The sequence below is a fragment of the Rhodocytophaga aerolata genome (assembly GCF_030503435.1).
Classification (GTDB): Bacteria; Bacteroidota; Bacteroidia; order Cytophagales; family 172606-1; genus Rhodocytophaga; species Rhodocytophaga aerolata.
The window spans coordinates 57,672-115,342 of record NZ_JAUKPO010000013.1 but is presented as its reverse complement, the minus strand read 5'-3'; the positions used below and the strand labels follow the sequence as shown (position 1 = coordinate 115,342).

General features: G+C 41.2%; 44 protein-coding genes (2 of these 44 cut by a window edge). 20 read left to right on the top strand and 24 right to left on the bottom strand.

The genetic code is table 11. The features are described 5' to 3' along the window. Together Q0590_RS20630 and Q0590_RS20625 are read right to left on the bottom strand one after the other, a co-directional pair. Positions 1 to 1,713 carry the 5' portion of a Tex family protein gene (locus tag Q0590_RS20630; protein ID WP_302039495.1) on the bottom strand. The gene continues 513 nt to the left of window position 1, outside the view, so only the first 1,713 of its 2,226 coding nucleotides appear in the window; the start codon lies at positions 1,711 to 1,713; its stop codon lies off the left edge, out of view. Between the two features lie 46 nt (positions 1,714 to 1,759). Beyond that, the gene (locus Q0590_RS20625) at positions 1,760 to 2,254 is read right to left on the bottom strand and encodes a SixA phosphatase family protein (RefSeq protein WP_302039494.1); all 495 of its coding nucleotides are present in this window, start codon (positions 2,252 to 2,254) and stop codon (positions 1,760 to 1,762) included. A gap of 211 nt (positions 2,255 to 2,465) precedes the next feature. On the opposite strand from Q0590_RS20625, the gene topA reads away from it, so the two are divergent. The 3 genes from topA (at position 2,466) to Q0590_RS20610 (ending at position 8,818) form a co-directional block, all read left to right on the top strand. Beyond that, positions 2,466 to 4,838, top strand: a complete 2,373-nt coding sequence (gene topA / locus Q0590_RS20620) for a type I DNA topoisomerase (RefSeq protein ID WP_302039493.1) — start codon at positions 2,466 to 2,468, stop codon at positions 4,836 to 4,838. 262 nt (positions 4,839 to 5,100) lie between these two features. After that, complete coding sequence (locus Q0590_RS20615; protein WP_302039492.1) at positions 5,101 to 5,799, top strand: SIR2 family NAD-dependent protein deacylase; 699 nt, start codon at positions 5,101 to 5,103, stop codon at positions 5,797 to 5,799. 409 nt (positions 5,800 to 6,208) lie between these two features. After that, positions 6,209 to 8,818 carry an AAA family ATPase gene (locus Q0590_RS20610; protein ID WP_302039491.1) on the top strand — a complete coding sequence of 870 codons (2,610 nt, stop codon included), beginning with the start codon at positions 6,209 to 6,211 and terminating at the stop codon, positions 8,816 to 8,818. Positions 8,819 to 8,873: 55 nt separating this feature from the next. Here Q0590_RS20610 and Q0590_RS20605 read toward each other — a convergent pair whose 3' ends face one another. Next, on the bottom strand, positions 8,874 to 9,950 hold the full coding sequence (locus Q0590_RS20605) for an o-succinylbenzoate synthase (RefSeq protein WP_302039490.1): 1,077 nt from the start codon (positions 9,948 to 9,950) through the stop codon (positions 8,874 to 8,876). A 163-nt stretch (positions 9,951 to 10,113) separates the two neighbouring features. Here Q0590_RS20605 and Q0590_RS20600 point away from each other — a divergent pair, with 163 nt between their 5' ends. Further along, positions 10,114 to 10,656 carry an inorganic diphosphatase gene (locus tag Q0590_RS20600; RefSeq protein WP_302039489.1) on the top strand — a complete coding sequence of 181 codons (543 nt, stop codon included), beginning with the start codon at positions 10,114 to 10,116 and terminating at the stop codon, positions 10,654 to 10,656. A gap of 81 nt (positions 10,657 to 10,737) precedes the next feature. Here the strand turns inward: Q0590_RS20600 and Q0590_RS20595 are convergent, their stop codons facing one another. From Q0590_RS20595 to rpe, 4 genes are all read right to left on the bottom strand, one after another. Then, positions 10,738 to 12,183 carry a COG3014 family protein gene (locus Q0590_RS20595; protein ID WP_302039488.1) on the bottom strand — a complete coding sequence of 482 codons (1,446 nt, stop codon included), beginning with the start codon at positions 12,181 to 12,183 and terminating at the stop codon, positions 10,738 to 10,740. A 78-nt stretch (positions 12,184 to 12,261) separates the two neighbouring features. After that, positions 12,262 to 12,849, bottom strand: coding sequence for a penicillin-binding protein activator LpoB (locus Q0590_RS20590; protein WP_302039487.1), 588 nt, complete (start codon positions 12,847 to 12,849; stop codon positions 12,262 to 12,264). A gap of 208 nt (positions 12,850 to 13,057) precedes the next feature. Then, a complete protein-coding gene (locus Q0590_RS20585) occupies positions 13,058 to 15,487 on the bottom strand; it encodes a TonB-dependent receptor (protein ID WP_302039486.1) in 2,430 nt (809 codons plus the stop codon). Positions 15,488 to 15,493: 6 nt separating this feature from the next. After that, positions 15,494 to 16,162 carry a ribulose-phosphate 3-epimerase gene (rpe, locus tag Q0590_RS20580; protein ID WP_302039485.1) on the bottom strand — a complete coding sequence of 223 codons (669 nt, stop codon included), beginning with the start codon at positions 16,160 to 16,162 and terminating at the stop codon, positions 15,494 to 15,496. 169 nt (positions 16,163 to 16,331) lie between these two features. On the opposite strand from rpe, the gene Q0590_RS20575 reads away from it, so the two are divergent. Continuing rightward, a complete protein-coding gene (locus Q0590_RS20575; protein WP_302039484.1) occupies positions 16,332 to 17,114 on the top strand; it encodes a DUF4382 domain-containing protein in 783 nt (260 codons plus the stop codon). Between the two features lie 49 nt (positions 17,115 to 17,163). On the opposite strand, the gene Q0590_RS20570 is transcribed toward Q0590_RS20575, so the two are convergent. The 3 genes from Q0590_RS20570 to Q0590_RS20560 form a co-directional block, all read right to left on the bottom strand. Continuing rightward, positions 17,164 to 19,401 (bottom strand): 7TM diverse intracellular signaling domain-containing protein, encoded by a 2,238-nt coding sequence (locus Q0590_RS20570; protein ID WP_302039483.1) that lies wholly within the window; start codon positions 19,399 to 19,401, stop codon positions 17,164 to 17,166. 118 nt (positions 19,402 to 19,519) lie between these two features. After that, a complete protein-coding gene (locus Q0590_RS20565; RefSeq protein ID WP_302039482.1) occupies positions 19,520 to 20,692 on the bottom strand; it encodes a glutathionylspermidine synthase family protein in 1,173 nt (390 codons plus the stop codon). A gap of 66 nt (positions 20,693 to 20,758) precedes the next feature. Then, positions 20,759 to 21,355, bottom strand: a complete 597-nt coding sequence (locus Q0590_RS20560; protein ID WP_302039481.1) for a Cj0371 family chemotaxis-regulating polar lipoprotein — start codon at positions 21,353 to 21,355, stop codon at positions 20,759 to 20,761. Between the two features lie 373 nt (positions 21,356 to 21,728). Between Q0590_RS20560 and Q0590_RS20555 the strand changes: the two genes are divergently transcribed. Further along, positions 21,729 to 22,235, top strand: coding sequence for a DUF4136 domain-containing protein (locus Q0590_RS20555; RefSeq protein ID WP_302039480.1), 507 nt, complete (start codon positions 21,729 to 21,731; stop codon positions 22,233 to 22,235). Between the two features lie 5 nt (positions 22,236 to 22,240). On the opposite strand, the gene Q0590_RS20550 is transcribed toward Q0590_RS20555, so the two are convergent. Together Q0590_RS20550 and pgi are read right to left on the bottom strand one after the other, a co-directional pair. Beyond that, positions 22,241 to 23,659: a sensor histidine kinase gene (locus Q0590_RS20550; RefSeq protein ID WP_302039479.1), complete on the bottom strand. Its 1,419-nt coding sequence runs from the start codon at positions 23,657 to 23,659 to the stop codon at positions 22,241 to 22,243. Between the two features lie 205 nt (positions 23,660 to 23,864). Then, positions 23,865 to 25,520, bottom strand: coding sequence for a glucose-6-phosphate isomerase (gene pgi / locus Q0590_RS20545; protein WP_302039478.1), 1,656 nt, complete (start codon positions 25,518 to 25,520; stop codon positions 23,865 to 23,867). 555 nt (positions 25,521 to 26,075) lie between these two features. Between pgi and Q0590_RS20540 the strand changes: the two genes are divergently transcribed. Both Q0590_RS20540 and Q0590_RS20535 read left to right on the top strand, forming a co-directional pair. Continuing rightward, positions 26,076 to 27,332, top strand: a complete 1,257-nt coding sequence (locus tag Q0590_RS20540; RefSeq protein WP_302039477.1) for a DEAD/DEAH box helicase — start codon at positions 26,076 to 26,078, stop codon at positions 27,330 to 27,332. 45 nt (positions 27,333 to 27,377) lie between these two features. Beyond that, a complete protein-coding gene (locus Q0590_RS20535; RefSeq protein ID WP_302039476.1) occupies positions 27,378 to 28,349 on the top strand; it encodes a DUF2279 domain-containing protein in 972 nt (323 codons plus the stop codon). 19 nt (positions 28,350 to 28,368) lie between these two features. On the opposite strand, the gene Q0590_RS20530 is transcribed toward Q0590_RS20535, so the two are convergent. Continuing rightward, entirely contained in the window at positions 28,369 to 29,253 is an 885-nt protein-coding gene (locus Q0590_RS20530) for an ion transporter (RefSeq protein WP_302039475.1), read from the bottom strand. Positions 29,254 to 29,382: 129 nt separating this feature from the next. Continuing rightward, positions 29,383 to 30,714 (bottom strand): argininosuccinate lyase, encoded by a 1,332-nt coding sequence (gene argH, locus Q0590_RS20525; RefSeq protein ID WP_302039474.1) that lies wholly within the window; start codon positions 30,712 to 30,714, stop codon positions 29,383 to 29,385. A 198-nt stretch (positions 30,715 to 30,912) separates the two neighbouring features. On the opposite strand from argH, the gene Q0590_RS20520 reads away from it, so the two are divergent. Next, positions 30,913 to 34,185: a DUF7948 domain-containing protein gene (locus Q0590_RS20520; RefSeq protein WP_302039473.1), complete on the top strand. Its 3,273-nt coding sequence runs from the start codon at positions 30,913 to 30,915 to the stop codon at positions 34,183 to 34,185. Between the two features lie 70 nt (positions 34,186 to 34,255). Further along, complete coding sequence (locus tag Q0590_RS20515; RefSeq protein ID WP_302039472.1) at positions 34,256 to 34,813, top strand: fasciclin domain-containing protein; 558 nt, start codon at positions 34,256 to 34,258, stop codon at positions 34,811 to 34,813. 5 nt (positions 34,814 to 34,818) lie between these two features. On the opposite strand, the gene Q0590_RS20510 is transcribed toward Q0590_RS20515, so the two are convergent. Both Q0590_RS20510 and Q0590_RS20505 read right to left on the bottom strand, forming a co-directional pair. After that, positions 34,819 to 37,218: an endonuclease MutS2 gene (locus Q0590_RS20510; protein WP_302039471.1), complete on the bottom strand. Its 2,400-nt coding sequence runs from the start codon at positions 37,216 to 37,218 to the stop codon at positions 34,819 to 34,821. Positions 37,219 to 37,298: 80 nt separating this feature from the next. Continuing rightward, positions 37,299 to 37,640 carry a DUF4296 domain-containing protein gene (locus tag Q0590_RS20505; RefSeq protein WP_302039470.1) on the bottom strand — a complete coding sequence of 114 codons (342 nt, stop codon included), beginning with the start codon at positions 37,638 to 37,640 and terminating at the stop codon, positions 37,299 to 37,301. Positions 37,641 to 37,842: 202 nt separating this feature from the next. Between Q0590_RS20505 and Q0590_RS20500 the strand changes: the two genes are divergently transcribed. The 3 genes from Q0590_RS20500 (at position 37,843) to Q0590_RS20490 (ending at position 40,858) form a co-directional block, all read left to right on the top strand. Next, positions 37,843 to 38,715 carry a DUF58 domain-containing protein gene (locus Q0590_RS20500; RefSeq protein ID WP_302039469.1) on the top strand — a complete coding sequence of 291 codons (873 nt, stop codon included), beginning with the start codon at positions 37,843 to 37,845 and terminating at the stop codon, positions 38,713 to 38,715. Further along, a complete protein-coding gene (locus Q0590_RS20495) occupies positions 38,715 to 39,653 on the top strand; it encodes a hypothetical protein (protein ID WP_302039468.1) in 939 nt (312 codons plus the stop codon). The genes Q0590_RS20500 and Q0590_RS20495 overlap by 1 nt, the downstream gene beginning before the upstream one ends. Before the next feature lie 176 nt (positions 39,654 to 39,829). Further along, the gene (locus Q0590_RS20490; protein ID WP_302039467.1) at positions 39,830 to 40,858 is read left to right on the top strand and encodes a VWA domain-containing protein; all 1,029 of its coding nucleotides are present in this window, start codon (positions 39,830 to 39,832) and stop codon (positions 40,856 to 40,858) included. Positions 40,859 to 40,904: 46 nt separating this feature from the next. Here the strand turns inward: Q0590_RS20490 and Q0590_RS20485 are convergent, their stop codons facing one another. Together Q0590_RS20485 and Q0590_RS20480 are read right to left on the bottom strand one after the other, a co-directional pair. Then, positions 40,905 to 41,270, bottom strand: a complete 366-nt coding sequence (locus Q0590_RS20485; RefSeq protein WP_302039466.1) for an endo-1,4-beta-xylanase — start codon at positions 41,268 to 41,270, stop codon at positions 40,905 to 40,907. Positions 41,271 to 41,346: 76 nt separating this feature from the next. Beyond that, entirely contained in the window at positions 41,347 to 42,036 is a 690-nt protein-coding gene (locus Q0590_RS20480) for an SGNH/GDSL hydrolase family protein (RefSeq protein ID WP_302039465.1), read from the bottom strand. Between the two features lie 117 nt (positions 42,037 to 42,153). Between Q0590_RS20480 and Q0590_RS20475 the strand changes: the two genes are divergently transcribed. Further along, on the top strand, positions 42,154 to 42,891 hold the full coding sequence (locus Q0590_RS20475; protein WP_302039464.1) for a glucosamine-6-phosphate deaminase: 738 nt from the start codon (positions 42,154 to 42,156) through the stop codon (positions 42,889 to 42,891). A 42-nt stretch (positions 42,892 to 42,933) separates the two neighbouring features. Here the strand turns inward: Q0590_RS20475 and Q0590_RS20470 are convergent, their stop codons facing one another. Then, entirely contained in the window at positions 42,934 to 44,094 is a 1,161-nt protein-coding gene (locus tag Q0590_RS20470) for an MFS transporter (protein WP_302039463.1), read from the bottom strand. Positions 44,095 to 44,348: 254 nt separating this feature from the next. Between Q0590_RS20470 and Q0590_RS20465 the strand changes: the two genes are divergently transcribed. Further along, positions 44,349 to 46,958: a DUF5686 and carboxypeptidase regulatory-like domain-containing protein gene (locus Q0590_RS20465; protein ID WP_302039462.1), complete on the top strand. Its 2,610-nt coding sequence runs from the start codon at positions 44,349 to 44,351 to the stop codon at positions 46,956 to 46,958. On the opposite strand, the gene Q0590_RS20460 is transcribed toward Q0590_RS20465, so the two are convergent. The 5 genes from Q0590_RS20460 to Q0590_RS20440 form a co-directional block, all read right to left on the bottom strand. Continuing rightward, positions 46,955 to 48,739 carry a D-apionate lactonase family protein gene (locus Q0590_RS20460; RefSeq protein ID WP_302039461.1) on the bottom strand — a complete coding sequence of 595 codons (1,785 nt, stop codon included), beginning with the start codon at positions 48,737 to 48,739 and terminating at the stop codon, positions 46,955 to 46,957. The two genes, Q0590_RS20465 and Q0590_RS20460, sit on opposite strands and share 4 nt — an antisense overlap. A 29-nt stretch (positions 48,740 to 48,768) precedes the next feature. Then, positions 48,769 to 49,794, bottom strand: coding sequence for a substrate-binding domain-containing protein (locus Q0590_RS20455; protein WP_302039460.1), 1,026 nt, complete (start codon positions 49,792 to 49,794; stop codon positions 48,769 to 48,771). Between the two features lie 42 nt (positions 49,795 to 49,836). Next, a complete protein-coding gene (locus tag Q0590_RS20450; RefSeq protein ID WP_302039459.1) occupies positions 49,837 to 50,850 on the bottom strand; it encodes an ABC transporter permease in 1,014 nt (337 codons plus the stop codon). A gap of 32 nt (positions 50,851 to 50,882) precedes the next feature. Then, positions 50,883 to 52,358 carry a sugar ABC transporter ATP-binding protein gene (locus tag Q0590_RS20445; protein ID WP_302039458.1) on the bottom strand — a complete coding sequence of 492 codons (1,476 nt, stop codon included), beginning with the start codon at positions 52,356 to 52,358 and terminating at the stop codon, positions 50,883 to 50,885. 63 nt (positions 52,359 to 52,421) lie between these two features. After that, positions 52,422 to 53,450 (bottom strand): Gfo/Idh/MocA family protein, encoded by a 1,029-nt coding sequence (locus Q0590_RS20440; protein ID WP_302039457.1) that lies wholly within the window; start codon positions 53,448 to 53,450, stop codon positions 52,422 to 52,424. Between the two features lie 219 nt (positions 53,451 to 53,669). On the opposite strand from Q0590_RS20440, the gene Q0590_RS20435 reads away from it, so the two are divergent. The 5 genes from Q0590_RS20435 to Q0590_RS20415 all read left to right on the top strand — a co-directional run. Beyond that, entirely contained in the window at positions 53,670 to 54,683 is a 1,014-nt protein-coding gene (locus Q0590_RS20435; protein ID WP_302039456.1) for a GntR family transcriptional regulator, read from the top strand. A 41-nt stretch (positions 54,684 to 54,724) separates the two neighbouring features. Next, entirely contained in the window at positions 54,725 to 55,534 is an 810-nt protein-coding gene (locus Q0590_RS20430; protein ID WP_302039455.1) for a sugar phosphate isomerase/epimerase family protein, read from the top strand. A gap of 66 nt (positions 55,535 to 55,600) precedes the next feature. Beyond that, positions 55,601 to 56,434 (top strand): phosphogluconate dehydrogenase C-terminal domain-containing protein, encoded by an 834-nt coding sequence (locus Q0590_RS20425; RefSeq protein WP_302039454.1) that lies wholly within the window; start codon positions 55,601 to 55,603, stop codon positions 56,432 to 56,434. A 72-nt stretch (positions 56,435 to 56,506) separates the two neighbouring features. Next, positions 56,507 to 57,238: a hypothetical protein gene (locus Q0590_RS20420; protein ID WP_302039453.1), complete on the top strand. Its 732-nt coding sequence runs from the start codon at positions 56,507 to 56,509 to the stop codon at positions 57,236 to 57,238. Positions 57,239 to 57,323: 85 nt separating this feature from the next. Then, positions 57,324 to 57,671 carry the 5' end (the start) of a 3-keto-disaccharide hydrolase gene (locus tag Q0590_RS20415; RefSeq protein ID WP_302039452.1) on the top strand. It continues 633 nt past the right edge of the window, so the window shows 348 of its 981 coding nt (coding positions 1-348); it begins with the start codon at positions 57,324 to 57,326; its stop codon lies beyond the right edge, outside the window.

Genomic DNA, 57,671 nt, shown 5'->3' with positions numbered 1-57,671 from the left:
AAGATCCGAGGCCATTTGTTGCACAATTTTGTAGCTTTCGGGGTGAACAGCACTCCTATCTAAGGGATTTTCTGCATCCCGTATCCGGAGAAAACCAGCTGCCTGCTCATAAGCCTTTTCACCTAACCTTGGTATTTGCTTTAATTGGGTTCTGGAGGTAAAGGGTCCGTTAGAATTTCTGAAATCAACAATATTTTGAGCTAATTGTGGCCCCAGCCCAGAAACATAGGTTAGTAATTGTTTACTAGCCGTATTTACCTCAACACCCACTGCATTTACACAACTCATTACTACATCATCCAGGCTTTGTTTCAGTGCATGTTGATCCACATCATGCTGGTATTGGCCAACACCAATAGATTTAGGATCTATTTTTACGAGCTCTGCCAGTGGGTCCATTAATCGCCGGCCGATAGATACAGCTCCTCTAACGGTTACGTCATGATCCGGAAACTCCTCGCGGGCTACATCTGAGGCCGAATAAATGGAAGCACCACTTTCATTTACGACTAACACTTGAATAGATGAAGGCAACTTTAAACTTTTTACAAAACTTTCTGTCTCCCGGCTGGCTGTACCATTCCCTATGGCAATGGCTTCTACACCAAATTTCTCACACAGTTTAGTAACGGTTTCTCCTGCTTTGGCATATTGTTTTTGGGGCTCATTGGGATAAATAGCATCATTGTGCAAAAGCTTTCCTTGCTTATTTAACACAACCAGTTTGCATCCTGTACGAAAACCAGGGTCCAGGGCCAATACATTTTTTTGACCTAGAGGAGAAGATAACAAGAGTTGACGTAAATTATCTGCAAACACCCGGATGGCTTCTTCGTCTGCTTTCTTTTTAGAAGCCAGCCTCACTTCCGTTTCCATAGAGGGTTTCAACAAGCGTTTATAGGAATCTTTTATAGCTTGTTTCACCTGCTCAGCAGCGGCATTTCTAGCAGTAATAAATTGTCTTTCCAGACTGTCCAGTACTTCTTCTTCGGGAGGGGCCGTATCTAACATAAGAAACATTTCTTTTTCGCCCCGGCGCATGGCCAGTATTCGATGAGATGGAGCAGTAGTGATAGGTTCTTCCCATTCAAAATAATCTTTATATTTCTGGGCTTCCTCTTCCTTGCCAGGAATTACGCGTGTTTTAAACGTACCTTTGCTTAAAAACAATTGCCGCACAGATGCCCTGGCTTCTGCATTTTCGTTAATCCATTCGGCTATTATATCTCTGGCACCAGCCAATGCTTCTTCGCCGGTAGGCACTTCTTTTTCCGCATTAACGTATTTTTCAGCTTCCTCAATAAGATTACTGGATTCTTGTAAAAAAATTAGCTGAGCCAATGGTTCCAGCCCTTTTTCGCGAGCAATGGTAGCTCTGGTGCGGCGTTTTGGTTTATAGGGCAGATAAATATCCTCCAGTACCGACATAGTTTTGGCAGCATTTAACTGCTCTTCCAGGTCAGTTGTCCATTTTCCCTGATCTTTCAAGGTCTTAATAATACTTTCGCGACGTTTGTCTAATTCCCGCAGTTGTTCTATACGGTCGCGTATAGCAGCAATGGCTACTTCATCCAGGCTTCCGGTTAATTCTTTCCGGTACCGGGAAATAAAGGGAACAGTAGCTCCTTCATCTAATAATTCTACCGTGGCTGCTACCTGATTGGTTGTAATAGATAATTCTTGAGCAATTGTTAAATAATGATTGTTTACCATGAAAGGATTAATAAATTAATAGGTATTAAAACGAATGAAAGAAAGGTTAATTTTTGCCGGGATACTCAAACCAGACCAACGAGCCACTGCCGCCTGAAAGTTCAGCCCATGTTTTATCTACGAGCTTAATATTTACACAGCCGCAGGTTGGCAAGGTTCCAATTTCATCCTGGGTAAGATACTCTGCCAGGTATGTCAGGTTAGGGTTATGCGAAACAATTAATACTTGAGACAACGACTCCGGTAGCGAAGTGATAACACTCATCAGATTCCGCATGGAGGTTTCATATAAACTTGGATCTGTTTTAATTTTTTCCCGCTCGTAGCCTACTTGCTCGGCAATTAATTGTGCAGTAGTTACTGTCCGGTTTGCCGGACTGCAAATAAGTATTTCCGGACACACTTGAAGGGATTTTAATTTAACGCCCATCCTGGAAGCATCGGCTATACCAGTACCAGTTAATTCCCGCTCTTCGTCAACCACCGCTGGTGAGTAGGGTTCAGCTTGCGCATGCCGGAGTAAAATCAAATGTTTAACCATTGGTTTGATAAATAAGTGTTATAAATACTGTACTCCGAGGAACTTGAACCTGCTAGATAATGTCAATAGATTGGAATGCAAGGTACCCTACAGGAAGCAAAAATAAATTAAAAAATAAAACCATAAACTGATTACTTAAAATATACGTTTGTTTTTTTTACCAGAATTTCGTCATATTTGGCGGATTATAAAATTTTAAAGCATCGATAGTATGTCAAAAAACTTAGTAATAGTAGAATCTCCGGCGAAGGCGAAAACGATAGAAGGTTACTTGGGCAAAGATTTCACGGTCAAATCCAGCTTTGGTCATGTCAGGGATTTACCTAAGGATAATAACGCAATTGATATTTCTAATGGTTTCAGGCCCACCTATGAAATCACTGCAGATAAAAAAGAAGTTGTTGCTCAGTTAAAGAAATTAGCCAAAGAAGCAGAAATTATATGGCTGGCGACTGACGATGACCGCGAAGGTGAAGCCATATCCTGGCACCTAAAAGAAGCATTGAATCTGAAAGATAGTGTTATCAAACGGATTGTTTTCCGGGAAATTACTAAAAATGCTATTTTAAATGCCATTCAATCTCCTCGTGCAATAGATATTGATCTGGTGAATGCACAGCAGGCCCGCCGCATTCTGGATAGAATAGTGGGTTTTGAACTATCTCCGGTGCTTTGGAAAAAAATTAAAATAGGCTTATCTGCCGGACGGGTACAATCTGTGGCAGTACGGTTAATTGTAGAGCGCGAGCGCGAAATTGAAGGATTTGAGTCCAAGTCTGCCTATAAAGTCGCCGCTCTATTTGATCTAGGAAAGGGTAAAACCCTAGCAGCTGAACTACCGAGCCGATTTGAGGATGAAAAAGAGGCCAGAGCTTTTCTTGAACGTTGCGTGGGCGCTGCTTTTTCTATCAAGAATTTAGAAACCAAACCTGCTAAAAAATCGCCTGCTGCCCCCTTTACTACCTCTACCCTGCAACAAGAAGCCAGCCGGAAACTTTACTTTTCTGTAGCACAGACCATGACTATTGCCCAGAAATTGTATGAAGCTGGAAAAATAAGTTACATGCGGACAGATTCTACTTCTTTATCGGAAGAAGCTATTCAGAAAGCAACGGCTGAAATTGAAAGTTCCTTCGGAAAAGAGTATATCCAGGTAAGAAAATATAAAACAAAGTCTGAATCTGCCCAGGAAGCCCACGAAGCTATACGCCCCACGGATTTCTCAGCACAGCGCGTAAGCGGGGATAGGAATGAACAACGGTTATATGAACTCATCTGGAAAAGGGCTATTGCCTCACAAATGGCCGATGCCCGCTTAGAGCGAACCACTGCTACGATTGCCATCAAACCTAAAGCTGAGTTATCGCTAGAAAAAGCTCTGCTTTCTAACTCTGGGGAGTTAAAAGAACAGCTGGTTGCCACTGGTGAAGTGATAAAATTTGATGGATTCTTAAAAGTATATATAGAATCTAGCGACAATGAAGATGAGGACGAAGAAAGCAAGGGAATGCTGCCACCGCTTACCATTGGTCAGGCATTAAATCTGAGTCAGATGAAAGCTACCCAGCGTTTCTCCAGACCGTCTCCCAGATATACGGAAGCTAGCCTGGTAAAAAAACTGGAAGAAATGGGTATTGGCCGACCTTCTACCTATGCTCCAACTATTTCTACAATTCTGAAACGGGGATATATTATTAAAGAAGACCGCGAAGGCAAAGAAAGATCTATTAAAGAGTTTGTGCTGCAACAAAATGCCATCAAAGAAGCATTAAATAAGGAAGTATATGGGGCTGAAAAAGCCAAGTTGTTCCCTACAGATATTGCCATGATTGTAAACGATTTTCTGGTGCAGCATTTCCCCAATGTGGTAGATTTTTCATTTACTGCCAAGGTTGAAAAAGAGTTTGATGAAATAGCCCAGGGACAGAAAGAATGGGTAAAAATGTTGGAAATATTTTACGATGGCTTCCACCGCCGCATAGAAGATACCCAGGAAATTCAGCGGTCCTCCGTTGGAAAGTCCAGAGAATTAGGCATTCATCCGGAAACAGGTGAAAAAATAAGCGTTCGGCTGGCAAAATTCGGACCAGTCGTACAGATTGGAGAAGCAGAAGAAGATAAAAAACCGCGGTATGCGAACCTGAAGAAAGGCCAGATGATGGAAAGGCTGACCTTAGAGGATGCCTTGGATCTTTTTAAGCTGCCTCGCGAAGTGGGAATGTTGGAAGATAAACCTATGTCAGTAGCTATTGGCCGCTTTGGTCCATATATCCGGCACGACAATAAGTTTTATTCTATTGGAAAGGAAGACGATCCGTATAGTATTACTGATAGCCGGGCCATCGAAATAGTACTAAATAAACGAAAAGCTGATTCTGAAAAATTCATCAAAGAATTTGCTGAAAATCCGGAAGTTAAAGTACTAAATGGAAGGTTTGGCCCCTATATCTCCATTGGCAAGAAAAACATAAAAATCCCTAAAGATAAAGATCCTAAAGGGCTCACACTGGAAGAATGTTTAAACTTAGCAAAAAATGCACCTGAAAAGAAAGGCAAATTTGCTGCTAAGAAAAAAGCCAAATAAAAATTATTAAGAAAAAAGAACAGAAAACATATACATTAATTTATCTTTATAAGGATGTCTAAAAAAGTAGACATCCTTTATTTTTTACTATTTTTATGTATATTTAGTAAATTAGTTCTATTGGTAACAAGCTTAGTTTATTTAATACTTCGACCTGCCGAGCTTTATTAGCGAACATATTTCACTGCTGTCCTGCAACTTTGTAAGATTTCGGTGGGAGACTTAAAATAGAGAGGTCGGAATTATGATTACTTTTTGAGCAATGAGAAAAAAAATTGTTGTTTTATCTGGAGCCGGCATAAGTGCAGAAAGCGGAATTGCTACATTTCGTGATGCTAATGGACTTTGGGAAGGGCATGATGTAATGGAAGTTGCCTCACCGGAAGGCTGGAGCAAAAACAAACAACTGGTGTTAGATTTTTATAACCAGCGGAGGAAAAATGGATTAACAGCCCAACCCAATGCGGGACACCTGGCTTTGGCGCAGTTAGAAGAAAAATATAATGTGGTGATAGTTACGCAGAATGTAGACAACTTGCATGAAAAAGCCGGCTCATCAAATGTTATTCACTTGCATGGTGAACTATTCAAATCCCGAAGCACGCTAGACCCTTCCCTTGTTTATACGATAGATGGCTGGGAGTTAAATATAGGTGATTTCTGTGAGAGGGGATCACAGCTTAGACCGCATATTGTATGGTTTGGTGAAATGGTCCCTTTGATGGAACAGGCTATCCAAGAAGTTGCCCAGGCAGATCTGTTTATTGTAGTAGGTACTTCTCTAGCAGTATATCCTGCTGCCGGACTTTTAAACTATGTAGCTGCAGAAGTGCCCAAATACATTGTAGATGTAAAAATTCCTGCAGTAGTTCAACAGCCAAATCTGCATTTTATTGAAGAAATGGCCAGTACCGGATTGACGCGGCTTGCTCATCAACTGCTACATAATGCGACAGATTAGCTATAAAGTTGTTTACATTTAAAAAAAAGTTATATAAAAGGTAAACGGCTAATTGACTATTCTGCTCTTTTTTAGGTCTAGTTTGCGTAATTTATGAAAAGAAATAGTTTCAAAATCTGGTTTTTACAAAATTAAGCGCATTACAATTCCTGTTATTTTATACTTTTATATGGGTATCAAACAAAAATAACAAATATTTATACGTTGCTAAATAAGGTATTGTGCTGATTCTTAGCATATATTTATACAAATTGTATACCTATTAATGAATGAAACTTTCTACTGCTACAAATTTTGCATCTTATTTGCTAAAAAAAAGATATATGTAATTAATTGCCAGAATTAATCAGGCATCTATAAATAAACCTGGCTAATTTTATTTTATTAGAAATCAAAGACTGTTTTCACATTGGAAATCAAATACAAATTCAGAGATCTCAAAACGTATGCTTCTACAGAAACGTTTGAGGGTGATTCTAAAAAATACAGACGTGTTTTTGAGAACAAAGAAACCACTTATATCTACTGCGAATTGTCGTTTTATAATAAGCTATTCGACGAAGAGGACTGGAGTGTACAATTAGGCTTTAAAGCTTATTCAATAAAACCTAATGGTACCAAAGAAGAGCTTTGTTCGCTGAAGGTAGACCGACATATAAGAAAAGAAGAAAACATAGTACTAGCCCGCAATAGCTGGGGTATGGCCGAACAAGGTATGTTCTGGAAAAAAGGTGCATATGAATGGGAAGCATATATAGATGGCAAATTAGTTGGAAATAGAAAATTCTATGTTACGGAAGGTGGTTTGGTAAGCAATGACAGTAATCCGTATTTCAACTTCGATTCTATTAAAATGTATGAAGGCGGCTATGACGGAGTGCCTAAAGAACAGCGTAAATATTATACTCAATTTAATGGTTCAGAAACAAGATATATTTTTGCTGAATTCAACTTTAAAAATTTACATGTAGAACCTTGGCATTGCGAGTTGTTTTTTAATTTCTACAACGATGCCCGTCAATTAAAAGGAAGTACCTCCTATCTGAGTTTGATTTCTACTGATCCTGCAAACAACTTGATTAGTGTCACTACAGGATGGGGAGCTACCGATAAAAACACCTGGTTTAAAGATAAATACACGCTTGAAATTGTATTTATGGATACCCTGATAGCTATCCTTCCTTTTGAAGTTGGCGAATCCTGGGTGCAAGGCGTTCCCCAAGTATATGCGGGTGGTAGTCATTCCATGATGCCTTTGGCAAAAGTTTCTGCCCCTCAGGTAACCGAGGAGTCCATTGAAGAAGTAATGACCAATCTGCACGATATGATTGGCCTTAAAGATATTAAGAGCAAAATAAATGATTATACTTCTTACCTGAAGTTCTTACAACTTCGTCAGAAACAAGGCTTCGAAGAGAATAATAAAATCAGTTTGCATACTGTATTTACCGGAAATCCTGGTACAGGTAAAACAACTGTTGCCCAGATGTTAGGTAAAATCTATCACAAAATGGGTTTACTAACCAAAGGTACTGTAATGGAAGTTGGCCGTGTTGAATTGATAGGTAAGTACATTGGCCAAACGGCTCCGAAGGTAAAAGAGGTTATAGAGAAAGCAAGAGGAGGTATATTATTTATTGATGAAGCGTATTCATTGATGCGCAGCGAGAATGATGAACAGGATTTTGGACGCGAAGCTATTGAAGTAATTCTAAAAGAGATGTCTGACGGACCTGGAGATCTAGCAATTATTGTGGCTGGTTATCCTAAACAAATGCAGGTATTTCTGGATTCTAACCCAGGCTTGCGTTCCAGATTTAACCTGAGTTATCATTTTCCGGATTATCTGCCTCAGGAATTAATGGAAATTGCTATGATGAAGGCTGAGCAAAAGAATATAGAATTTGCTGAAACAGCCAGAGCCTATCTGTATGAGAAAATCATAGATGCATATAGGAACAGAAACCAAGCGTTTGGTAATGCAAGACTTGTAAATGCATGGGTAGAAGAAGCTAAAATGAATATGGGTCTGCGGGTAATCCGCTCCTGCGACTTGAGTACTCTAACCCAGGATCAACTGAAAACCATTGAACTGACGGATATTCAGCAGATGTTCAAAGGTACCAAAGGAGAACTGCCAGACATTAAGATTGATGAAAGACAGCTTCTGGAATCTATGGAGGAACTGAACGACCTGGTTGGATTAGCTAATGTTAAAAATGAATTGCACGAACTGGTAAAACTGGTAAAATTCTACAATGAATCTGGTAAAGATGTAATTCATAAGTTCTCTTTACATACCGTCTTTACTGGAAACCCTGGTACAGGTAAAACAACTGTAGCCCGGATTATGGCTAAAATATTTAAAGCCTTGGGTATTCTGGAACGTGGCCACTTGGTTGAATGCGACAGACAATCCCTGGTGGCTGGTTTTATCGGACAAACAGCCATTAAAACACAGGCAATGATTGATAAAGCCATTGGTGGCGTCCTCTTTATTGATGAAGCGTATTCCTTGCTAAGTGGTAGTGATAATGATTTTGGTAAGGAAGCCATAGAAACCTTATTAAAACAAATGGAAGACCGCCGGGGTGAGTTTATTGTAATTACCGCCGGTTATCCAAGCAACATGAACTACTTCCTGGAAGCCAACCCTGGGTTAAAATCCCGCTTCGATAAAGTATTACATTTTGACGATTACTCCGCAGAAGAATTGCATCAGGTGGCCGTACAGATGTTAAAAACCGAACATCTTACTCCCGATGAAACAGCAAATGAGCACCTGAAATTGTATCTGGATAACATTTATTCGAACCGCGATAAATTCTTCGGAAATGCCCGGGCAGTGCGTAAGATTATTCAGGGCGCAGTAAAAAAACAACACTTACGCATGGCCTCCATTGAAAGAGAAATGCGTACCGATGAACTGATTCATACACTATCGATCGATGATTTAAATGAGCTGAAGGTAGATACCAAAACTGCTACCGGAGGAATAGGGTTTAAATTATCTAAATAAACTATTCCAACACTCACACCCAAGGCTGCTGTTCACTGAACAGCAGCCTTTTTCTTTAAATGAAAGAAGGTAACTTCCACCTGTTATCCAAGGTATAATATAATTTGCCAGAAGCTATTTCCAAAGGAGAGTCTATATTATTGGTATATAATTGCCCGGTTCCTAATCCCTGAGGTAGAGTATTTTGCTGCACAGCTGTAAACTGGCTGATAGCATTTAATCCAATATTGGATTCTAAAGCAGATGTAATCCACCATCCAATTTGCCGAGCCTCGCATAATTTTATCCATTCAAGGCTATGCTGAAACCCTCCTAGCAAAGAAGGCTTTAAAATTATATATTGAGGTGTAATTTCATCTAAGAGCGAAGCCTTATCTTTATATGTCATTACGCCAATGAGTTCCTCATCGAGTGCAATAGGTAGCGGTGTTTGCCTGCAAAGCCTATGCATAAACTTTACCTGGCCTTGCCGGATAGGTTGTTCAATTGAATGTAACTCGAACTGGGAAAGTATGTCTAATTTTTGTAAAGCTTCTTCTGTAGAGAAAGCACCATTGGCATCTACCCGTAAAGTTACCTGCTCAGGGCTATATCTACTTCTGATGTATTCGAGTAAAGCACATTCTTTTGCAAAATCTAATGCACCAATTTTCAATTTTAAACACGTATACCCCTGTTCTAGTTTTAGATCAATTTGGTGCCGCATAAAGTCTTCTGCTCCCATCCATATCAGACCATTAATGGGAACTCCTGCTTTTCCATCGGTAAAAGGGCTAGGATAGATAATTCTGTTTCCACCATTTAGTAAATCCAGTAAAGCTGTTTCTATGCCAAACTGAATACTTGGATATTGGTTTCCTATCAATTCATTTAGAACAACGCTTATATCTCCACTAAACTCAAAATCACTTAATTCAGCACAAATATTTGCTAGATATGATTCATAATCTACTTTATCATCTATACTTAAGCCTTTCAGAACACTACATTCCCCTATTCCGTATACCTGGGGATTATCTCTATTCCATATTTTAACAAAGTAGGTATCCTTCTGAGTTAATACTCCTCTGGAAGTGCCAGCTTCAAACTTGAAGTGTAATGTATATTTTTGATAATCAGCCTTGATGAACATATATAATAGAGTTTACGAGTAAAATACAGGACTTGCTTTTTGATTAAACGAAACTATGAAAATTTATAAACATTTGGTGATTATTGATCTAGCTTTTCCACAATCAAAACCGTTTAATTAACTTTGATTCAATATATATTTTAAAGCGACAAACGCTACTAGTATGAAAGATAAACATGATTATTTCACGATAGATGCTGTTGTGGAAATTCCTAAAGGAAGCCGGAATAAGTATGAATACGATCCGGAGAGGAAAATGATCCGCTACGACAGAATGCTATTTTCCTCTGTTCATTATCCCAGCGATTATGGCTTTATTCCTGAAACCTTAGGTCTTGATGGCGACCCTATTGATGCCTTGGTTTTGGTAACTGAACCAACTTTTCCAGGTTGTCTGATAGAAGTGAAGCCAATTGGCCTATTCAAAATGTATGATGAAAAAGGACCTGATGAAAAGATCTTGTGCGTACCAGTAAGCGATCCTATGTGGAATTACATTGACGATTTGAGTGAAGTAAATTCACACTTAAAAAAAGAGATTGAACATTTCTTTCAGATATATAAAGAATTAGAAAAGAAAAAAGTGGGTATTGAAGGCTGGGATAGTAAACAAGCCGCTATCCAGATTATTAAAGATGCCCAGGTCCGCTTTCAGGACAAAAAAACATTAAAACTCAATTTCCTGAAAGGTATCGCTGATATGTAATAATAAAGGCACTCTACAAAGGGTGCCTTTATTATTTATAGTATTTAATTAGATAGCAATTGCTTATTATTTACTCCTGCATTACCGTAAAGCAGTAGCAAAACCGGAAGCTGTTTCTAATGAACTAAACGTATGAAAAATAGTTTCGCCAGGTTTTATATCAAAAGTAAATGTAAAATTCTGATCTGGTTTACCGCTAGCTATGGCCTTTGTTGTAAACTTTACTTCCTGAGTACCTTCAGGTAGCCGCATACGGGTGTAATAAATGCTGTGAGGAACAGACTGCCAGTTGCGCGTATCTGCTTGCTCGGTTATGGCGTTCACAATCCCTAGTAATGCGCCTGCTTCCTGATTTTCTTTCCGCAAGGTATACTCAGAAGCTTTTTTCATGGCTACGCGTAAAAGCGATTTGCTTACCTCCCATACCATCCGTTGATTTAACGTTTTAAAGGCAACTGCATTTACGTTTTCCACCATATCCAGATTAGCTACTTCTTCATTCCAGCTTAGCTCAGCATGCGAATATAATGTTGGCCGTTCTATGTATTTTGGGAAAACAATACGGATTAGTTCCAGCTGACTTAAGCCACTTTTATAATAGGTACTGTCATCCACCGGGAAAGCAAAATTCAGATTGAGCTCTTCATTAGAAAAATTTACCACTCCTGCTTGCCCTCGCATCAGCGTAAAATTGATACTGGTTTCCGCCTTTACCGGGCCAAGGCCATTATGCCATAGAAATACCAAATCGCCTTTTTTTCCCTTATCGGGTGTAAATTTCATGTTAAACTCTTTCTCATACCGATGTAAATCTTCGAGAAAATTGTTTTCATACGCTACTCTAAGCAAATCTTCTTTCAACTGTTGTGGCACTGGCATCTGAAAGAATTTCTGGTAATCTGTCTGATATATTTCAAGGGCATTCCGGTAGGCTACGAAAGCATTATTGGCGTCGCCATTGGCATCGTATATAATACCCATTAATGTATGAATAAAAGCATCCCGCTGGAATTTGTTATCGGAGGTGTATTTACTGCTGAGTTTGCTCAATTTAATATCCATCCGTTTACATTCAACCAACGCTTTCTCCTTATCCCCCATTTTCAGGTAATTGAGAGCTTTGTAATAGTTGATGAGCAACAATTCAAAGTCTTCTCCTTTGTAATCTACAATATTCGGATTGAGTAGAAAGGAGGCAGCTTCGTTGAAATAGTTTACTTGCAAATCTTCTCCTAGCAGATATGCCTTTTCAAAAAAAGCATTGCTTGCTTCATAGTTTCCCTGCATGGATTCAACTACACCCCGGTTCATATAGTAGATGAGCCTGGTTTTACGGGTTTCCGCTTTCTTATCTTTATCTAGCGCATTGGCAGCTTCTTTAAAATTACCTTGCTCAAAGTTGCTGTTAAACGTATAGATGGACTTGTAATAATTAAGGCAGGAAGTGCAAAAGAAAAGAATGAATGAATAAAGAATAATGGATACAAAATGTTTGTTATTTCTATAAAAAGAACCCGGGAATTTCATTGTCTGTTTTATTATAAGCTAGTGTTCAATAGATATAAACTTGAGCAAACATTATTCACTACTCATTCATACTCCTAATTAGTTGGTTATATATTTTTTAATCTGTTTCTCACCTATCCATACCTTTTCATTTGTTTCGAGGTCAACAAGCTCCAGATTTACCTGATAATAGGTTACTTGCTTTTTGTTGATTGCATCCACAATTGAGTTGATGTTTCCAAACATCATGTAGTCGGCACCCAGTTCACGGCCCCACTTCTTCTGTGTATCTGGCGAAGCAAACTCTTGCTGGTCTGCACGTTCTTGGCGCATTTTCTCACGGAACTCTGCATTTTGCACTACCCGAACGGTAGAAGAATTAATAAACTCACGTTCCATATTTTTAACAAACGTTTCAGCTTCTATGTGTTCGTGACTTTTATTGGTGATAACTCCTACAATCATCACTGGCTTTTTATTTGTTTTATTAACAAAATCAGAACGCCAGGCACGATTAATGGCATCTTTCACCATTTCTTCGGCTACCAGTCTGGAATCCGTATCGTTCCAGCGTCCGCTTAGATCTATTTGTTGATCAGGACTTACACGGGTTACCGTACGCTTGGCGCAACTTGCGAAGATGATTAGGAATAGGGCAATACTGGATAATTTAATTATAGTTTTCATACGAGTTAATAGAATATTGTCTTGCTTTTCTTGATTCAAAATTGATACCTAAGTAACCTATTTAAAATCAATTCTTGATAAAATCACGAAAAATCGGGATAAAGCCTATGAAAGTAATCTACAGGAACAGAGAAAATTGTATGTTTAACCGAATGAAAGACGGTAAGTAGGTACAGGGTAAACTCCGTAGCTGAATATAGATCAATAATTAGGGCTTATCAAATCTGGCTATTACACGGACATTTATAAACCTTGCAGACAGCCTGTTGGGAACTGCATATTGCCGGTTTTGTATGTCTGTAATCCAGGTATAGGAAATGGTGTTTTGTGCACCAATTACATTTAACACTTCTGCTCCCAGCCATATAGATTCAGTATACTTGCCCAAACCTTTAGACCGGTCCTTTATAGTAATAACTTTAGAAAATCCCATATCCAGGCGTCTGTAAGGTGGAGCAGTAAAGGAAGAACGGTATTGTAAGGTCTGTGGAGGGCTGAAAGGCAACCCGGTGCCAAATATCAAATTTAGATATACCCGTATTGTCGGATTTCTAGGTAGGTGATCCTGAAAAAAGGCACCAAAAGTAAGCCGTTGATCTGTAGGGCGGCGAACAAAACCCTGGGTATCAAACCCTAGGTCTTCCCGTGTATTGAGTATACCCATACTGAACCACGATTCTGCGCCTTTTATAAATTCTCCACTCAACCGGACATCGGCTCCCATGGCGTAAGCTTTCGTGTTATTATTGGCAAAGTAGCGGATACGTACATTTTCTACATCGTAAGCCACAGCATCCCAGATAGATTTGTAATAGAGTTCAGTAGTTAACAGGAAATCTCGGTTCCATAGTTTAAGGATGCGCTCAGCTCCCGCAATCAGGTGCAGCGAACTCTGGGCTTTTAAAGAAGGCGTAAGTTGTCCAGTTCTGCTACGGAGTTCTCGGTAAAAAGGTGGTTGCCGGTAGATGCCAGCGGCCAGTTTAAAAATTACCGGTTTTTCCCAACCGGGTTTGTAGGAATACTGTGCCGTTGGACTTACTAAAAACTGTTTATTCAGATTCCAGTATCCTAGCCGGAAGCCATATGTAATAGTGTGTTGCGGGTTTAAAAGAAAGGTATGTTGGGCATAGGCACTATACCGCCATGTTCTCAGACTAATATCTGTATACAGTAATTCATTGATCCGAACGTAATCCGCCGAATCTGTAAAAGAGTATTCATCCAGTATATCACTAATCCGTTCATGTCCAATTTTAGCGCCCCACTCAAATGAATTGCGAACATTGAGTTCGTACCTGTTTCTGGATTCAATAGTTAATATACTTGCTCTTAATTTATTACGGGCATGCGTATATAGGCCGCCAGTTCCTCTTGTAGCAATACACTCATTAAATCTATTAGATCCAATGGCAACGTCTACATCACATAAACGGTAATATCCATCTGTTTCCAGATACTCCCGTTCACTTGTTTGCATGGCAGATGCCAGTATATTTAGCGTAAGTCTGCGGTTTGGCTGATGAGTAAACTTTACTCCGTTCTGGTACATATCATAATTCAATAATTCTTGCCCCTGAAAGGCAACAAACAGTTTCAAGATCTGCTCCCGTGTACCAAAAGAGGTTTCCCGGCTTACCGGTTTTACGAAATACCTGTTTCTGGCGTAGGATAGCAGAATACCAATGGATGTTTTGGGAGTCAACTCTTCAGCAGAAGATGATTTCCTTTTTGAAAGATCAAGCGTAATGTAGGATTGAACATCTGTAAAACTGGGAAGGTATTCTCCTTTAACATCCAGGGTGCCTAACAAATATTGCGACTGCTTCTGCCTGACCCCGGCAACATAGGCAATTCTCTTGTTATTACTAATGCCTTGTACATGCGCAGCCCCACCCAATAACCCAACGGTCAGTGAGCCAGAAGTCTTCTCCGGCTCTTTGTATAAGATATTTAGAACGGATGATAATTTGTCGCCATATTTAGCTTGCCAGCCACCAGAAGAAAATTCAACATCCTGCACCAGATCCGGATTTACAAAGCTCAGACCTTCTTGCTGCCCAGACCTTGCCAGAAATGGACGGTAAACTTCTATGCCATTAACATACACCAGGTTCTCATCAAAATTGCCTCCTCTGACGGAATAGGAAGATGATAACTCATTATTACTAACTACCCCAGGAAGAGTACTTAACATTTTATTAAAATCTCCAAAAGCAGATGGGAGTGTTTTTACGTTTTGCGGATCAATTTTAGTGATGCTGATTTCTGGCCTTAGCCTAATCACTTTTCCGGATTTTACTTCAACCTCACTAAGCATACGGGTTTTATCAGTAAGTCGAACCGTATAATCAAATACTTGTTCCACTGTCAGAGTGAAAGAATAGCGTTTTTCCTGATATCCGATATGAGAGAATACATAAGTAAACGCTTTCCCTGCAGGCACCTGCATACGAAAATTTCCAGCAGTATCTGTAGCAACGCCAATGGAAAGTTCCAGCACCCGGACCGAAGCTGCAACAATAGCCACGCCTTCCTTATCTAATACCTTACCCTGGAATACGGCTTGTTGTGCATACGCAGGTTGAATCAGAAGAAGTATTCCTAGGAGTAGCCCCCAAAAGCCGTATGTTACTTGCATGAAAAATTAAACATTGTATTGCACTACTGTATTTTTTAAATCGGATATAGTTTGGGTAGGATTGCTGGAAGAGAAAACAAAGCTGCCGGCTACAAGCACATCGGCCCCTGCTGCAAGCAATGATCCTGCATTACTCGTTGAAACTCCCCCATCTATTTCTATCAATGTCTGGGTGCGGCTTGCAGCTATCAATTGTTTAAGTTTACTGATTTTATGGTAGGTTTGTGGAATAAATTTTTGCCCACCAAAGCCTGGGTTTACAGACATCAGCAACACAATATCCGCTTCAGTGAGTATATCTTCCAGCACCTGCACCGGTGTATGTGGATTTAAGGCAACGCCAGCTTTGCAACCCAGTTCTTTAATGTGGGTAAGTGTGCGGTGTAGGTGGGTACAAGCTTCATAATGTACCGTAATATGCTGTGCACCTGCATTCCGGAATGCTTCCAGATACCGTTCCGGATGGGTAATCATCAGATGCACATCCAGTGGTTTCCGGGCAATATTGCTGACAGTTTCACATATGGGCATTCCAAATGAAATATTAGGTACAAAATGGCCGTCCATCACATCTACGTGAATCCAGTCTGCCTGGCTCTGGTTGATCATTTCTATATCCTTCTCCAGATTGGCAAAGTTTGCTGAAAGAATGGAAGGAGCAACAAGTAGTTTCATCCGGTAAATATACATGTTTTTCTATAGGGCTCCTATACAGCTCAGTGCCTAGTCTAGGCAAGTATTTTTCTTTGGAAACTTACGGCTTAACCTATTTCTACCCATGTATTTGTTAGTTACTGTTCAAATTAGCCGCGGAATACATAGTTGAATAAAATTAGACTTTATTATGAAAAAGAACTTTTCTGCTCTCTTAGTTGCACTTTGTTTATTGAGCATGGCTGCTTGCAATAAAGATCAGGAGAATATTGGAAAAGCCACCCTGCAGGTTCGCTTGACAGATGCTCCGGGAGATTATGAAGCCGTATATATTGATTTACAAGGCATTGAAATTAACTCTAGTGATACTTCGGATGAAACAGCCGGTTGGGTGCGGCTGAAAAATACCCAAGCAGGTGTATATGATTTACTCAAACTTACCAATGGGCTAGATACACTTTTAGCCTCGGAGGTGATTCCTGCCGGTAAAATTGCACAGATCAGATTGATCCTCGGAAACAAGAATTCAGTAAAAGTGAATGGAACTACTTATGCACTTAAAACTCCTTCCTCTCAACAATCCGGATTGAAACTAAAGGTAAATACTACATTGCAGGATGGGATTATTTATACTATACTCCTTGATTTTGATGCAGCTAAATCGGTTGTACAAACAGGCTCTTCTGGAAACTATAATTTAAAACCGGTGATCCGGACCATCGTGGAAGCAAAAAGTGGTGCAATTAAAGGAAGCGTTACTCCTATACAACAGGCGGCTGTATACGCTATTACAGGCATAGATACAGTTGGAACCTACACAGATGCTAGTGGGGCTTTTTTAATAAAAGGACTACCTGGCGGAACATATAAAGTTGTGTTTGACAGAGGTGGCGAATGGCCAACAGAAACAGCTGATCAGGTGAATGTGAGCATTGGAGCAGTTACCGATATAGGTACACATACGTATAAATAAAATACGTAATTCCCGGTTAAAAAAGCCTGATTTTCAAGTTCAGGCTTTTTTAATTTTCCAATAGACTAGGCCATTTCTTGACTGTGGGTTTCCGTATCATCAGATGTAGCTTTACAAGGAATTCAGTAGCTCCATGTTCACTCTTTACTAATTGAATAGTTCCGCCTAATTTATGCGCACAAAGTTGGGCCATATACAAGCCCATGCCAGCGGTTTTATATTTTCCCGCCGCTTTACTGAACATATCAAAAATAGTAGCGGCTTCCTCCGAAGGTATACCAGTTCCATTGTCTCGTACGAAAATCAAAAGACTACTTCCCTCTTTTCTAACTAGTATATCAACCTGGTGAGCCACCTCATTTGTTTTCTGTTGAAAAAATATAGCATTCTCCAGCAGGTTTTGTAAAATAAAGGTAAGCAGATATTCATCAGAAGAAAAGTTGACCTGTTGCAACACTTCGACAGCTAAGGTAGTTTGGGAGTACCCCTCTACAAACTTTAGTTGATCTATTGTACGATGGATTAATTCTTCAACATTGATTGGCTTGATGGCAAGTTGTTTATGGTTTATTTCGTAGATACTCGATAACCTGGAAAGAATATAATTCAGGTAGTTAGCTTCAAAATTCAGTTTTTCCAGATAGCTCAAAGATAGGCCATCCTGCACATCTAATAAGGCCACATGACTTAAGCCAATTAATCTGGCTAACGGTCCTTTTATGTCATGTGCAGTCCGGTAGATGAATCTATCCAGCTCCTGATTAGACTTAAGTAATTCTTCGTTGGCTGTTTGCAGTTCTTTTGTCCGCATCATTACCGCTTTTTCTAATTTAGTATTCGCCGACGCCAGTGCCTGGTTTTGTTTTTCTATCAACTGCTGTGCTGCTTCTAATTGCTGGTAATTCAGGGAAAGCAATTCATTCTGCGTCAGAATTTCCTCTTTCTGGTGAACCACTTCTGCCGTCCGCTCTATTACTTTTTCTTCGAGTTCACGGTTTTTTTCTTCGATTACTCTTTTAAGCCCTATCTCCTTTTCTTTTTCGAGACGTTCATTTTCAAGTATTTGGTCTTTAAGCTCTAGTTGAGTTAAATTAATACGTGCCGCCAAACCAAATGAAAAGAAAGCTACCTCACAGATGATTCCCAACTGTAGCCCATATTGGATTACCAGGTTTTGACTGGTATTGAAAAAACGGTCTATAGCATAAAGCGTAGCACCAGCAATAAGTAGAATATTGGCAATCAGAAAGAATTTAGCAGGTGTATACCCTTCCTTTAAGCTCTTGAAAGAAACGATTAGAATAAGCAAAAAACTAATAATTGCTGAAATAATTGCCAGACTTCGCCCGATATGCCAGTATCCCAGACACATGCTAAGCATAATGCAGGGCAATACCCAGAGCAACCCATTTATGGGCCTTGTCCATCTGTTAGCATACTGATGAGGTTTTAAAAAACTTTTGCTAAACAGTAAATACAAGAAAATAAGGGCAGGCGTAGAAATAAACCGAATGTACAAATCTAGGTGAGGCTTATTGAGAAGAAACAGTTCGAGAATAAATCCGTCATTAGATGCCACAAAAGTAATCAGCATGCAGGTATAGCCAACATACATCAAATAAGTTATGTCTTTTAATGTACTGAATATAAATAGATTATATAAGAGCATAATTAACATAGCTCCAAAAAATAAAGCCTGGTTTATTCGATGAGCCGTACCAAAATTTTCTTCAAAAACAGGTTGTGGATAAATGTTGAGGGTTCGCAGTGTAAATGATTTAAACTGTTGGGCTATGGCATTTCTGCTTTCACACCTTACATAAAAGGTTTGTACACTGCGGGCAGGCAGATATATAGGAAAAAAAACCAACTTTCCGGTTTTTACTGCCCGGTTATTCAAAGGCACCATATCGCCCGAAAACTGCATATGATAAGCGCCTGTATTATCCGGATAGTAGAGATGTACATAGTCGGCAAAGGGTACACTTAGTTTGCATTCCTGGGCAATGGCAGAGGTATTTCTTACAGTGAATTTTACCCAATAGACTGGGCTAATGTCTGCTATGTGAGTTTTGGCTAAGGATATAAACCGGGAGGAAAACGCAGGATGTATAATAGAATCAATCAGTAAAGTACCTTTCGGATCACTTACCACCTCAATAGCAGAAGCAAGCCGGATAGGTTTGGAAGCCTGGAAATCAGAATAACCTAGGGTCAATCCGTCAGATGCCAGCAGCAACAGGGGTGTAAACAGTAAAAACAGGAAGGAAAGCAGGAGTTTTGTCATCAATTAAACCGGGCATACGTTTTTTTCAAAATATGCAAATCCTTCTATCCGGGTCTAATTAATGTGCGTAGTTATCATACACCCACTATGTTTGTTGAATGATTATTCTTTGTATAAGCTATCCATGAATAATATGGCCGACGAATTGTGCGGTATTTTCAATAATAAGCCCTCCTTTGCGGTAACCTAATGCGCAAGCTTCATAAGCGAAAAAAACTCCTGCCTGATAGGAATTTCCTGAGCTGTCTTTTAAAAATTCAGTATATTCCTGATAAATTTTTCCATAGTCGCCGTATTCTCCTTGCTTTTCGTGGACTATTTTCCCACTTGAATCAATGATTTTAACATTGGCCCCTTCTCTTCCAAACATTACTTTTTCTACATGCGCTTTATGCGGTAGAGAATAATGGTCAGTTTCCAGCAATAACGGATGATACGGATACAAATCCCATAGGATCTTCAAAATACCTTTGGATTGAAATAGCAAGGTGTAAGCTGGGTTGATGATAACTGCTTTGCGATTTTTTACCATTTGTGTTAATACAGCAGCCAGGTCTGGTTCGTCATAAGCAATGTATTCCCAGGGTACGAGCTTAAACCAAAAGTTGTACTGAAGAAATTCACCATGTTCATTTTCAAGAAATATGCCTTCTTCCGGCGAAAATTCTACTTCATCAATATATTGGTAGGCAACGGTAAAGCCTGCTTCTTTAGCCGCCTCTCCCAGAACCGTAACATTGGTATCATCCTCCGGATTATCCCGCATTGAGGAAATCAGTAAGGTGGGTGCCAGGTCAGTATTTAAACTCTTGAGTCGGCGAAAATTAGTAGTGAGTGTTTCAAATAAGGTGTTGAACTGCAAAGAATCGTCGAGGCGGTTACTCTGTAAATGTGCCCATTGTACTACGGCAGTTTCAGGTATGCAAGTAGCTGTATCAGCATTAAACTCAATCAATTTAATTGGCTGGCCGTTTAGTCCACCGCTAAAATCAAAACGTCCGTACAGATGCAGGTGCCTATCATCTTCCCAGGTGTAGCGGATTAATTCGGTAATGTTTTCAGGGATACCTAGTTGTGCAAATAAGTTCTGATCAATAACATATTCCCCAGCCTCAATTAGCATCTCGTATAGTTTTTCTGCGGCACTTCCATAGGCTTCTGCCTCCTCTTTACCGACTACTACAACATCCTGAGCCAGATAAGGTAACGTATCTACCCCCAACATCCAGTCCCATCCAATTTTTCTGAGCTGCGTTGCCGGGGTAACTGGCAAATTTTTTAATGTAATCATACTTGAAAAACTATAATTGCTAACCGGCAAACTATGAAACAAGTAATTGCCTCAACCTTATTAATGTTAGGCACCCACACTTCTGTTGGAACCGCTTTTAAAATACCCTTTGCTGCTATTAACAGGTCTGCTTATCCGTGAACTTTGTATAGTTGATGTGTGCTGCTGTGCCCGGTTATATACATCCGGGCTTGCATAAAACCCAGGATTGGGCCGACTGTTCATAGACCTTCCCATATAATAGCCAAGAGCACCATACATCAGAACACTGCTAAGTCCCCCCCCTCCATAATTCCCTTGCCTTACTTCTTGTTGGTTGTTGTCATCCCAGTTACTTCCTTCCGCATCAACTATCCGTTTAGCAGCTTCCAGAGAAAGTGTGTCTGTTTGTCCATTCAAAAAGGTAACAATTGCTTTGGATTCGCCTTCTCCCACTACTTTTTCGTCTGTTATTTTAAATACACCTTTTTCTGTTTCCTGTATATGGGTTTGCATACCTTTTGTAAAGGCTACTTCATACTCCTCTGTATTACTGTCAGCCGATCCATTATTATCGCAGCCTTGCATAAATAAAGTGGTTCCTAACAGGCCCAGGCTCAACGTGCTGCTTATTGTTATATCTTTTACCTTGCGGATGAAGGCTCCTTTTCGTTTTTGTATCATGGCTTAAACGTTTGTTTGAATACTCTTAGAAAGCTGTTGCTTATTGTAAAGCACATGCCCTATTAATGTTGACAGGGTAAATTAGTAACCTGCTTTCTATGTATGCAATATACGCTTTTACCTATGGGTAGTTGGAAAAGTATGCCAATATTATTCATTTATAAAATTATATGTCACAACACAAATTTTGTCATTTTTTATAGGATTTATAACCTAATTCTCAAACTTGCGTAACCTATTATATAATATTTTTAATATCAACATAAAATAAACCATTAAACTAAATAAGGAGGTAACGATGAGAAGAAGTGTTTTCGGAATGATTATGTTAGTACTACTTGCATTATTAACAAACTGTTCACCTAACAAACGAATGGCTGTAGTTCAGTCAGATGCTAATACAGATGTAGATTTTGATCAATTTAAAAGTTATGCTTTCGCCTCTCAGGTAGATAATCAACTGGACGAAGGGCTGTTCTTCGTAAATGACCTGATTGCTAAAGCACATATACGGAATGCTGTTTCTCATGAACTGGGAAGCAGAGGATACGAGAAATCAGCAGATAGCCCAGATATGGTAGTAAATTTCCGCCTTTTTGATAAACCCACCACAATCAGTGCTTTAGGCGATATGGGAGATACCTATTGGGATGGAACACCTGTGCCTGAACCTGCTACGCCAAAAAGTTATCAGGTAGAAGCAGGAACCTTAATGGTACATTTGATAGATAAAGAATCGGGTAAACTATTGTGGCAAGGGTTTGCTTCTGGATTTATGGAGGGAGAAGGAATTACCCATGATAAGACCAAGATTCAGCAAGCCGTAAAATCACTGTTTGACCAGTTTGCCCAAAGTTCTCCAGATGCAATCAGTAGATAAACAGATCAGTAGCTGTTAATTTGCTTGTCTGCTAAGGTATAGCTTGTTTGTTCAGGCTTATGTGCTTTTAAAGAGGGTAACCCAACTATAAACGTAGAGCCCTCATTTACCTGGGACTGTACCTGTACAGTCCCTTTTAATTTCTGAACAGTTTCTTTTACAATGTATAATCCAAGGCCAGAACCGGATTTGCTTTGAGAAGCCCGGTAAAACATTTGAAAAATCTTTTCCAGATGCTCCGGACCAATACCTATGCCATTATCAGAAATTTTAATAGTTGCTTTCTCTAAGTCGGCTTGCACCGTAATCTGCACAAAGGGCATTTCTGAATTGCTGTACCGGATTGCATTAGAAATAAGGTTATTCAGTATAATTAACAACCGTTTACTGTCGGTATAAAAGTCTCCGGTTTGCTGAATATCCTTTTTAAACTCAATACTTTTAGACTGTTCAATATAAGAGTGTTCATCCAACACAGACTGTATCAGTTTGTCAAAATCAATTAAGTCGTGGTGTAAGTCTAACCTGGCATTCTTAGATAGATTGATAATATCGATGATAAAATTATCCAGCTTGCGTATACTTTTGTGCATCAGTTCCAGGTAGCGGTATTTTTCCTGCTCGTCTTTTTCATTCCGGCTTATTTCAATCAATCCTAAGGTAGAAAGCAGCGGAGCTCTTAAATCGTGCGATACACTGTACACAAACCTGTCTAATTCACTATTTACCTTCTTAAGCTCTTCATTCTGCACTTCGAGTTCCTGGGTTCTTTCGGCTACTTTAAGCTCCAAGGTTTGATTAGCTAGTTTTACTTTGTGGGACTCCTTTTCAGCAATATAAATTATCTTGTTATACATGCCCAACATAAACTTTGACAGCAATCCGGCAAGAAACATGATAAACAAATACGTAACGATGAATGTAATGGAAGCAGCACTATGTTGTCCCTGGTAAAACCGTTCGATTAAAATAAGGTAGTGAACGAAGGTAGCGGCTAAAGCTATACCTACCAGCATTACCAGCTGATAGCTCTGGTAAGCAAATAAGCCCACGAGTACAATGGCGGCCATAAAAAGGACAGACGTTTCCAGACATCGGTTATACGTATGTGGCGTATCAAACACAAGATCTGTTACCGGATTCTGCATGATAATAACAAATGCCACCCCAAAAATGATCAGGTTTGCTGCCGCTTCGAAATTCCTTTTCCGGATCAGAAAAAAAGGGCCAAGCATCAACGCTACAAATAACAGATCGGTGCTGATCAGGAAGGCATGTGCCCGGGAAAATATATGCATACCTATGATTGGCAGTAACACAGCCACACAAGTAATATTGGATTTAATAAGAACCCTGGTTTTTATTTTGACAGAAAAAGGCTCATCTTCATAATTTTTTAGAAAATAAGCTAGTATTTTTCGCATTAGAATTAAAAAAATCAGTACTAGTTAACGTCACACCTATTGTGAAAAAGCCATCCATTGAAAGCGGCGGGTAATTATGGTATCTGGTAAGTAGCCTCAATGGCATTTGTATCACACCTTCAAATATACTATAAAGTAGGCTGTAACTGACTTACTTTGCCTTGGATGTACTCTTTTCGTAAAAATTAACGTAACGAAATGCTACTTACTTGGTTCGCATCTCTTTATATGCGTTAATTAGACCATTGGTTGATGAATCGTGCGATGAAACAGGGAAAGCATCGTGTAGCTCTGGCAGAATTTTATTAGCTAATTGTTTACCTAGCTCTACACCCCATTGGTCGAAACTGAAGATATTCCAGATAATACCCTGTACAAATATTTTGTGCTCATACATAGCGATCAGGCTACCCAGGGTATAGGGAGTTAGCTTAGTAAATAAAATGGAATTCGTAGGTTTATTCCCTTTAAACACTTTAAAAGGCGTAATAACCTGAATCTCTTCATCTGATTTTCCGGACTTTTTCAGTTCTTCCACCACTTCCTCTTCTGTTTTGCCGTTCATTAATGCTTCGGTCTGGGCAAAAAAGTTGGATAACAAAATATTATGATGATCGCCGATGGGATTGTGACTAATGGCCGGCGCCAGAAAATCGCAAGGTATAAGTTTGGTGCCCTGGTGAATTAATTGATAAAAGGCATGCTGTCCATTTGTGCCCGGCTCTCCCCAAATAACCGGGCCGGTTTGGTAACTTACTTCGTTGCCAGCTCTATCTACATATTTACCATTACTCTCCATATTTCCCTGTTGGAAATAAGCTGCAAAGCGGTGCATATATTGATCGTAGGGAAGAATGGCTTCTGTCTGCGCATCAAAAAAGTTAGTATACCAGATACCAAGTAAGGCCAGCAATACAGGAATATTCTTTTCAAAAGGGGCTGTGCGGAAGTGTTCATCCATAGCATGAGCACCTTCCAGCAAATGGGTAAACCGTTCATAGCCAAGGGTACAAGCGATAGAGAGCCCAATAGCCGACCATAAGGAATACCGGCCACCCACCCAATCCCAGAACACAAACATATTGTCTGGGGCTATCCCGAACTGTTTTACGGCTTTTTCATTGGTTGAAATGGCTACAAAATGCTTGGCAACAAACGATTCATCTTTGGCAGCATCCAAAAACCATTTCCGGGCAGTATGCGCATTGGTCATTGTTTCCTGCGTCGTAAAGGTTTTAGAGGCTATCATAAACAAGGTAGTTTCAGGTGACACCTTTTTTAAAATCTCCGCTATATGTGTTCCATCTATATTGGATACAAAATGCACCTTAATGTTAGGTTTCTGATATGGTTTTAACGCCTCCGTCACCATTACCGGGCCAAGGTCTGAGCCGCCAATACCAATATTTACAATGTCGGTTACTGGTTTTCCGGTATATCCTTTCCAATGGCCATTTACTACTTTTTGTGAAAAGAGTTCTATCTGTTTTAAGACGGCATTTATTTCCGGCATTACATCTTTTCCATCTACCATTACTGGTGTATTGCTGCGGTTTCGCAAAGCTGTATGCAGCACAGCCCGGTTTTCTGTGGCATTAATTACTTGCCCGGTAAACATCTGTTCAATGGATTCAGATAGTTTACATTCCTGGGCAAGTTTTACCAACAACTGCATGGTTTCTTCGGTCATTATATTCTTGGAATAATCCACCAGGATATCTTCAAATTTGATGGAAAACGTAGAAAACCGGTTAGCATCGTCTTTAAACAACTGAGCCATGTGGGTATGCTGGATTGTTGTAAAATGAGAAGTTAGCTGTTGCCAGGCGTGTGTCTGCGTTGGGTTGATAGATGGTAACATACGGATAAACTAGTTTTGTAATTGACCATTGATTATGCTGCGTCAAAATAGCAAAGAATGATTGACTTTTAAAACAAAAACTTTTTATCGGATAGAGCTTCTAAGTTTGGGCTTAAAATGAAAATATCCGGCTCCAAGATGGAAACCGGATATTTTCGAAATCCTCGGTTAAATTTTATCAATTCAACTTCAAATCACAGGTATAATCAATTGATACTTAAAATCCTACACCTGTAGAATTTGAGACATTGATTACACTTGATAAAATTTGATTGGGACTAGACACGTGTACCTCCTTTCTTTAAAGCCAGACATAAGCAATAGACGGAGATCAAGTAAAATCTGAGCTGTGGGCTACTGCCGATAATGACCATTATCAGCATCATAACGCCGCTATTGGAGGTTTAGTTTGCAGAATATAGACTATTTTCAAGATATTTTATACAAAAAATGCAAAAGCTTGGAAGCTAATCTTTTAAACACGTTAGTACATAAACTACTTTTTAAGTATCTTGCTTGCCACACATTATTAACCGTATATAAACCGCCTTTACCTTGAGTTTTACAGAATTTAATTTACATGAACAGGTATTGGAAGGCCTGTCTGCCATGAATTTTACCAAGCCTACCCCCATTCAGGAACAAGCCATTCCAGCTATACTCGACAATAAAGACCTGATTGCCTGTGCACAGACTGGCACCGGAAAAACAGCCGCCTATTTACTTCCCATTCTTGATAAAATTACCCAGAGCCAGCAAAGCAATCAGATTAATACAATTATTCTGGCGCCAACCAGAGAGCTAGCCTTACAAATAGATCAGCAACTGGAAGGTTTTGCCTACTTCGTTCCGGTAAGCTCTGCGGCCGTATATGGTGGTGGGGACGGTGCCTCCTGGGATCAGCAGAAAAACGCCCTGGTAAATGGAGCAGACATTGTTATTGCTACACCCGGCCGTTTAATTGCTCACCTCAATTTAGGTTATGTAAATGTGAGCAAATTAGAACACCTGATTCTGGATGAAGCGGACCGTATGCTGGATATGGGCTTTTATGAAGATATTATGCGTATTGTGAGCCAGTTGCCTAAAAAAAGACAAACGTTGCTTTTTTCTGCAACCATGCCCCACAAAATCCGGGAACTGGCTAATAAAATTTTGGTTCAGCCTGAGCAGATAAATATTGCCATCTCTAAACCTGCTGCCGGGGTAGTGCAGTTAGCGTACCTGGCCTACGACCAGCAAAAATTCGGATTGATCACCCATCTGCTGGCAGAAAAAGAATTTACCAGTATTATTATATTCAGCTCTACCAAACAAAAAGTAAAAGAAGTTGAACGCACCCTGCAGAGAAACGGATTTGCTGCAAAAGCCATTCATTCAGATCTGGAGCAGGGCGAACGGGAAACAGTGTTGCGGAACTTTAAAAACCGGGAAACCCAGATTCTGATAGCTACCGACATATTATCCAGAGGCATTGACATTGAAAATATTGATATGGTCATTAATTTTGATGTTCCTCACGATGCTGAAGATTATATACACCGGATTGGCCGTACTGCCAGAGCTTCCTCCACCGGCATCGCCGTAACCTTCGTCAATGAAAAAGAAATACGCAAATTTGCCCGAATTGAGCAATTTATGGGTACGGAAGTAACAAAACCTGCCTTGCCAGCACAACTTGGAGAAGGCCCGGTGTATGATCCGGGTAAAAAACCTTCGTTTCCAGAAAACGGAAAGAAACGGTTTCATAAAAAACGAAGAAATGGGAAATCTTCCGGTAAGCCAGCCAATAATAGAAATGCCAACAAATAATTTTAGGTAAGCATCGTTTTGCAAAATGAATAGTATGGATGTTATATGAAGAAAGTGAAACCTACTATTCTAGTAACCATCCAAAGCTATCTGGTACCAGTACTTAATAGTTATCCGGCAAGCAGGATTAGATTTATTGGCTTGTTCCTTGTCTTTTCCTGCGCCTTTATTGCTCCCCTATATGCTCAGGATTCAATCCAGACAACAAGCCGGTTTCATAAAAAACGGTTTACTGGTGTATTAATAGGTGGTGTGTCAACGTATGGCCTTACCATGGCAGGCTTAAATCAAGCCTGGTACAAAGAAAATCCCCGAAGCAGTTTTCATTTTTTTGACGATTCACGTCAATGGCAACAACTCGATAAAGCAGGTCACTTTTATTCATCCTACCATCTTAGCCACACTAGCGCCAGGATTTTAGAATGGACGGTAATAAGGAACAAAAAAGCCATCTGGATAGGTGCTATCACAGGGCTTGGCCTGATGATCCCGATAGAAATACAGGATGGTTTTTCCAGGGAGTATGGGGCTTCCTGGAGTGACCTGGTAGCCAATGCAGCTGGCGCTGCCTTAAGTCTGCAGCGGCTATGGTGGAAGCAAGCCCGCATACATCCGAAGTTTTCATTTCATCCAACTCCCTTTGCCTCCTTAAGGCCAAACACTCTGGGAAGCAACTTTCCACAACGGTTACTTAAAGATTATAATGGGCAAACCTATTGGCTTTCCTTTGATATACAACCCTGGCTAAGACATGAAAGTAAGTTTCCTGCCTGGGTAAATTTGGCAATCGGGTATGGAGCGACAAATATGTTGTATGCCAATAAACAAGTGAACGAGTTGAATGGCTACGATACTTACCGTCAATATTATCTTTCGCTGGATATTAATTTCAACAGAATACCTACTGAAAATAAATTTCTAAAAAGCTTGTTTTTCTTCCTGAACACGGTGCACATCCCTGCTCCTGCCCTGGAATTCAATAAAAAAGGGATGAAGCTTCATCCCATCTATTTTTAAAGTTAGCTAGATTATACGATCAATCTTCCCGGATTCCGGTAGTGTTTTGTTTCAGCAAAGCCTTAATTTCTGCCAGTTCTTGCTGAACGTTTTTGAGTCTTTCTTCCATTTCATCATTTGCCTCGCGTGTAACTTTATTAATAAATACGGTGTTAACCAGTGATAACCCAATAATACCTCCAGACAGAATGATGGCCACAAAATAAAAACGGGTCAGCACATTTAATACGCCCGTATCCTGGCCGGCTACTTCATCGGCCACGTTGAAACCTTCTCCGGTAACTGTTTTTACAATGGAATAAAAAGAAATTAATCCGTTTCCAAAATACTCAGGAGCTACATCTTTAAAAATATGGTAGGTGAATAAAGAAACAACAAAGGTGAAAACAAAAAAAGCCAGAATTAAAAAGAGCGATGCCCGTAACGCCCGGTTTAAAGCGCGTAAAGTTTCTTTTAAGCTTGGAATAAATTCTATCAGCCGGTAAAATTTTAGTATTCTGGCTACCCGTAACACCAGCAAAAAGTGCAGGTTTGGCAGAATTTCAGCCATATACGGAATCAGCAATAAGATAGATGGCGCTGAACAAACAACTATGAGAAAGTCAAACCGGTGCCAGTTTCTGGAAAAATATTTACGCCAGCCCAGCAACTTAATCTTAATTACAACCTCTACAATAAAAAATATGGTTATTACATGGTCAATAATATCAAAGATGGTGTAATAGGCAGCCAGGCTGGGGAACGAGTGCAAAAAAAGAATAAAAGCATTGAACAAAATCAGGTACATAATTACCGGACTTTGCTTTTCGTCGTCCACTTCGACTAAACTCTTAAAAAATGTAAACACTTTTTTTCCACCAGGCTGTATCTGCTGTTGATCAAGTGTATTGGGGAGCGAAATCATACGGTCAGCAATGCTTTTTTCCGAATATAGTATGTATCCCGATCAGTTCCCGAACCTGGCACAGCAAAGGGCGTAAGAAATGAGCCTGCTTTACAAAGAGGTTACCTGTTTTGTCAGAAACCAGGCTATTTATTGCAATAATTGTTTGATGGCTGTTGCCGGCTTTTCAAAGGCAAACAAATTCCAAACTTGCGCCATCTGGTGGGTTATAGCTTCATTGGATAAATTACCTATGCTCCCTTCATGTGTGTGATGCACCTGCCTGGTTGGCTGATATGTTCCGGAGGCAATCTCTTTACCCACCTGCATGTAGGCTTCGCGGAAAGGTACCCCTTGTAAAACTAATTCATTTACCCGCTCTACACTGAATAGATGTGCATATTTCGCATCTGAGAGGATGTCAGGTTTAACCTGTATATTTTCAAGCATAAAATAGGTAATATCCAGGCAGCTTTGTATCTCTTCGAATGCAGGCATCATAATTTCTTTGGTTAGTTGCAAATCCCGGTGATAGCCTGACGGAAGATTACTTAAGAGCAAAGAAAATTCATTGGGTAAGGCCTTCAGCCTGTTCGTTCGTCCGCGCAGTAATTCAGCCACATCAGGATTTTTTTTATGGGGCATTATGCTGGAGCCGGTTGTCAGGTCGTCGGGCAGGGTGAGAAAACCAAAGTTCTGGCTGTTGTACAGGCAAATATCCATAGCAATTTTTGACAAAGTTGCCGCAATAGCCGCTATAGCTGTACAGGCTGTTTGCTCAGTTTTGCCACGGCTCATCTGGGCATATACCACATTATAATGCAGCGATTCGAACCCTAATAACTGGGTAGTTAAAGTCCGGTTCAATGGAAAGGATGAGCCATAGCCAGCTCCGGAACCTAAAGGGTTTTTATTTGTTATTTTGTATGCCGCCTGCAAAAGGTGCATGTCGTCTACCAGACTTTCGGCATAGGCACCAAACCATAACCCAAATGAAGAAGGCATGGCAATCTGCAGGTGAGTATACCCTGGCAATAATATATCTTTGTATTGATTGCTAAGTTTTATCAGCAGGGTAAATAAATTCTGCGTTTGTCTGGCAATATTCTCCAGTCCATTCCGCATGTACAGCTTCAGGTCTACCAGTACTTGGTCGTTACGGGAACGTCCGCTGTGTATTTTTTTGCCGGTATCTCCTAGTTTTCTGGTCAGTTGTAATTCTACCTGTGAGTGTACATCCTCTACCCCTTCCTCAATCCGGAAGTTTCCGTCTTTTATCTGCTGATAGATTGCTTTCAACTCTTGATGTATCAGTTCCAGTTCTTGTGAGGATAAAAGCCCGATTGTTTGAAGCATCTGTGTATGCGCCAGAGAACCTAATACATCAAATTCTGCCAGGTTCAGATCAAGTTCGCGGTCTTTGCCAACGGTAAAATTTTCTATTTTTTGATTGAGCGGATAATCTTTCTGCCAGAGTTTCATACAAGCTTTTGGGTAATAGGTAGATTTTTGCCTTGCAAGTTACAAAGGATGTCCTAAAACTGAAGAATTAAGCTGTAAATTGTCTCTATATTAAAAGTATATTTGACGCTGAGGTAGCTGGTACCTCAGTCAAAAGAATGCCCTTATTTCATTCACAACTATATTTTTTGTAATTTGAAATACTTTAATTGCCTCTGTATGCCGTTTGTTTTATTGGTACTTGGTTTTCTTTTCATTTTTCCATTCACCGTCCGTGCAGAAACGTCTCCTACCCCAACGATTAAGTTTGTAAAAAACCAGAACCAGTGGGATAAAGATATTTTGTACAGGGCAGATATTCCTGGCGGATATGTGTTTATTGGTGCCCACTCGTTGAAATATGTATTTTACGATACAAAAGCTACCAGCCATCTACATGGCAATCCCAAAAATGACCCAAGGGCAAAAATGGATGTTGCTCCGCCTGAAAGACGCCGTATTAAAGCTCATGGAATTGAACTACAGTTTTTGAATGCCAATCCTCATGCAAGGATAGAGGCCACAGGGGAAACTCCGGAAAAGCGGAATTATTTTCTGGGAAAAGACCCAGCGAAGTGGGCTTCAGATGTAAAAAGTTTCACTGAAATTTACTACCGGAATATTTATCCTGGCATTGACCTAAAATTGTATTCTCAACATGCTTCACTGAAATATGAATTTATTGTAGCTCCCAAAGCAGATATAAACCAGATTAAACTTCAGTACAATGGTGCTTCAGACCTTTCCTTGCAGAAAGGGACCCTACAAATAAAAACTACGGTTAACACCATTACGGAATCTAAACCTTACTCGTATCAGTTGGCGGGGAGCACAGCAAAAGAGGTAGCTTCAGCATTTATTTTAAAAAATAACATCGTACAATTTGATTTCCCCAAAGGATACAACAAAAACTTGCCGCTGATTATAGATCCATACCTGGTCTTTTCTACCTATTCTGGCTCCTTTTCCGATAACTGGGGATTTACGGCTACCCCAGATACAACAGGAAATTTGTACTCTGGCGGCATAGAATTTGGCGCCTTGTTTCCAACCACTATTGGCGCTTTTCAGTTTGAGTTTGCAAACTATGTAGATGTAGCCATTTTGAAATACAACCCAACAGGAAGCACCTTACTCTATGCAACTTACCTGGGTGGAATAGCTGCCGATGTGCCTCATAGCATGATAGTTGATTCAAGCAACGAACTGATTATTATGGGAACCACTGGCTCTATTGACTTTCCTACTACCTCCAACGCCTATGACAATACTTTTAACACGGGAGATGCTATCTTTACAGAAGCTTCTATCGAGTATACCTCCGGTTCTGACCTTTTCGTGGCCAAACTGAATGCTACTGGCAATGTGTTACGTGGTTCTACTTTTCTGGGAGGTAGCAGCAACGATGGAATAAATGTATCTGGCGATGTAATTAAGAGCTATGGCGATGAATTCCGCGGAGAAGTGAACCTAGATGAAAGCAACAACATTTATATTGTCTCTACTACCCTTTCCGCAGATTTTCCCCTGGTAAATCCTGTTTCTGCTTCGTTAGGAGGAAGCCAGGATGCCATTGTTGCCCAGTTTGATCCGGAGTTAACCAGTTTGCAATGGAGCACGTATTTTGGGGGAGCCAGCTATGATGCTGCCTCCGGTATCAGAGTTGGCAAATCCGGAAGTGTCTATATTTGCGGAGGCACTACCAGTAATGATTTGCCGGCTAGCAGTGATGCTATTAAGCCCACCATTGCCGATTCAGAAGACGGGTATATAGCTAAATTTCTGGGCGGTACTTTGGTAACTTCTACCTATATCGGAACAGCCAACCGGGATAATGTATATTTGATAGACCTGGATACGGAAGAAAACGTATACGTAATGGGGGTCACCTTTGGCAGCTATCCTGTTTCTGAAGGTGTATATCAGAATACGAATGGGAAGCAGTTTATCCATGCCATTAAAAATGATTTTACCCAGACATTATTCTCTACCGTAATTGGCTCGGGCAGAAACGTGCCGGATATTTCTCCTACGGCTTTCATGGTAAATGATTGCGGATTTATTTATTTGTCGGGTTGGGGGGGCGCAGTCAATGGCGAACGGGGCATTGCCTACAGTAATACCAGTGGCTTGCCTACGACTGCTGATGCTTTGCGGAGAACTTCGCACAGCTATACCCTTCAATCTACCAACGGGATAATTGGTGACGATTTCTACTTAATGATTCTTGACCAGAATGCCAGCAATTTGCTCTATGCTACCTTTTTAGGCAGTTCCGAAGGCAACAACCATGTAGATGGTGGCACCTCCCGCTTTGATAAAAATGGTACGGTATACCATTCTGCCTGCTCTTGCCGGGACAATAACAGTTTTCCTACTACGCCTGGTGTCTGGTCGAGGGTAAATAATGGCGATGTAATTACTCCTTCGCCAAATGACCCAAATGATGGCTGTAATAACGTAGCCTTCAAGTTCGATCTGGATGGCTTAAAAGCAGATTTTGATATTACTGGCAACGGAACTTTAGGTGTTGTAGAAGGCTGTGCTCCCTTCAATGCGAGCTTTACCAATACTAGCGAAGGAGGCAAAACGTATTTGTGGGACGTTGCAGGGGCTTCAAGTAACACTGAAAACCCGGCTAGTATAACCATTGATAAACCCGGTGAATACATCGTTACCTTGAAAGTTTTTAACCCCCAAACCTGTTTGAAAGTAGATAGTGTTTCTAAAATAATTAAAGTTTACCCTGCTCAGTTTAAGGTAAGTCCGGGAGTAAAAATATGTCCAGGAGCCAGTACGCAATTACAAGCCGAAGGAGGTATAAAATACGAATGGACACCAGTAGCTGGCTTAAGTGATCCCACCTCAGCCCAACCCATTGCTTCCCCCAGGCTAACCACCACCTATACAGTAACCATAACCAATGAATTCAATTGTGTAGAAAAAAGAACGGTACAGGTGGAGGTGCAAAATGAAGTAAGCATAGATTTTAACTTACTTGTAGAGTCAGAATGTGGCAAACCAGCCATGGTCCGGTTCCGGAATAATACCGCTGGCGGAGAAAATTTCTTGTGGATTATGGGCAATGGGGATACGTTGAGAGGTGAAGTGCCAGAAGGCTATGAATATCCAATAAAAGGAGGCATTTTTGAAGTGATATTTAAAGTTTTCACAGGCCCCTGCGAATATACCAGCACGCAAGTGTTAACTATAGAAAATGGAGAATTACCTCCCAATGTTATCACCCCGAATGATGACCAGGCCAATCAAACCTTTTTGGCACCCAATGCTAATTCTAAACTAGAAATATATAACCGGTGGGGAAAACCGGTTTATATAAACGATAGGTACCAGGATGAATGGGGGCCGGATGTGCCACATGGAGTATATTACTACCTGCTAACCTCCCCGCAAGGAACCCGCTGCAAAGGATGGATACATGTATTAAAATAATAAAATCCATGCTGCAACCTTGCTTATAGCATTTCAGTTTGAATGATAAACCATACTCCACTGAAAAGCTATGAAAATAAATAGTATTCTTCTATATACAGCTTTACTACTAGCCTTTGTTTTCTGTAACGAACAGGCCTATAGCCAAGACAGAAAAGCAGATAGCAAATCTGCTCAAGCAAAAGGAAAAAGCTTACTGGATGTAGCCAAAGCGAATCCGCAACTTAGCACCTTTGTCCAAGCCCTAAAAGCGGCTGACCTGGAAAAGACTTTTGACATTACCGCCAAACAGGAATTTACGGTATTTGCCCCCTCCAATGCCGCTTTCGACAGCCTGCCCGCAGGAGCCAAAGAAGATTTGCTGAAACCAGAGAACAAAGAGAAACTACGAAACCTTTTGCTCAGCCATGTGGCCAATGGCCGCTACGCCTCCGCTGATCTTACCAATGAAAAAACGCTGCAAAGTTTGGGCGGAAAAGAAATAACGATTTCTAATCTAGGTGGAAAAATTATGGCAGGCGGCAAAGATGTAGAAAAAGCAGATATGACATCAGCCAATGGCGTAATCCATATTATTAATGTGGTAATGGTGCCTCCGGTAGAAGAAGCAGATGCAGATAAGAAATAACTCCCTTACCGCATCTTTACTACGGTTACCCCAGCTCCACCCCTGTCAGCATGTTCATCCGCTAAAGAGGCCACTTGAGGATAAGACCTTAACTGGTTTCTTACCAGCGTACGAAGAATACCATCGCCTTTGCCATGCACAATCCGTAGTTCCGGAGAGCCCAACATTAAGGCATCATCCATAAATTCATCTAACGCTGTCATGGCTTCTTCACCCCGTTTTCCCCGCAGGTCCAGCTGGTAACTGAAGTTGGCCATTTTCTCATTCATATCAATACCTAGCATTCTGGGTGTATTTTCATTTACCTGAGCCCGGTACTCTTTGCGGCTAATCTTCTCCAAACGGTTGAGCTTTACGGTAGATTTTAATGCACCGATGCTAATTTCTACATCTTTTCCCCGTATGCCAAGCACTTCCCCTACTGCATTCTGCCCTTTAATACGTACCAGGTTACCTACTTCTATTTCCCCTTCTTCTACCTGTAATTCTTCTTTCTCCGTTGTGGGTTCGGGTACATATTCCACTTTTAATGACTGGTCAAAAGTCTGAAGTTCTTTCCGCAATTGCTTGGTTTCTTCTTTATCGGCTTTGTTTTTCCGAATATCGCGGATTGTCTGTTCAATTTTCTGATTGGCTTCCTTTACCAGGCGTTTTGCTTCTTCTTTGGCCTGATTCATCAGCTTTTTCTTATCAGTATCCAGGCGGCCTTTCAGTTCACTGTATTCTTTCAGTGTCTGGTTAAGGGATTTTTGCAGCACAGATAATTCCTGATTCTTCGTACCCAGTTTGCGTTTTTCTGTTTCAAGTTCTCTGAGGAGTTTTTCAAAATTCACCTGTTTATCCCCAACTTTTTCCTTAGCGGCTGCAATCACCTCTCCTGGCAAGCCTATCTTGTTGGCTATCTCGAATGCAAAAGAACTGCCGGGCCTGCCGATTTCCAGCTGGTATAAAGGTTCCAGGTGCTGTGAATCAAAACGCATGGCCCCATTTACTAAGCCTGGTGTATGTTCAGCAAAAAATTTCAGGTTAGTGTAATGGGTATTTATCACACCAAATGCTTTAGACTGGTTTAGCTTTTCCAGAATAGACTCTGCAATTGCTCCGCCTACACTTGGTTCAGTACCTGTACCGAATTCATCTATCAGAAAAAGAGTATACTTGTCTGCCATCTTCAGGAAATATTTCATATTGGTCAGATGGGAACTGTAGGTACTCAGGTCATTTTCCAGAGATTGCTCATCGCCAATGTCAATAAAAATATCCTTAAACAAGCCTATTTGGGATTGCTCTGCCATCGTCACTAGCATACCGCACTGATACATATATTGAGTTAAACCAACTGTTTTCAGGGCTATGGATTTACCTCCGGCATTAGGTCCGGATATGATCAGAATGCGTTCTTTATGGTCAAGTTTAATAGTCAAGGGCCTTACTGTTTTGCCTTGCTTCTGAAAAGAAAGCATCAGCAGCGGATGCCTCGCATTAATCCAGTCGATCAGGGTTTGTTTTACACACACTGGGTTTATAGCTTCGGTGCGGATGGCGAACTTTGCTTTGGCACGTACAAAATCCATTAACCCCAGAAAAGTGTAGGCTTTCTTCAAGGCAGGTACATAAGGACGCAGCTTGTTAGTTAGTTCGGTGAGTATGCGTACAACCTCCCGCCTTTCTTTATACCCTAATTCAGTTATTTCATTGTTGATATCAAAAACTTCGGCAGGTTCCAGAAATACTGTTTGTCCGGAAGCTGACTCATCATGAATAAAGCCTTTGATGCGGCGTTTGTGTTCGGCGCTTACCGGAATTACCATTCGTCCGCCACGCACGGTTAACGATACATCGTCTGATATATAGCCCTGACTTTTAGCAGATTTTAAAATAGTATCTAGTTTTTTTCGCAAGTTGCTCTGTTCGGAAATAATCTGCCGCCGGATAGACAATAGTTCCGGGGAAGCATCGTCTTTCAGTTTGCCCCGGTTATCGAAAACCCTATCCAGCTGCTTGAGCAGGTTTACATCCACTTCCACCGATTGGCTGAACTCGCGCAAATTGGGATAAGCGGTTTCGTCCTTTTTGGCGAAAAATTGCAGGCAGGCATAGATCGTTTGCAGCGATAATTTTATGTCAAAAAACTCTTCTTCCGATAAAAAAGCTCCTTCAATAGCAGCCTTATTCAAGTGCGGATTAGCATCAATATAATTTCCGGAAGGAAAATCTCCTTCATGCAGGAGTATTTCTTTAAATTCTGCAGTTTGCCCAACCAGCTTCTGAATCATATCAAAATCGTTGGAAAACCGAAGTTTATCTACAAAAGCCTGCCCCAGCGTACTGATACACTCTTCCTTTAATTGCTCTCTTATTTTATCAAAACCTAATTTTTGTTCTATTGTATGGGGGTATAACATATTTTTTATGGGCAATGGCGAATAATTAATGATTAAGTGAAGTACTCATTAATAATTCACCATTAGTCAATAGTCGTTCGTCAATAATCTAATTTTCCTACTTTTTCCCGTACATTCAGGCTATCTACCACCGCTGTATAGATCTCATCCATCTGTTTCATATGATCCATGTAATACCTGAAACTCTTGCGGTAAGTCACCGAATCTACCTTGTGCTTCTGATATACATTGGCTTCCAGCTTCTTATAATAGGCTTGTATAGAGTCATACGAGCGCAGTTGTATGCGGTTAGCTCTGGCCTCAGCTATATGAATATCTACCAGAATAGCTACCATTTTGTCTGAAGGAAGCACACCCTGGGGAGGTTTTTCCTTGCTTAGGCAAGCCGGTAGCAGCAAAAAGAATATAAGCAGTTTTTTCACCAGGCAAATTTACTCATTTTCAGTGTATACTTCCCGGGAAGACGTTGTATTTTTGTAAGTAGGATACACTGCTATCTTAGCCAAAGAAGTAAGCATATGGAAGAGATATGGCGGCATATTGATTGTTTATGGTTTAATTTCTGTTGTGTATATTCGTTCCTGAAGAATTTTACCTGGAAAATACTAATTTCCATTTTTTACTATGAAAGAGATACTGGCCAGGTTACGCAAATTTGAAATCAGGATACGGGAAGCTGTCAGTTCGCACATGCGGGGAGATTATGGTTCTGTGTTTAAAGGCTCTGGCCTGGAGTTTACAGATGTGCGGGCTTACCAGTATGGGGATGATGTGCGCCGTATCGACTGGAACGTAAGTGCCAAGGGACATGAAACCTATATAAAATTATTCCGGGAGGAAAAAGAGCAAACCGTTTTTTTCCTATTAGATGTCAGTGGTTCTCAGCAGATTGGACGCAAAAACAAGCAGAAAATAGATATTGCCAGAGATATTTGTGGGGTACTTGCCCTTTCGGCGGTAAAAGAAGCCAGCCAGGTAGGGCTTATCTGTTTCTCTGACAAAAAAGAAGCCTACATCCGGCCTGGCAAAGGATTGAAACATGGCTACGAACTGGTATTGAACCTGTTTAAACTGCAACCTTCCTCCATTAAAACAAATCTTGCCAAAGCAATTTCTTTTACGCTGAACATCGTTAAACGCCGGAGTATCATCATACTTATTTCTGACTTTTTAGATTCCGGATATGAGTCCGGCCTGAAAGCCCTGGCCCAGAGGCATGACCTGGTTATTATTCACCTTTCGGATAGCCAGGAAGTCCAGTTGCCGAACCTGGGCATTATTCCAGTATATGATAAAGAAACCAATAAAACCATTTGGATTGATACCTCTTCTAAAACCTTAACGCAGCATTTAACCACACATTTTTCTGGCAACCAAGCCCAGCTCGAAAAATTCAGCCGGCAAAACAAAGTAAACTACCTGCCAGTAAACACCGAAGAGGATTTTGTGCCGAGGCTGGTAAAATTATTCCGGGTACGAAATATCAAGCAGCGGTAATGAAAAAAAGAAACCTATTCTTAGCCGGGTTGCTGCTTATACTCAAGTTTGTTATGGCACAAACTATGCCAGCACTGGCTCAGGAACAACCTGTTGCATGGCAGGGTACGCAGCCCATTGGTAAATTTCTTTCAGATACCCTTAAAATTGGCTATCCCATCGGCTATTCATTAAGTCTGAAACATCCGGCAGATATGGAAGTAATTTTTCCTGACTCCAGCTTTCAATATGCAGGTTTTGAATGGTTAGGCAAAGACTATTTTCCTACCCGTACGGATGAATCTGGCAGCCTGGACAGCGTTGTATATACGCTTGCATCGTTTTCACTGGATTCTGTCCAATATCTTTCCCTTCCTATTTATATTATTACGCAAACGGATTGTACTGCGGTATTTGCCAAACCAGATTCAGTTTATTTACACACCATGGTTCATTCTCCACCGGATTCTTTAGCGGCTAAAACAAACCTGAATTATGTGCCAGTACGCACTTATTACAACTATGGCTATACCCTCTTACTTGTCACTGGTATCGTACTGGCTTTGCTATTAATTAACCTGGCATTTGGCAAACGGATACGTAAGCTTATTAAGCTTTACAGCATCAGCCGGGAACACAGCCAGTTCCGTAGTGCATTCGACCGTTTTGTTAAAAATGTGCAGACAGAAGATGCAGTAGGGAATGTAGAAAATGCTGTAATATTATGGAAAAACTATATGGAGTCTCTGGAAAACAAACCCTTCAGCACCTATACTACCAAAGAAATTATTGAAGTAATTCCTAACCAGCAGCTTGCCGAAGCCTTGCAACATACCGACCGGATCATTTATGGACAAATGGCTTCAGAAGAATCTATCCGGTATACCCGTATATTGGCGTATGTAGCCAAACGTTCTTATATCGAAAAAAGAGCATTTATTGAAAAACAGAAAGTATAATAACCATTAGTATATATAGAAATTTGAAAATCAGCCAATTGACTTTATTTGAAACGATTGATAAACAAGTGTTCTACTTACAAAAAACCATTAACCAGTAAAATGTTGGAGATCATTTTCTATTACTCTATTCATTTCCATATTCTCAAACTTTTACATGTCTAAATTTACTAAAAATGGATAACTGGTTTTCGTTTTATTGGTTCACGCTGGATACATTACGGGGATTTACCTGGGATAAACGTCCCTTTTTTTTCCTGTTGCCGGTTATTCCTTTCTTATTTATTTTCCGTTGGCTGCTGCATACGCGTTTCCGGCAAAAACTGCAAGTAGCCCTTCCCACCAGACAACTCCGCTGGTCACCTGTCAGTTTATTACGTTTCCTGCCCGATCTGCTGCTCAGTATAACGTTTACCTTCCTCATCATTTGTCTGGCCCGGCCTCAGCGAAACCAGGAAAGACTAGAACAAAGCTCTGAAGGAATTGATATTACCTTAATCATGGATGTTTCAGAGTCTATGCTGCTGGAAGATATTAAACCCAACCGGCTGGAAGCAGCTAAAAACGTGGCGCATACCTTTATCCGCGGGCGGCTACACGACCGCATTGGCATTGTTGTATTTTCAGGAGACGCCTATGGACTTGTGCCGCTCACGACCGACTATAGTTTACTGCACGAATACATAGATGAAATCAAGGCAGGAATGATTCAGACCGGCGGCACAGCTATTGGTAGTGCCCTGGCCGTAACGGTAAACCGGATGAGAGACACTCCTTCCACCAGTAAAGTAGCGATTCTTATCAGTGATGGAGATAATACAGCCGGCAATATAGATCCTATTACGTCTGCCCAGCTGTCCCAGGTCTATGGCATAAAAGTGTATAGCATTGTTGTGGGAACCGAAGGCCGCTTACCGTACAAAGATGATAATGGCAAGATACAATATGTAGAAAACACCATCGATGAACGAATTCTGAGGCAAATTGCCCAGATCGGGGAAGGAAAGTTTTACAGAGCTTCGAACACACTAGATCTGGAAGAAATTTTTACACAGATTAATACTTACGAAAAAGCAAAGATCACGGAAGTTCGGTTCCTGGACACAAAAGACTATTATCCGGTTTATCTACGCTGGGCAATCGTATTTTTTCTCTTCTGGCTGCTTACCAAATCTACTTTTATCAATAATATTTTAGAAGATTGATGAATTAAAAAAGTAGCGGTTACCTGTATACGTATTCTTTCCCAATTTATTCTATTGCCGTAGTCCTGTTTTCTTTGAGCCCTTCCATGAATCCCTGGCAGGCAGGTTTTGGCTGATAACTATCGTCATACAACAAGGGCCAGTCTTTCCGCTTAAACCAACTCCTGGTCCAGCTATCGGCATCGGCTACTCCCCAGAAGGTAAGGGCATATTGGTTTTCTTTGGAAAGCGCTTTATATAAGGAGTTAATTTGTTTTATAGTTCTTTCTGCTGTTACAATAACTCTTCCGTAACAGTTATATCCTCTCCTTCTGGAAAAGAAGCATCCTGTAAATGTTCTTCCCAGGTAGCTGCTTGGTTCCGTTTGACAATTGCAAGCTGGCAGGAAAAAATACCTCCAAAAATCCGGCAAATAAACACTGTATTTATAGGCGGTACTTTCCTTTTTCTCCTGGCAAAGCTGATGGCTTCTACGTTGTTTATTGAATCTATTTCAGGAATTTTATCATTTCACTGGCTACAAATGCATTGCCCTGCTCATTCAGGTGTACTCCGTCTGAAGTCAGAATATTTTGTTCCTGGTTGGCTTTATTGTTCTTTTTCAGGTAGCTGATAAAGGCTTTCCGCAGATCGCATAGCTGGCTGTTAGTAGCTTTGGCTACCTTGCGGCTTACCGCTGCATAGTCGTCGAGCATGGTATCCTGTGCATTGGAGCCATCGTATTTTTCGCCAATTACACTAGGCGTGCAAACAATCACTTTTGCACCGGCAGCCTTTATTTTATTAACTACATCGGTTAATCCGCTTTCATATTGAGCAATGGGTGTACCCTGTCCATTGGTAGAAGGATGGGTAAAATGCCATACATCGTTAATTCCTATGTACACAAAAACCACATCTGGTTGCTGGGAGAGCACATCTTTTTCCAGACGTTGTTGCAAGTCAGGCACTTTGTTTCCGCTGATTCCGGCACCTATCAATTCATAATTTTCCGATTTGCCTTGTTTCTGAAGCTCTTTCATTAACACATCAATATAGCCATTGGGCTTAACGGCCGCCTGGGTAATGGAGTCGCCGAAGAAAACGACTTTCTGCTTTTTAATAAACATAGAAAAACCGGTGAGGGTGAGACAAATGCACAAGGCGAATAAACTTTTTTGTAAAATAGAGGTAGTCATGTGTAGGATGAATATTATTCAAACCCTGAATATATTATTTATCAGTGGCAAACTCAAATAGTATGATCGTAAAAGATTTTCCGGTAGATTGGGATTCCCCTAGCAAACCTTGTTTCTATGAAAATTTCTATATTCCCGGATTACCAAGAAATGTCGCGTGCAGCAGCAGATTTTGTTGCCAAATATGTAAATAAGCACCCACGGTCTCTGCTCTGTTTCCCGTCTGGAGATACGCCAACCGGTACCCTACAATTGCTGGTTCAATATGGATTAGAGAAGAAAGTTGATTTTAGCCAGTGCCGGTTTGTAGGCCTGGATGAATGGGTAGGAATGGATGAACACACACCCGGCAGTTGCAAGCAGTATATGTATACGCATTTTTTTCATCCCTTACACATTCCTAAAGAAAACATTGTATTTTTCGATGCCAAAGCAACTGACTTAGCCCAGGAATGTAAAAGAATCGACCAGTCAATTTTTGAACATGGACCAATAGACATCATGCTAGTCGGCGTCGGATTAAATGGACATATTGGCTTGAATGAACCTGGCTCCTCCTTTGATTTATATGCTCATGTCAGAGACCTGGATGCAGTTACAATTGAAACTGCCCAGAAATATTTTACTTCTGAAACCCTATTAAAGCAAGGCATTACCTTAGGAATAAAACATTTGCTGGAAGCAAAAACAGCCATCTTAATTGCCAGTGGCAGCAAAAAAGCATCAATCATTGCCAAAGCTTTGGAAGGGGAAATTTCCAACAAGGTGCCAGCCAGCGTATTCCAGATTCATCCCAATGGCCTGGTGATGCTGGATAAAGAAGCAGCAAGTGGACTGACGCTTAAGGGCAACTAGTTTTATTTAGTAATTAATTGTCCAAAATATGCTGTATTTCGCTTACCTAACGTCCAGCTGGGGGGTAGATTTAGCTGTAAAACTACTAAGTGCTAATACGCCAATAATGGCCCCCATACAGGCAATAAATGCAAAAGAAATCCGGAGGCTAAATATTTCAGCGATAAATCCTATCAATGGCGGGCCAAACAAAAAGCCGAAATACCCGATACTGGAAACCAGGGCAATAGCTATTCCCGGAGATAAGGTATTGGCTTTGCCAGCCACACTATAGGTAAGTGGAATAACTGATGATACCCCTAACCCCACCAGTAAAAAACCGGCAATAGCAGGAACCAAATAAGGTAAGACGATAGAAAGCACTAACCCAGCTGTAATAAGTAAGCTGCTGATCTGAAGCATCCGGGCTGTACCTAGGCGGTCAGTAAAATAATCGGAGATGAATCTTCCCAAAGCCATGGTACTCATAAACGCAATATATCCGGCCGTAACCAGGGCTTTTTCTGCCTGAACTACATTCTGAAAATATACCCCACTCCAGTCGAACATACAACCTTCGCACATCATGCCGCACAAGGCTATTAATCCCACCCGCAAAATCAACGGATCTGGTTTACGCAGAACCAACCCGCCGGTAGATTTACGGCCTTGCTGGATTATAGTGAACCGGTAAGCAAAAGCAATAATACCCCATGAAAGCAAGGTTATCAGGCAAAAGTGCATAAATGGGTTTAGCTTCCAATTAATCATAAACGCACCAATCGCACCGCCGGTAAAGCCAGCCAGGCTCCATAACCCATGAAAGGAAGCCATAATTGTTTTTCCATACATGCTTTCTACCCCAATGGCTTGTGTGTTCATGGAAATGTTGAGCAAGTTGCCAGACATGCCATAAATGATTAAAATACACGCCAGCACCCAGAAAGAAGGGGCAAGCCCGATCAGCGGAAGTACCAAGGGATAGAGAATAGCAGCTATAATAACAATAGACCGGCTTCCGAATCTATCTACCAGCCAGCCTACCAGCGGCAAAGCTATTAATGAGCCTATAGGCATACCCAATAATAGTCCACCAAGCTGCCCCTCGCTTAACCCTAATTTTACTTTTATATCCGGTATTCTGGATGCCCAGCTGGAAAAACACAGCCCACTTAAGAAGAATAAGGCACTTACGGCTACTCTTCTTTTCAGATTTAACGTCATACGTTTAAAACTACTTTCCCGTATTGTCTAAACTCTTGTCTAAAAAATAATTGCTGCAAAACTACAACAATACCAGCTGAAAGCGGCAACAACACTGACCAGAATATACAACCATGCATGCAACTTTTTCTATTGTATGAGCATCTGTTTAACAAACAAGGGAACATGTGGCTTAGGCTTCTAAATTACCCGCACATTGCTTATCTTGATAACTTGAATCAACGGCTAACTACCTAAACTTTTCAACCATGCATGTGAGGCTATCAACTTTTATTAGTGTTTGTTTGTTGTGGCTCCCCTTCGTTGCATTTGCTGGCGGCATCCGCGGAACAGTTAAATCCGATGAGGGCAGTGTATTAGCCTTTGCCACCATATTTGTGAAGCAAACTGGTACTGGCACCACAACCAATGAAAACGGTCTCTATGAAATAACATTGCCAGCCGGCAGCTACCAGTTGGTATATCAGTATCTGGGTTATGAAAGTGTGGTGAAGCAAATAGAAGTAGGCAGCGGTTTTACGGAAGTGAATATTGAATTAAAAACGCAGGTAGTAGTGCTGAAAGATGTAATTGTACGGGCAGGCAAAGAAGACCCGGCCTATACCATTATGCGGAAAGCCATTTCCAAAGCCAAATACCATACGCAAGCCATCGACCGGTATTCAGCCAGAGTGTATATTAAAGGTGCCGGCCAGTTAAAAGACTACCCCTGGCTTGCCAAAAAAACGCTAGAGAAGGAAGGCATCACCAAAGACCGCGTATATATTTCCGAATCGGTAAGTGACATTTCCTATACCAGGCCCAATACCTTTGATGAAAAAGTAATTTCTATCCGCAGCGATGGAAAAGACAACAATACTTCTCCCAATCCATTTATTTTTGGGAGCTTTTACCAGCCAGAGGTTGCTGAAACTGTTTCTCCCTTATCTCCCAAAGCCTTTGCGTATTACCGATTTCAGTTAATGGGAACCTTCAAAGACCGCGAATTTGAGATCAACCGGATAAAGGTTACTCCCCGTTCCAGAGGAGACAATGTGGTAGAAGGTATCATTTATATTGTGGACGACTGGTGGAGCATTCATAGTTTGGATGTAAAAACCACCAAAATGGGGGTGAATATTGGCATAAAAATGCTGTACGCCCCCATTGAAGATAAAGCCTGGCTGCCCATTTCCAATAAGTTTGATATTCAGGGAAAATTCTTCGGATTCGAGTTTGTGTATAATTACCTGGCTACCATCAGCGACTACCAGATTACTATGAATCCGGAATTGTATGTGGAAGAGATGCAAGTGGTAGACGAAAAATTAGATAAAGAGCAAGCCAAAGAGATAGAAGAAAAGTATGGAGAGAAAAATCAGCAATTGCAAGAGCGGATGGCCTCAGGGAAAGAAATTAGCCGCAAAGAGCTGAGAGGTATGCTGAAAGACTATGAAAAGCAGGAACGGAAACAGCAGTCAGCCCCAGAAGTTGTTTCAAATAACACGTACAAAATAGATAGCCTGGCCTATAAAAAAAACAACACCTATTGGGACTCTATCCGCCCGGTGCCCTTAACCAAAGCAGAAGTAAAAGGCTACCAGATTGCTGACAGTATAGCCGTGGTTGAAAAGAAAAAAGAAGAAGGCGACACCCTGAAACAGTCCAAGCACAAAGGTTTTCAGCCCTGGGATATTATTCTGGGTGATAGTTACAAAATTTCTAAACACAGCAACTTCCGCATTCACACTCCGCTGGGTGGATTCAACACCGTGGAAGGGTTCAACATAATTTACCGGCTTTCGCTGGGTACCGTTATTCAGGATACCAATAAAACCCGTTTTTCCGTAAGCCCTACCCTGCGGTATGCATTCTCTAGAGAAAAGCTTACTGGCTTGTTAACTACCAGATTATATAACAAAAATTATCGACTGGAACTTCAGGGAGGGCGATATGTGAAGCAATACAATCAGGAAGAACCCATCTGGCCGCTGGTGAATACTTTCACCACACTTTTATTGGAGCAAAACCTCATGAAATTGTATGAACGGGATTTTGTAAATCTACTTTACCGGCAAAAGCTTAGCAATAAAATTTCTTTCCATACCAACTGGGCATTAATGAAGCGGCGTGAACTCTTTAATACTTCCAGCTTTAAGCTCATTGACCGGAAAAAGATCGAAGACTATACACCCAATGCGCCCTTCAATGAAGAAATAGACAATACTAGTTTTCCTGAACATGAAGCGTTTATTGGCTCTGCAGGCTTAGTGATCCGCCCTTGGATAAAGTACCGCATACGGAATGGCAATAAACAGGAAATTCCCTTCTCCTCCCCTGTTTTCACACTCGACTACCGCAAAGGATTTAACCAGGTGTTTGGCAGTGATGTAAACTTCGACCAGGTGGAAGCTGGCATAAAACATCGCTTTGATGTAGGTGTGCGAGGTACCGTAGATTTTGCTTTCCAAGGGGGCATGTTTTTGAACAAGGACAAGCTCTATTTCATGGATTTCAAGCATTTCCTTGGAAACCGCACACCTTTTGCTACTTCAGATCCGGTAGGCAGTTTCCGCTTATTGGACTATTACCAGTTTAGCACTTCAGACAAATACTTTACTGCTAATGTTCATTATCACTTCAGGAAATTCTTAGTAACAGCTTTCCCTATAATCCGCATGACTGGTATCCGGGAAAATGTATTTGTGAATTATCTGGCCTCGCCTACGTCTAATAACTATACAGAGATTGGCTATTCTATAGATGGTATCTTGCGGATTTTCCGGCTGGAAGCAGCAGCCTCTTTTCAGAATGGAAAATATCAGGATTATGGCTTTAGAATCGGCATTGCCACAAGTATAGGCATTAACTTCTCAGAAGATTAGGTTAGTACAGAAACTACTGTTATTGCTACAATACTCATAGGTTTCAGCATCAAACTATTAGTTGGCAAGGATAGAGTAAGCTGTGTATTTTCCAGGATATTGGTTAAACTTTTTGCTTGAATCCCATTGGCAAGCTGAATGAATTGCTCCTCCTGTGTATGATTGGCCAGATATAAAAACTGACCTTTTGGCGTTTGCAGCAACAAAGAAGAAACATTTAACGGCTTACTTGATCTGGTAAGAATCACTTTTCCGGGGTTCTGACTAAGTATATGGTTTAAGAGTATACCTGCCGGATAAATCTGTTGTCCAGAACAAATTCCCCGGCTGCCGGTAGTTTCAAAATAGGTAATAGCCGATGACCCTGCCTCACTGATATATTTTAAACTACCAAGCAGCCAGCCGGCGGCAAATGGAGTAGCCTGCCTTGCATCGGCAGGTGGTATAGAGGTAACAGGCCCACTTGTAGCAACAGCATTGAAGCGGGGCTTTAAAGTAACAGGAGAAATATGTACCGGTTTATCTGGTACTAGTCTCCTGGCACTCAAGACAACATCTGCCTGTGCCGGCATATTCTCAAGTAAGGTTAAATTATCGAAGGCGTGAACTTGCGGATTAACTGAAAAAGTGACAAAATCTGTTAACGAATGCTCAAAAGAATGCCGGTTCAACTCTGCAAAATTGGCATCTGTCCCTGCGCCAATCATACAATCTGGTAAAGCCAGCCGGATGGCAGGTGCTACTTGCTTCAGTAATGAGGTAGTGCTTAGTCTCGTCGCAGCTTCAAATACGAGCATCTGCTTGACTGTTGCCTGCTGAGAAGTAAGGCATGCAAGCATCTGGCTAAGTTCATTGCCAGGATGATCTCCAAAAAACAAGGCTACCTCCAGGGGGCTAGCTATTTTAGTACTCTGATCAATTGCTTGCTGCAATACTTGTTGCCAACCTGATCTGTTGAGAAAAATATCAGCTCTGAGATGAGAGAGGGAAAGGTTTTTCAAAAAGGTAATTTCACTTTCTCTAAGCTCCTCCGTTTCCCGGTTCAACCCCAACCCCATATCTGGGAACGCAGAAGATTGGTTTACTACCTCAATTACAATTTTTTCATCCGGCTGGGCAGGTGTATTTTCATTTGTTGTATTTAGCAAACGTAAAGTACATTGCTGATGAATATGCGTACCGGCTTGCACTTCTACAGGAAAAGGCAAATTCAAAGGTGTACAATAGGTTTTATACGAAGCATCTGTCCAGTTACGGTGGTCCTCGGTTTCGAATGCTTCCCCTTCAAAATCCAGTTGAAAGGTATGCTTCTCACCCATTGTCCATCGCATAAACCGGATATCTTTAAATGGCTGATAGGGGCTGATATAGGACGTAAAATACGATTGAGTAATACTTCCATCCGGGTGACCAATGATACAGGGCTCACCGGCCACGCCTTCTACAGGGTGCAGTACACAAATTCCCAGCCTGTTTCTCTGGAACGTATGCAACACATCACCCTGAAGATCAAAGATTATGGTACTATCTGGCAGGCCGGTAATTTGCACCTGCCATTGCATTTGTATTTCTTCTTTGTTCACATCAACCTGGTACCGGATGCTAAAAGAATTCTCAGTTTGAGAAATTTGCTCATTGGAGATAATACCTGGTATAGTATTCCAGTCTCGGTCCCGGACGGCAAAATAGATCATCCGGATAACTTCATGTTCTGCCAATTTCACATACCGCAAAAAACCATTCTCGTAGGTTAGGCTAAAATGTCCTGCTTTAAGGAGCATAGAGAAGTTTGAATGTTAAACAGGAGAATTTATCTTTTCAGAAATTGGCCTACATTTTCTTTCGTAATTTTTATCAGGCCAGTATTGATCGTATGGGGAATATTGGTAATGCCAATCTGGGCATCATTGGCAGAAAGTTTATTGGTACTATGCACCATATCAAATAAGAACTGGGCACCATACCAGGTAAATAATTCCCGTTTCTGCCCGGCAAGCATTTGAATGACACCTTCCTGAACTAATTGCAAATGCTCTGGTTCCCAATCTACGGTGGTGATTTTTACTTTACCTGCTTTACCAGCTTCTTTTACAGCCAAAGCCATTCCAGGCCCGGAATTAGAATCGAAGCCACAAATACCAGAAAGGTCTGGGTGGGCAGCTAACAGGTCTGAGGTTAATTTGGCAGCAGTTTCTACATTGGCTTTGTCATCGAACTTGCCAACTACCTCTATTTCCGGGTATTTTTTTATTACATCCAGTAAACCCTGAAAGCCTTGTTCCATATTGGTAAGCCCTAAAATTCCCATATAAGCAATCTTTCCTTTCCCACCAATCAATTTTACCATCTCCTCCCCTTGCATTTGCCCAATCTGATACCAGTCGGTTCCTAGAAAAGCATGCCGTCTGGAACCTGGAATATCCGAATCATAAACAACCGTAGGTATTCCGGCGGCTACTGCTTTATTGATGGCTTGGGTAATTCCAGGATCTGTGCCATTGATCAGCAAGCCTGCCGGACGGGTAGCAATTACCTGTTCAATGGTTTCAATCTGCGCTGGCACATCCCATTCGGCCGGACCTAATACTGAAACTTTTACCCCTCTGGCTGCCCCCCATTTTTTAAATGCTGCCTGATCGTGGTTTACATACATGGGCATATTAATAGCCGTAGTCACCATCACATATTCCTCATTAGGGTCTACTTCGGTACTAGCACTTGTGCGTATAATGTCTGCTGTTTGTTTTTCACCAGAATGCTGTCTGGGGGGAAGTTCACAGGCAACCAGCAGACCAGTCAGGCATGTAGTATACAGAACAGTTGAAAGGCGTTTCATTTTTAAGGGAGTCGTTTGTAATTAGTCATTAATTGCTGCTGTCTATTCTACAAGTTCAGCTTTACCCAGCTCTTTACTACTTTCTTTTTTCCAGATAGGCCTGAAAAAATTCTGATGCAGGCTGCGTTTCTGCACAAACAGGTCCAGCCAGACCGCGAAAATCAGTATTATGCCCAAAATAATATCTTGCCACAAGCCGGAAACTCTGGCAATAACCATTATGTTGGCTATAATTCCCATAAACATTGCACCAAGCAAGGCTCCCGGAATTTTTCCTACCCCGCCACTCAAGCTGGCTCCTCCCAGAATAACGGCTGTAATTACCCGCAATTCCATTCCTCTACCCAAGGTAGACATAGCTGCCCCTAAGCGGGAACTCAACAAGATACCGGCAATTCCTGCCAGGGCAGCCGATAAAATAAACCCATACAATTTCATTTGTTTAACCCGGATACCAGACAAATGTGCTGCTTTTTCATTTCCTCCGATATAATAATAGCGCCTGAAAAACACGGTTTTATTGACTAGAAAACTGAGTATAGCGACTATCAGCAACATATACCAGACCGGCATCTGGATACCCAGCAATTTGGATTGCCCGATGGCATTGTACCAGTAAGGCAGATTTTGTATGCCTGCGCCTGCCACCAGTAAGGCACCACCCCGCACAATCCCCATCATCGCCAGTGTCTGAATCATTGGATTTACTCCCTGGTAGGCAATAAGGTATCCATTTACCCACCCGATCAGAATGGCACTTGATAATCCTGCCAGAATAGCCAATGGCACCGGCAGGTTGTGAAAATACATCAGATTAGCCGCCAGCCCCCCTGAAAAAGCTACTACCGAGCCTACGGAGAGATCAAATGCACCACTAATCAATAGCAGCATCATGCCTACCGCCACAATCGTATCTATCGACAAATTGAGCATCACCTGGCTTACATTTTCGAATGTAGGGAAATTGGCAGGAAAGAGTATTGAAGCCACCAAACAAATGAGGGCTATTGTAATTCCCAGAGAATATACCCGGTCTTGAAGCAGTTTTTTTAGCATACTATGTATGTTTACACACGTTGTCGTTTGGCTTAAATTGCTGCCAAAGCCATTATTTCCTCTTCGGTTGCTTTTTGTCCCATAAGTTCTCCACTGATTTTTCCTTCCCTGATCACTAAAATCCGGTCTGCCAACCCAAGTATTTCAGGAAGTTCACTAGAAATAAGGAGGATGGCTTTTCCTTGTTCAGCTAATTTTCTCAGCAAGGCATATATTTCTGCTTTGGCACCTACATCAATTCCATGAGTGGGTTCGTCTACCAGCAAGACATCCGGGTCTGCCATTAACCATTTGGCTATTACTGCTTTTTGCTGATTACCTCCACTGAGATATACGGTGGGCTGATGAACGTCTGGTGCAACAATGCGAAGTTTATCTTTATACATGATCGCCAGGTTTGTAGCTTTATCTGGGTTATACCAACCATGTTCGATAGCAGTTGTCAGCTTGGCAGCAAGAATATTATCAACTATGGATTTTTCCAGAAATAAGCCCTGCGATTTTCTCTCTTCAGGGATGTACCCGATACCTGCGGCAATGGCCTCTTCCGGATGTGATACGGTAAGCGGCTTTCCTTTTACCAGTATTTCTCCCGAACTTCTGGGCAAATATCCAAATATTGTTTGAGCAATTTCCGTACGTCCGGCACCAACCAAGCCTGCTAGACCCAGAATTTCTCCTGCATGAAGGGTAAAACTAATGTTCCGGAACCGCTTGCCTGAAAGGTTTTTTACTTCCAACACTTGTTCGCTGGTAGCCGATGACGCATATTTTTCTACCACCACATTTCTTCCGACCATCATCCGGATTAATTCCGTAACAGAAACCTGACTTGTCTGATAAGTGCCCTGGTATTTTCCATCTTTCAGCACGGTAACCCGGTCGGCGATCTGAAAGATTTCCTGCATGCGGTGAGAAATATAAATAATCGTTTTTCCTTCCTGTTTCAACTGCCGGATAAGCGTAAATAGAACTTGAGTTTCCCGTTCAGTAATGGAGGCTGTTGGTTCATCTAAAATTAAAATAGTAGGGTCCTTAGATAAAGCTTTGGCAATCTCTACCATTTGTTTTTGTCCTGGAGATAAATCCACTACGAGTGTTTGAGCTTGCAGATCATGTAGACCCAGCCTGCTAAGTAACTGGTTTGTCTTTTCATAGAGTTGGCTATACTGAATAAAGCCCCAGCGGTTACGCGGCTGACTGTTTGCAAAAATATTTTCAGCCACTGAAAGCGTATCTACCAGACTTAATTGCTGATACACAATAGCAATACCCATCTTTGCCGCCTGCATTGGGCCTGAGAGGTGAATCTTCTGGGTGTTAAGCAATAACTCACCGGCATCTGGCTGTAAATTACCGGTTAGGATATTCATTAACGTACTTTTCCCTGCCCCATTCTCTCCGCAAATGGCATGAACTTCTCCTTTCTGCAACGCCATATGGATATCTTCCAGGGCTTTTACCCCAGGAAAATATTTGCTGATACCTTTAAGTTGCAGATACATCATTTACTTGCAAAAGTTGGAAACTAGAAAAGTCTAAGCTGTTCGTTACGAATCTGTTGTTATAAATCATGAAATATATACTACCTGGTTAAGCCTAGCCGATTCATAGGCAGCATAAACCAGTTGTACAGTTTTAAAGTTATCTTCTCCCGTTGTTTCGGCTTTCCCTATCCCCTGTAAATCTTGTAGAATATTGCGGTTACAGTCTACAATAGATGAATGGACTACCGTATAAGCCGGATCTACCCAAGGATATACTATAGGTTTGCCTTCCGTAACACTTGTTCCATGGCGGGTGGTAATTTTGAGAACAAAATCATGGGTTAGAACTACTGAGCCCTTCTCTCCTTCCACAGAAACCAGGGTTTGAGGAAAAGCCTCCTTTTCCAGGATGGAAGCATAAGACATTTCAGCATAACAACTCAGGCCACTTTGCATTTGTAAGAGTACATTAGCTACATCTTCACCTTTAATTGTTGGATTTATCCGGCTCGTCTGGCAGAACAAGGAGCTAGCCTCGCCAAATAGAAAACGGCAAATATCTAAAATATGTGAACCTATATCAGTTAAGATAAACTGGTCTAGCTCAACCAGAAATGGCTGATTTTCGAACACTGGAAAAGCGGAACAGAAGGAAACACGTGCCTTAAATGCCCTGCCTATAACATTGGAGTCCAACACTTCTTTTAATTTGCGGATTGGTGCCTGCCACCGGAAGTTTTCATGAATGTAAAACTTCACACCTGCCCGCCTGCAAGTTTCTACCATCCCTCCGGATACTTCCAGGTTTGGGCCCATAGGTTTCTGGCAGATCACATTTACCCCGTATTTTGCTCCTTTCCCGGTAAAAAGAGCATGCGTATCTACATCCGTGATAATATCTATAAAATCCAGTTCATGGGCATGTTTTTCCAGCAGCTCATCGGGGTTGTCATAGACGAAAGGCACATTAAACTGCTTGGCTACTTCTTCGGCTTTGGAACGCGTGCGGTTATACAAGGCAAGCGGCTTTACCCCTTCCAGTTCTTTCCAGCCAGACAATTGATAATAAGACCAGAAGCCTGTCCCGAAAACGGCAAACGTTAATTTTTGCATGAATAGGTGAAGTTCTAAAAAAGAATATACAGGAATTTTACACTACTGTACTCTACTGTATTGCTTTTAGCAAAAATATTATTTATTTGCAGCTATCAAAATAAAATTAGATAAACTTAAGAAAAAATAGAAAATAAGCCAGAGTTCCATTGCTTTGAAAACATCTAAGCAAAGGGATAATAGCTTAGTCTTAAGCTCATAATTGCCCATACTATTTCAATGAAAAATTTAATCCAGATCAATCAGCACTCTAACCGGCCAAAATATCAGCAAATTTCGGATGCTGTTATTTATTCCATAGAACATGGATTTCTGGAACAGGGGCAACAGTTGCCGTCAATCAGTGAGCTATCAGCCTGGCAAAATATAGCCAAAGTAACCGTCGCCAAAGCGTATGAAGAATTACAGGAAAGGGGGATTATCCGGGCACAGCATGGCAAAGGATTTTATGTAGCCACTACCGGAATCCGTAGCCAGTTGAATGTTTTCCTTTTGTTTGACACGCTGAACGCCTATAAAGAAAACTTATATTATGCGTTGAAGAAATCTTTACCGGCAGATACGCAACTTCATCTCTATTTTCATCATTATGATTTGCCCTTGTTTGCCAGCCTGATTGAAAACAGTTTGGGTAAGTATAATTACTATGTAATAATGCCTCATTTCAACGAAGATGTACGAGCTATGGTAGAAACCATTCCCAAAGACAAACTGGTAATTATAGATAAAGCTGTAGATAAACTGCCAGGAGACTATACTAGTGTACACCAGAATTTTGAGGAAGATATATTTCATGCCTTATCTTCCGGACTAGATCTGTTGCAAGCATACCATCAGATAACACTGGTACTTTCCACCGACCGTTTTCAGTTCATTCCAAGCAGGATTATCACCGGATTCACGAAGTTCTGTGAAATGCACCAGATTCCTTATGAGATTCAACCCACGTTTGCTTACACCCCATTACAAAAAGGCGAGGCATACCTGCTGTTTTCCGACCACGATTTGATCGATTTTATTAAAGCAGTGAACAACCTGGGGTTAAAACTTGGCAAAGATATCGGCTTAATTTCATACGATGACACACCCATGAAAGAGATTTTGGAAGGAGGCATCACGGTAATCTCTACCAACTTCGAACAAATGGGCCGAACAGTCGGGCAGTTAATAACCAAACGGGCAAAAGCAAAAATCAGTAATCCGTCTTATTTAATTAAACGCAACTCGCTTTAATTAATGACCAATGTACAAAGACAATTGACCAAGTTACATGTATGCAGTTAGGAATTAGCACCTATACCTACGGATGGGCCGTTGGCACCCCGGAAAACAGGCCATCAACTTACTTAACAGAACTTGATTTGTTAACAAAAGCTGAGCAAGTTGGCGTGTCTTTGGTTCAGGTTGGAGATAATCTACCTCTCCATCAACTACCTGCCCAAAGCTTGCGTACCTTCAGTCAAGAAGCGCAGGCAAAAAACATCTCGCTTGAAATAGGTGCAAGAGGACTAACTGAGGATCATCTGCATTTGTACATCCGTATTGCCCGTCAACTCAATGCCCGCTTGCTCCGCTTTGTGGTGGATGCTAAAGATTATGAACCTAACGTAGATACCATTATTTCCATCATAAAAGTCCTTTTGCCCCAGCTAGAGAATACCCAATTGACCTTAGGGCTTGAGAACCACGACCGGCTGAAAGCCAAAGAATTTGCTTACATTATTGAACAGGTAGGAAGCCCATTTGTGGGAATATGCCTGGATTCTGTAAACTCCATGGGAGCCGGAGAAGGCCTGGAGCAGGTAGTAGAGATATTGGCTCCGTATACCGTGAATGTGCATATAAAAGATTTTGGTATTAAACGCCTGCCCCACCTGATGGGCTTCCAGATAGATGGCAGGCCAGCCGGAAAAGGGATGCTCAATGTACCCTGGTTGCTCGAAAAACTTATTCCTTACCAAAGATGCCACACGGCTATTCTGGAACAATGGGTAGTACCAGAAGATACCTTGGAAAAATCAATTGGGAAAGAGGATGCCTGGGCAACAGAAAGCATACAGTATTTGAAACCTTATTTTACGTAAGAAAAACATATCATGTAAAGACTCGCATATTCATTTAAAAAAATACTACTAACCTCTTCTATCTCCATGACAAAAATTACACTAATTGGTGCAGGTGGCAAAATGGGTTGCCGCTTAACCGATAACTTTTTAAAATGTCCACAGTACACGCTTGACTATCTGGAAGTAAGCCCGCAAGGGGTTGAGAACCTGAAACAAAGAGGCGTATCAGTAAGTAATCAGAAGGAAGCCGTACCTGTGTCCGATGTAGTGATTCTGGCTGTGCCGGATGTAGCAATCGGAGCCATTTCTGATGAAATTATTCCTCAGATGAAACCTGGTTCCCTGGTAATGACCCTCGACCCGGCAGCTCCACTGGATGGGGTAATTCATCACCGGGATGATCTGGGCTATGTAATTGCCCACCCCTGCCACCCCTCTATCTTCAACTGGGAACCTACAGAAAAAGCCTTCCGGGATTTTTATGGAGGTATTTCTGCCAAACAATCTATTGTAGTTGCCTTAATGCATGGCATAGAGGCACATTACCAGCTAGGTGAAAAAGTAGCCCAGGATATGTATGGTCCTATTAAAGATACTCACCGGATTACCTTGGAGCAAATGGCCATTCTGGAGCCTGCTATGGTAGAAACCCTGGCGCAAACCTGTATGGAGGTTGTAAAAGAAGGATATGACCGCATTGTACAATTAGGCGTACCAGAAGCGGCTGCCCGCGACTTTGTATTAGGTCATCTACGTATTCAGATTGCGGTGTTGTTTAAAGAAGTAAATGGTACTTTTTCTGATGCTGCTTACAAAATCAGTAAACGGGCCAAACCCTTGCTATTCAAAGAAAACTGGACTAAAATATTTGACATGGACGACATCCGCGAACAAGTAAAAGATATTACTAAAAAGTAAGCGTACAGACACCAGATAGGTAGAACTACCTGACGGATGTTACCTTCTTTCCATTACCTACTTACACAGCTGATGCATACAAATCCTAAAAACCAACTAGCTATTGCTACTATTTCCTGGGCACGTACCGAAGCAGAAGAAAAACTTCTTCAGGCATCTCTTCAGCAACTGGCAGAATGCCAGGTACCGGTTTATATTACCGATGGAGGTTCTTCCCCCGGCTTTCTGGATTTTCTGCATAGTATTCCTCAGTTTATCGTTTTACAGGCAGAGGCAAAAGGGGTATGGGCACAAGCCAGAACGAGTTTACTGGCGGCATACGAAGCTGGCAGTGCCTATCTATTTTACACGGAACCAGATAAACTGGATTTTTTCCGGCATGGCCTACCACCTATATTCAGCCAGCTTCCCAATACTGATACTGTTGGTATCCGTTTGGCTTCCCGGTCAGCTGAGGCGTTTGCCTCCTTTCCGCCATTCCAGCAACTGACAGAAACGACCATCAATGCCTGCTGCGCTGAGGTAACCGGAAAGGCTTTTGAATACACCTATGGCCCTTTTCTGATAAACCGTAACCTTGTTCCCTACCTGAAATTTGTAGAAGAAGATATTGGGTGGGGCTGGCGGCCTTATATGTTTGGGATAACTCAGCGGGTAGGCTACAAGCTGGAAAGTATGGAAGGTAACTTTACCTGTCCGCCAGACCAGCAAGCGGATGATCCCGCCGAACGGGTATACCGTATGCGGCAGTTGCAGCAAAATATTCAGGGGATTGTACTTTCTACGCAAGTGAAACTGAAATAGGATATAGCCTTTCTTTCGAGCAGATATTTTTTTAACTATGTACTCTTTTCTTTTTGTTTCAAATTCTAACCTAAACACTCTCTTCATGTCTAAAATACCTACTTACAAATGCCTTTCGATTAACGGCTACTGCCTGGTATGGGTAGTATTTCTGAGTTGTATCGGCGTTTCTCAAAGTCTGCTTTTTGCAGCCGTATCGCCTGCGCAGGAACCAATTCTGGGACGCTGGGATATTACGGTTCAGTCGCCTAATGGGGAAACGCCTTCCTGGCTGGAAGTAAAACATTCCGGACATGCTACCCTGGTAGGTTATTTTGTAGGGGCTTCCGGAAGTGCCAGGCCAATCTCTAAAATAGAATTTACCGGTGGTCAACTGCGTTTTTCTATTCCTCCGCAATGGGAAACTGAAAAAAATGACCTGGTAGTGGAAGGA

Bases quoted from the DNA above. Each gene is read 5' to 3' on its own strand.
- Q0590_RS20500 (WP_302039469.1), top strand. From the start codon at position 37,843: ATGAAAGAGATACTGGCCAGGTTACGCAAATTTGAAATCAGGATACGG.
- Q0590_RS20570 (WP_302039483.1), bottom strand. From the start codon at position 19,401: ATGACAAAACTCCTGCTTTCCTTCCTGTTTTTACTGTTTACACCCCTG.
- Q0590_RS20595 (WP_302039488.1), bottom strand. From the start codon at position 12,183: ATGAAATTCCCGGGTTCTTTTTATAGAAATAACAAACATTTTGTATCC.
- Q0590_RS20455 (WP_302039460.1), bottom strand. From the start codon at position 49,794: ATGAAACGCCTTTCAACTGTTCTGTATACTACATGCCTGACTGGTCTG.
- Q0590_RS20555 (WP_302039480.1), top strand. From the start codon at position 21,729: ATGGCTGTAGTTCAGTCAGATGCTAATACAGATGTAGATTTTGATCAA.
- Q0590_RS20435 (WP_302039456.1), top strand. From the start codon at position 53,670: ATGAAAAATTTAATCCAGATCAATCAGCACTCTAACCGGCCAAAATAT.
- Q0590_RS20600 (WP_302039489.1), top strand. From the start codon at position 10,114: ATGAAAGATAAACATGATTATTTCACGATAGATGCTGTTGTGGAAATT.
- Q0590_RS20575 (WP_302039484.1), top strand. From the start codon at position 16,332: ATGAAAAAGAACTTTTCTGCTCTCTTAGTTGCACTTTGTTTATTGAGC.
- Q0590_RS20535 (WP_302039476.1), top strand. From the start codon at position 27,378: ATGAAGAAAGTGAAACCTACTATTCTAGTAACCATCCAAAGCTATCTG.
- Q0590_RS20615 (WP_302039492.1), top strand. From the start codon at position 5,101: ATGAGAAAAAAAATTGTTGTTTTATCTGGAGCCGGCATAAGTGCAGAA.
- Q0590_RS20495 (WP_302039468.1), top strand. From the start codon at position 38,715: ATGAAAAAAAGAAACCTATTCTTAGCCGGGTTGCTGCTTATACTCAAG.
- Q0590_RS20625 (WP_302039494.1), bottom strand. From the start codon at position 2,254: ATGGTTAAACATTTGATTTTACTCCGGCATGCGCAAGCTGAACCCTAC.
- Q0590_RS20425 (WP_302039454.1), top strand. From the start codon at position 55,601: ATGACAAAAATTACACTAATTGGTGCAGGTGGCAAAATGGGTTGCCGC.
- Q0590_RS20530 (WP_302039475.1), bottom strand. From the start codon at position 29,253: ATGATTTCGCTCCCCAATACACTTGATCAACAGCAGATACAGCCTGGT.
- Q0590_RS20515 (WP_302039472.1), top strand. From the start codon at position 34,256: ATGAAAATAAATAGTATTCTTCTATATACAGCTTTACTACTAGCCTTT.
- Q0590_RS20420 (WP_302039453.1), top strand. From the start codon at position 56,507: ATGCATACAAATCCTAAAAACCAACTAGCTATTGCTACTATTTCCTGG.
- Q0590_RS20430 (WP_302039455.1), top strand. From the start codon at position 54,725: ATGCAGTTAGGAATTAGCACCTATACCTACGGATGGGCCGTTGGCACC.
- Q0590_RS20565 (WP_302039482.1), bottom strand. From the start codon at position 20,692: ATGATTACATTAAAAAATTTGCCAGTTACCCCGGCAACGCAGCTCAGA.
- Q0590_RS20480 (WP_302039465.1), bottom strand. From the start codon at position 42,036: ATGACTACCTCTATTTTACAAAAAAGTTTATTCGCCTTGTGCATTTGT.
- Q0590_RS20445 (WP_302039458.1), bottom strand. From the start codon at position 52,358: ATGATGTATCTGCAACTTAAAGGTATCAGCAAATATTTTCCTGGGGTA.
- Q0590_RS20605 (WP_302039490.1), bottom strand. From the start codon at position 9,950: ATGTTCATCAAGGCTGATTATCAAAAATATACATTACACTTCAAGTTT.
- Q0590_RS20550 (WP_302039479.1), bottom strand. From the start codon at position 23,659: ATGCGAAAAATACTAGCTTATTTTCTAAAAAATTATGAAGATGAGCCT.
- Q0590_RS20440 (WP_302039457.1), bottom strand. From the start codon at position 53,450: ATGCAAAAATTAACGTTTGCCGTTTTCGGGACAGGCTTCTGGTCTTAT.
- pgi (WP_302039478.1), bottom strand. From the start codon at position 25,520: ATGTTACCATCTATCAACCCAACGCAGACACACGCCTGGCAACAGCTA.
- topA (WP_302039493.1), top strand. From the start codon at position 2,466: ATGTCAAAAAACTTAGTAATAGTAGAATCTCCGGCGAAGGCGAAAACG.
- argH (WP_302039474.1), bottom strand. From the start codon at position 30,714: ATGAAACTCTGGCAGAAAGATTATCCGCTCAATCAAAAAATAGAAAAT.
- Q0590_RS20520 (WP_302039473.1), top strand. From the start codon at position 30,913: ATGCCGTTTGTTTTATTGGTACTTGGTTTTCTTTTCATTTTTCCATTC.
- Q0590_RS20585 (WP_302039486.1), bottom strand. From the start codon at position 15,487: ATGCAAGTAACATACGGCTTTTGGGGGCTACTCCTAGGAATACTTCTT.
- Q0590_RS20475 (WP_302039464.1), top strand. From the start codon at position 42,154: ATGAAAATTTCTATATTCCCGGATTACCAAGAAATGTCGCGTGCAGCA.
- Q0590_RS20470 (WP_302039463.1), bottom strand. From the start codon at position 44,094: ATGACGTTAAATCTGAAAAGAAGAGTAGCCGTAAGTGCCTTATTCTTC.
- Q0590_RS20460 (WP_302039461.1), bottom strand. From the start codon at position 48,739: ATGCTCCTTAAAGCAGGACATTTTAGCCTAACCTACGAGAATGGTTTT.
- rpe (WP_302039485.1), bottom strand. From the start codon at position 16,162: ATGAAACTACTTGTTGCTCCTTCCATTCTTTCAGCAAACTTTGCCAAT.
- Q0590_RS20560 (WP_302039481.1), bottom strand. From the start codon at position 21,355: ATGATACAAAAACGAAAAGGAGCCTTCATCCGCAAGGTAAAAGATATA.
- Q0590_RS20510 (WP_302039471.1), bottom strand. From the start codon at position 37,218: ATGTTATACCCCCATACAATAGAACAAAAATTAGGTTTTGATAAAATA.
- Q0590_RS20490 (WP_302039467.1), top strand. From the start codon at position 39,830: ATGGATAACTGGTTTTCGTTTTATTGGTTCACGCTGGATACATTACGG.
- Q0590_RS20590 (WP_302039487.1), bottom strand. From the start codon at position 12,849: ATGAAAACTATAATTAAATTATCCAGTATTGCCCTATTCCTAATCATC.
- Q0590_RS20450 (WP_302039459.1), bottom strand. From the start codon at position 50,850: ATGCTAAAAAAACTGCTTCAAGACCGGGTATATTCTCTGGGAATTACA.